Here is a 53,058-nt window from a genome sequence, read left to right on the forward strand (position 1 = left end):
TTCAGGTACAGGTGTAGTAATGCCTTTCTTATAATTCTTTACACATTCAAGTTTAAACTGCCATGTATACTTCATATAAAAACCCTCCTTACTGGCTTATTGTCCAGTTTGGAGGGTACATATCATTCACATGGTTTATTTCTTCATACAGTAAAAGATGGAAATCATTCTCTGGAAACAGGAAATATAATAGAAGATATTGAAAATATGAAAAAAATAATGATAAAAGTAAAACAATTTATTGAGGAAAGATAATGTGTGGCAGATATTACATTGATTTATATACGATTCGAAAAGTGACAAGAAATAAAAAAATCGATTTTCCAGTTTCGGATATTTATCCTGGACAGTTTCCGCTTGTCTTAAATAAAGATTTGAAATGTATGCAGATGGAATGGGGAATGGCTGCCTTTGGTAAGAGGATTATCAATGCCAGAGAAGAAACGGTGGATCAGAAACCATTCTTTAAAGAAGACTGGCAAAAAAGAAAATGTGTGATTCCTGCAAAAGGTTTTTATGAATGGGATCCTCATTCAAATAAATATTATTTTTATACCGATGATATTTTATATATGGCTGGTGTTTATAATGAAAAGAATCAGTTTGTGATTCTGACAACCAAAGCCAATGATTCTATAAAAGAAATACACAATCGAATGCCATGGATCTTAAAAGAAGAGGAACTGAAAAACTGGTTTAATCAGAATACAAAAATGAATGTTTCAGATTCAATAGAATTAAAATCCATATGTCCTTATAAACAGGAGACATTATTTTAATTTATTTTGTTTCATAAAAAATATACCTGTTAATAATTTTTAAACAAAAATAATTTTATTTGTTTTAAATAAATTAAACAAAAAAATATTTTCTTCTGTTGAATATGATATATAGTTTAGTCATCGAAATAAATATTTCGTGTGATTCGGTATATAAAACTTATAAAAATGGGCCCGTAATCATTCTCTCACTCACAATTTGAATTATCCGCATAAAATTCAAAGCCTGTTTTTATATCCTCCGTATACATGAGAATCAAATATAAAAAAGGAAGTGCTGGGCACTTCTTTTTTTATGCACTTTATAATTGCATGAAAAATCAATAGGAATCATGTATACTAAAGTTGTTAAACATCTGCTATACAAAAATTCTAAATGTGATCAAAAACAATTTTGTTTAATTTAATTGTTTAATATTCATTTTTTTTCTTAATATTTTTTCTAAATTAAACAGGACAGATCTGGTTTATGGGAATCACACTCTTGAATTTCCAGCTGTCGGTATAGCAGTATTGTATTAGAAAAGAGGAAATATGAATTATAAAACAGTGGATCTGAAAAAGACAGGAACCCAGATTGAAACGATCTGCAGGGAAAATGGATACAATGCCATAGAGATTGCTTCTTCACTCAACGTATCTCATCAGTCCGTTTATAAATGGTTTTCAGGTAAAAGTTTACCGACTTTAGATAATGTTTTATTTTTGAGTCAATTGTTGAAAGTGAGAGTTGAAGATTTTATTGTATATGAGGAAGTGACGTATCCGTCCTTTCATATTAAAGAATTTGTGGACTATGTGTATGCATAGTCTTTTTTTACGCGAAAAATACATGGCCTTTTACGCACAGCAGGTGCATAAAAACGGACTAAGGGTATTGATATAACGATAACGTGATGGAATATACTCGAAGTTACGGGAAAGGTTAAAGGTCAATGAAAATAAGTGAAGCAAGTAAAATTGCTGGAGTGAGTAAACGTACGTTGCAGTATTATGATGATGAAGGGTTGTTGTCTGTGAAAAGAATGGAAAATAATCATAGGGATTATGATTTAGAATCGCTGCAGATTATCTGGAAAATACTGAATTTGAAGGAAATGGGGTTTGAATTAGAAGAAATCAGAAGATTGCTGGTGCAGGATAGAATTTCTTTTGATGAAAAGAAAGAGGAAATTAGAAAGAAGATCAAAGATTATCAGATACAATATAAATATATAGAGTATATTGAAAGAAATGGATATCCAGAAATTAATAAGAAAGAGTCTTATATTGAACAGATTGAAAAGATGAAAAAAGAAATTGATAATAATATAATAAAATAGAGGAGGTCTTTATGAAAGTGTTACTGGTAAATGGAAGTTCAAGGGAAAATGGATGTACTTCTATGGCTTTGAAAGAAATAAAAAAATCGTTGGAAGAAGAAGGAATCGAAACAGAAGTTATTTTTATTGGCAATGAGCCTTTAGCGGATTGCCTGGCCTGTCGAAAGTGTAAGTCAACAGGAGAGTGTATTATGAACGATTGTGTCAATGAATTTGTGCATAAGGCAAAAGTGGCAGATGGATTTGTGTTTGGGTCACCGGTTTATTATGCACATCCCAGTGGAAGACTATTGACATTTTTAGATCGGGCTTTTTATTCCAATGCGAATGCGTTTAAATATAAACCAGCTGCCTGCGTTTTATCCGCAAGAAGAGCGGGAACGACAGCCAGTTTTGATGTCATCAACAAATATTTTTCAATCAGTTCTATGCCAATTGTTTCTTCGACATACTGGAATCATGTATATGGATCTCAGCCAGAGGATGTATTAGAAGATAAAGAAGGTTTGATGACAATGTATAATTTAGGAAAAAATATGGCATGGCTGTTAAAATGTATTGAACTGGGAAAAGACAATGGCATTGATCATCCAGAGAATCAGAAAGTATTAACGAACTTTGTAAGGTGAAAAATGATACAGTATAAAAAATGTGAAGCAGGAGATGAAAAATGGGTAATTGAAATTGTAAAACAGTTTCGAAATCAGACCATTTCGACTCAGAAAGCAAAAGACTTAGTAAATAATAAAAATATATGGATCTACATTGCTTATGATAACGATATAGTTTGTGGATATACTTTATCTTATGTACTGGAAAGAATGGATTGTGATTCAAATATGCTGATGATATACCATTGTTTTGTGAACGATTCGTATTGGCATCAGCATATTGGACAGACATTAATGGAAATGGTTTTAGAACAGGCTCATCAGATGCATTATACTTTTCTAATAACCCAGGATACCAATGAAGCAGCCAATGGGTTGTATCAGAAATTAGGTGGACAGCTTCATAATGAAAATAAAAATGTTTATTACTGGTATGGTTTATCAAAACCTAAAATATGAGGAGAATGTATGAATACAACAAGCAGGAATCCAATTGAAATCGTAAAAGAGATGATGAAACAGAACGATGTTCCTATGCGGTCGCTGTCATAAATGAAATCATTGTAGTAATTTCTGCGAAAAAAGGATTTGAATGGGCAAAAGAAATCAGGATGCATGAAAATGCATCTTTTTTAGTATGAAAATCATCAAAATGTAAAATATTTACATTTTATGAAAAATAATAAAAAATAACTTAAAAACGCTATGAAAAAATTTATTTTTTTGTTCGTTGCGGGTCTTATGTCTTTGTCACTTGTCGCATGTGGAAGCAGTTCGGATAACACATACGTTTATTCAAGTGAATTGGATATTAAGAACCTGGATTCTTCGGATGCTGATGATGGATGTTCCTTTACAGCAATGCATGCCATTATTGATGGTCTGATGACATTGGATGTAGATGGAAATGTTGTTTATGGTATTGCAGAAGATTCAAGTGTAAGTGAAGATGGTTTAACACACACTTACGTAATGAAAAAGTATATGAAATGTTAGAACTGGTTGGATTATCAAGAGAATTTGCTTCTCGATATCCGCATCAGTTTTCAGGTGGACAAAGACAGAGAATCGGAATTGCTCGTGCTTTAATTATGAATCCGGATCTGATCATTGCCGATGAAGCTATCAGTGCACTGGATGTATCCATTCAGGCTCAGGTAGTTAACTTAATGAAGAAAATTCAGAAGGAAACAGGAGTATCCATTCTATTTATTGCGCATGATTTGTCCATGGTTAAATATATCAGTGATCGTATTGGTGTTCTTCATTTAGGTCACTTAGTCGAAGCAGGAACAAGTGAAGAAATATTTGCGAATCCTTTACATCCATATACGAAATCATTATTATCTGCCATTCCTCAACCAAATCCAAGAGTTGAGAAAAAGCGAAAATCGTATACGTATAATTATGAAACAAGCGGAATTGATTATAATAAAGGAACACAGCATTATGTATCGGATTCTCATTATGTTTTAGCAACCGATGAAGAATTTGAAAAATGGAGTTATTAGAAGTTGGTTTTTATATCAGCTTCTTTTATTATTTATAGGGTGATACTTATGAAATATAAATTATTTTTATATGACTGTTTTGAAAAAAGTCAGTTTGAAGAAGAATTAAATCAATTATCAAAACAAGGATTCAATGCGTTAGAAATAGGATGGATATCAAAATTTGAAAAAAAGGATACATCTTGTTTTTATAAAGTTGATATATTAAAAGGGAATAAATTAAAACAGACAAAAGAATTAATGGATTATTACGATCGTTATTCATATTCTTATTGTGGAAAAAGAGGAAGACTTATATTTTTTAAAGGGGATTCAAAACGAAATTTTAAAGAAAGAGAAAAAGAATACACAGAATATTTAAAAAATCAGCTGTTTTATAATAGCTGTCTATTCTTTCTGACTGGATTGATTTCTGTACTTTATTTCTCTTTTCTATTAAAAAAAGAATTGTCGCATGTCATCACAAATGGACAGATCGTATTGTTTCTGATTCCTGTTATTATATTGATTTCCAGTATTTTATTTGTCTTTTCAAAAATAATGCATGCCTTACAGTTTAAAGCCAATCAGAAACTGCAAAAATCCATATTAAATCCAATAGCTGTTCTTTTACTGATCTTTTCCTTGTGCCTGATTCCATTTGGATGCATTCTTGATTCCATTTCAAGAGGAAAGCAGGAAGTGAAAGATGTATTGACCTTAAAAGATTTTGATAAAGAATCTTATGGAAAAACAATGTCTTTTGCACATAGTTTTATAGTGGACACAAAGACATTTGTAGATGAAAATGAACAGGGAGATGTATTATATGAAACAGTATATGATATTTCTAACGATACAGATCAATATTATGAATCATTTGTTCAATCTCATGTGACAGAAGATAAAATAGAAATGAAAGATGGTTATCTATATACAAGTGAAGTAAAAAACGACAGCCTGGTTCTTAAAATAGATCATAAAATCATTGATATTACCGCATCTTTTGATTTAGAGCCTTATTATCAGAAAATCGTATTGTATTATAAAGGGGAATAAATATGGAAGAAATTATAATCGATCCAATTCTTAAAAGAGGAATTGAAAGTATGGGATATAAAGAATGGACACCTATACAAAAAGAAGTGATTCCTTTATTAAAAGAAGGAAAAGATATTATTGGACAGGCCAAAACAGGAACGGGAAAGACAGCAACTTTTGGTCTTCCTATCTTAGAAAAAATTGATTGTGAATGTAAAAAAGTACAGGCATTGATTATATGTCCAACTAGAGAACTGGCAATGCAGATTGTTGAAGAATTAAGAATGTATGCCAGGTATATGCAGGGAATCCGCATTCTTCCCGTTTATGGAGGATGTGATATCAATCAGCAGATTCGAAATCTGAAAGGAGTACAGATTGTTGTGGGAACACCTGGAAGACTGCTGGATCATATAAGAAGGCATACAATTAAACCTAAGCAGCTTCAGATGGTTGTATTAGATGAAGCCGATGAAATGCTGGATATGGGTTTTCGAGAAGATATAGAAACAATATTAAAGTCTATGAATCCTGAAATACAGACGTGTCTGTTTTCCGCAACAATGCCAGAAGAAATCATACAGATCGCAAAAAACTATCAGAACAATCCACAATTTATAAAGATAGAAAGCGATACTTTAACAATTGATTTAATAAAACAATACTATTCCATTGTTTCAAAAGAAATGAAATACAATTCATTGATTCAAATTTTAAATCAGAATTATTTTAATAAATGCATTCTATTCTGTAATACGAAGAAACGAGTTTCTTTATTAGTAGAACAACTTTTAAAAGATGGTTACAATGTGGATGGACTTCATGGAGATTTAAATCAGAAACAAAGAAATCTGGTGATGAATAAGTTTAGAAAAGGTCAGATACGAATACTGGTCTGTACGGATATTGCAGCCAGAGGAATTGATGTAAAGGAAGTTCAAATGGTGATCAATTATGATATTCCTGATGAACTGGAATTTTATATTCATCGTATAGGAAGAACAGGAAGAGCGGGTAAAAAAGGAGTTTCTTATACTTTATGTACAAAAAAAGAAATTTCTAAGATTCATCAGATTGAAAAATTATGTCATATACATATGATTGAAAAAAAGCTTTTTGATAAAGAGGAATATAGAAAGTACCAGCAAAGACAATTGTTTGAACAGATTTTAAAAGTAACACAGGAAGAAAATCTTCAGTCTTATATTTCACCTGTATATCGTTTCTGTAAATCAAATTCAATATCACCAGAACAGTTTATGGCAGCAAGTGTAAAATTGTTGTTAGAAAGGAATCGTTATGAAAAAAGCAATTCAGGAAATAAGAAAATTTAACAAGGAAAGAGAATGGGAAGTTTTTCATACACCAGAAAATCTGGCAAAATCCATATCCATTGAAGCAGGGGAATTGCTGGAATGTTTTCAATGGAATAATGATTATAATAAACAAAATGTTTGTGAAGAATTAGCAGATGTCATCAATTATTGTATTTTAATGGCGGATGCACTTGATGTAGATTTAGAAGAAATTGTATTAAGTAAATTAGAAAAGAATAAAGAAAAATATCCAGTTGATAAAGCGAAAGGAAATTCAAAGAAATATACAGAATTATAAAATAAAAACAGCCTTTTGGGCTGTCTTTATTTTTAATTTAGAGAAGAGAGAATTATGAAGATTATTATTATCTTTATCTGTAAAAGCCTTTATCTTTTACGCTTATATAATAATAAAAGAATACAAAATATTTATCTGAAAACTATGGAAAATTATGTGAGTTTTTATAAGAATTTTGGGAATAATGGTATAATAAACGAAACAAATTGGGAGTGATTGTATATGAAGTTTTATATGCCGGTTTCTTATTATTTAGAAGAAAACTGTATTAAGAATCATAAGAAAGAAATCTTGGAATGTGGTAAAAAACCATTGATTGTGACAGGGAAACATTCTTCTAAATTGAATGGGTCTTTGTATGATCTGATTTCTATTTTAGAAGACTATGTATTGTTTGATCAGGTAAATGAAAATCCCACTGTTAATCTTTGCGAAAAAGGAGCTAGGATGGGATTGGAACAGAAAGTGGATTATGTGATTGGTTTAGGAGGAGGATCCAGTATGGATGCTGCTAAAGCAATTGCTTTATTGATTAAAAATCCAGATGAAAATAAAGACTGTTTTTATCAGAAAAAAGAATTGTCTCATTTAGATGTCATCTGTATTCCAACTACATGTGGAACAGGATCAGAAGTAACTTCTAAAGCGGTATTATCACGTCCTGAACTTCATGAAAAAGGAAGTATTTCTCATGATATATGGCCTAAATATGCCTTTGTGGATGAAACGTATTTAACTTCTGCATCTGATTCTTTAATTGTTTCAACTGCAGTTGATGCATTGGCTCATTTGATTGAAAGTCATCTCAATAAAAATAAAAATAGCTTTTCGTTAATGTGCACTACTTATGGATTGTCTTTGTTTAAAGAAATGAAAGAAGAGCTGATTCATAAAGAATTTAATTATAAAAAATTAATGATGACTTCTTCCATTGCGGGTTTAGCTATTGCACAGACAGGGACTTCCATTCCTCATGCGATGAGCTATGACCTGACCAATTATTTTCATATCAGTCATGGATTGGCCTGTGGATATTATCTGGTTTCTTTTGTGGAAGTGGTGATGAAAAAATCACAGGAAGGTAAAGAAATATTATCACTTTTAGGATTCTCTGATTTTGATGAATTTAGAAATTGGATGGAATCTTTAATTGGAAAACCAGGTCTGAATCAAAAAGAGTTTTTAATTGAATTGATGAATCAAAAGAAGGCAAAATGGTCCACAGCCTGTGTAAATATCACAAAAGAAGATATTTGTTTTATTGTACATTCTTCTTTATAGTGTATAATCTAATTACTAAAAAGGAGAAACTATGGAGTATACAAAACATACAATTAATGAATTGCTGGTGGGTATGTTTAACTACATACTTTATATAGAAGAAAGAAATCTGAAAAAGAAAAATGTGAAATTATCGATGAGTGAAGTTCATTTATTAGAAAGCATTGATAAAGCCAGTGACAATACGATGTCTCATATCGCAAAGCGCTCTATGATTACGCAGGGAACGCTTACTACCAATGTGAAAAGTCTGGTCGCAAAAGGATATGTAGAGCGATATAAAGATGAAAAAGATGGACGTATTGTACGTTTAAAAGTTACCGAAGCCGCAAAAAAGATATTAAAGATTCATGATGAATTTCATGAACAGATGATTGATAAAGCCATTGCGGATCTGAAATTGGATGAAAATAAGGTATTAATTGATTCTTTAAAGAATATACTGGATTATTTTAGTGAACAATATGGAGACTGAAAGCGTTTAACTCACCTGGAAACGGGTGAGTTTTTAAATATCTATATACTTTGAATATCAAATTATATATAATGTAGATATTTTTAGATTCAAAGTATAGGAGGAAACGTTATGTTAGAAAAAATTAAAGATGTCTTAGTAGATGCGATTAATGTAGATAGAGAATTAGTAAAACCTGAAGCCAATTTAAGTGAAGACTTAGATATAGATTCATTGGCTGCCGTTGAATTGGTCCTTGAACTGGAAACGGAATTTGATATTCGTATTGAAGATGAAGAACTGGCAAATTTAAAAACCGTACAGGATATTATGGATTTAATTGCTTCTAAACAATAGGAAGAGGAAAACCAAATGGATACAGAAAATAAGAGAAATTGTTGAGATTTTTGAAAACAGTCAGATTTCAAGAATGGATGTAGAACAGGATTTATTTAAGATTCGTCTTGAAAAGAAAGAAGTTATAACTGTATCTAATGCGGTTGTAACAGAAAAAAGAAAGAAGAACCAGAGAAAAAGACATTGAATTCTCCTTTAGTGGGAACATTTTATGTCGCAATCAAACCAGGAGAGAAGCCTCTTGTACAAGTGGGACAAAGAGTAAAAACAGGAGATGTCATTTGTATTATTGAAGCAATGAAATCAATGAATGAATTAAAAGCCAATCAAGAAGGAGAAATACTGGAAATTCTAGTGAAAGATGGACAAATGATGGAATACGATCAGCTTTTGTTTGTATTAGGAGATTGATATGATTCAAAAAATTTGTATTGCCAATCGTGGAGAAATTGCGGTTCGTATCATTTGTGAAACTCCTTTATCTTTTATATCAAAAATTGAAAACGAATCCATTCCATTATTAGGAATGTGGGCTGTCAATATAGGAACCATTCATTTTGATCGAGAAACCAGAGAAGGAAATGTACATATGTTAAGAGAAACCATTCGCGCTTTAAAAAAGAAAAGAAATCTATTGATTTTTCCAGAAGGTACCCGATCAAAAGGGGATGAAATGAATGAATTTAAAGATAAAGCGTTTCAGCCTGCCATTATGGTAAAATCCATCATTGTACCCGTTACTTTAAATGGAGCATATTGCCTGGATCGAAAAGATATCCATATTAAAGAATTAAAGATCACCTTTGGTAAACCAATATATTATGAACAATATTCTAAAATGAATCGAGAAGAGTTAAGTGAATATGTTTATCAGAAAATAAAAAGTCATTTAAATAATTGATTTTATGTTAGAAAAAGTTAAGCTGAGAGAAATCTCAATTTTTTGTTTGACTTTCAAACTAAAATGGTTCACAATATGAACAGTTTATAAAATGAACTAAAGGAGGGTGTATGGAAGTATCGGAAGAATTAATTAAAATATGGAATCAGATTTCTTATGCTTTAAAACCATCGCGTATGTTTTCTAAATTATCTTATAATGAACAGACAATCTGTTCGATATTAATACATAGTGAAAAAAAATGTACGGCTACCGATCTAATTCAGAAAACAGGTTTATTAAAATCACAGATGAATAAAATTATAAGCCAGCTGGAAGAAAAAAATGTGGTTCAAAGAAATCGGAATTTAGAAGATAAACGAAAAATTACGATTTTCATTACGGATTATGGAAAAGAACTTTATCAAAAAGAACACCAGTCAGTATTGGAAATTGGTAAACTTGTCACAAATTCACTGGGAGAAGAAAAGACAAGACAACTGGTGGATTTAATGAACGAAACGTTACATATAATAGAAAAAGGAGAAGAAAATGAGTATTAGAATTATTACAGATTCAGGATGTGATATTAGTCAAAAAGAAGCAAAAGAAAAAGGAATTGTTGTCCTTCCTTTGACAACAATTATCAATCAGAAAGAATATAGAGATGGCATAGATATTCAGGCCGATGAATTTTATGAACAATTGATTTCCACGGATATTATGCCAACCACTTCACAAGTGACAATTGGAGCGTTCTTAGATGCGTTTGAACAATATAAAGACGATGAAATTTTATGTATGACCATTTCATCTCAATTATCTGGATGTTTTCAAAGTGCGAGTGTTGCCGCTCAAGATTATGAGAAGGTCAGAATTGTGGACACAATGAATGTATCTTTAGGATCTCGTAATTTAATTGAACTGGCTTTATCTTATATTGAAAAAGGAATGGATATAGATTCGATTGTAGAACAATTGGAAATGGATAAGACAAAATGTAAAGTGTATGCCTATTTTGATACATTAGAATTTTTAAAAAGAGGAGGAAGAATTTCTTCAGCGGTTGCGGCAGCAGGATCGATTTTAAATATTAAACCAGTATTAACGTTAAAAGAAGGTGTTATTGAAATGTCTGGAAAAGCCAGAGGATTAAAGAAAGCCGGTTCCTGTATGGCAAAATGTGTGATGGAAGATGGAATGGATTTCTCAAAGCCATATCATTTAGCTTATTCTGGATGTTCTAAGGAAGGTGTTTTATCTTTTTTAGACAATAATAAAGAATTGAATCTGGATTCTGGTAAAATTGTACAGATTGGACCGACAATTGGTACCCATGCAGGACCTGGTGCAGTTGCGATTTCTTATTTTGTAAAGTAGAAGTGACATTCACTTCTTTTTTATTTATAATGGTCATATGTCTATATCATTATCAGATCATTTTACATATAAAAAATTAATTGCCTTTGTGTTTCCGTCCATTGTGATGATGATCTTCACTTCTATTTACAGCATTGTGGATGGATTTTTTGTGTCCAACTATGTCGGAAAAACCGCTTTAGCGGCATTAAATCTGATTACTCCAGCACTTATGATCGTTTCTGCAATTGGATTTATGATGGGAACGGGAGGATCTGCCATTATTGCCAAAACATTAGGAGAAGGAAGAAAAAAAGAAGCCAATGGTTATTTTTCCTGTCTTATGGCATTTATTATTCTATTTGGAGCTTTTGTTTCATGTTTTGGAATCCTATTCATGTCCCAGATTGCTTCCTTTTTAAAAGCAACCGAAGAAATGATGCCTTTGGCAGTTTTATATGGACGAATTATGATGGTTTCTCTTCCGTTTTTTATGTTACAGACATCGTATCAGACATTATTTGTGACGGCAGAAAAACCCAAATATGGACTGTATGTGACTTTAGGAGCTGGAATCTGTAATATGATTCTGGATTTTTTACTGGTAGGTGTACTAAAATGGGGCCTGGCAGGAGCAGCCATTGCTACGGCAAGCTGTGAAATAACAGGGGGATTGGTTCCAACTTTATATTTTTTAAGAAAAAACAATTCTTCTTTATTATGTTTATCCAAACCTATATGGGACTTCAAAATACTTTTAAAATCGGCTTTTAATGGCTCCAGTGAATTTGTCAGTCAAATTTCAAGTTCCCTGGTGGCAATGATCTATAATTTTCAGCTTCTTCATTTTGCTCAAGAAAATGGAGTGGCGGCTTATGGAGCCATCATGTATGTGAATTTTATATTCTGTGCCATTTTTATTGGGTATTCTACAGGAAGTGCTCCTTTAATAGGATACAATTTAGGAGCACAAAATGAAAAAGAATTAAAAAATGTATTTAAAAAATCAATTGTTTCCATTCTTTGTTTAGAAATAATAGTCACAGTATTATCTTTCCTTTTATCAGAATGGATCATGGGAATCTTTGTAGGGTATGATCGTACTTTATTTGAAATCACAGTGGCTGGCTTTCATATTTATTGTATTCATTATTTATTATGTGGAATCAATATTTATGCCTCTTCCTTTTTTACCGCTTTAAATAATGGAAAAATATCAGCGGTAATCTCGTTTATGCGAAGCTTTATCTTTCAAATGGGAAGCCTGATTCTACTTCCATTTTTCTTTGGATTAAATGGAATCTGGTGGGCTATCGTTGTTGCGGAAAGCTTTACTTTTCTTTTAACTTTGTTCTGTTTGAAGAAATATAAAAAAGTATATCATTATTAAAAATAGGGTTTGTCTGTTCCTTTGTGAAAATAAACCAGAATCAATAAGAAGAAGGCGATTGCCTTCTTCTTTACGGTTCTATGGTTTTTGGCTGATAATTGACTTGAGCTACTTTATAAACGGTAATAAATGCCTTTGGATCGGTTGTTTGAATAAAATTCATTAATTTCTGGTATTCGCTTTTATTCACGATCACAATGATTTCCTGTCGCTTGGACATAGAATAAGCACCATAGGCTTCATAAATGGTTGCACCGGAATGAAGATCATCTAAAATGAAATGTTTAATGGTATCCATTTTGGAAGATACGATACAGACTCTTCGTTTTAGATTCTGATCAAAAATAAACTGATCCAGTACCAGTCCATTCAGATACGTTCCCAATACACTGATCACAACGGTTTTTGAATCATAGGCTAAGCAGGATGAAAGGGCAATACACATTCCAGAATAGGTCATGGCTTTACCTAAATCAATGCGAAAATATTTATTAAGAATTTTCGCCACAATGTCCAAACCTCCAGAGGAGGCATTCATATTGAATAAGATACATTGTCCTAAACTGACTACAAAAATATAGGCAGCTACATCCAGTATGGGATCGTGTGTTAATGATTGGAAATTGGGAAATAGAATTTCATACATTTTTAGAAAAGCTGGTAATAATAAAGATGTATAAATCGTTTTGGCGCCAAATTCATTTCCAATCAAAAGAAAACCAACAATCAGTAATAAAATATTTAAGGCCATTGTGATGGTCGCAATAGAAAAGGGAATAAAATTCGATAACACAATGGATAATCCAGAAATACTGCTGACCGAAGCATGACTGGGATACAAAAAGAAAAAGACAGCACTGGAAATAATAAGAGTTGCTACTGTCATCTGAACAAATTCTTTAATCGTTTTCATTTTGTATCCTCTTATAGAAATGAACCATAGAGATTCCATATTTTTTCTGTTTCACTTTCTTTAGATTATAAAATACATCGGCTAATTCTTTTTCTTTTTTTGTACGAATGGCTAAGATTCCATCTTCTTTTAAAAGACTGGTTTTTCCTATTGTTTCCATAACAGGAATAAATATTTCATCAACGGTATATGGTGGGTCTAAATAAATAATATCAAAGGGCTCATTCATTTGATCTAAAGAAGGAAGAGCCTGAAAGATATCTTTCTGAAAGATGGAATAGGAATGAGAATCAAAATGACATCCCTTAATATTTTCCTGTATTGTCTGTATCGCATTGGAATCGTTATCGATAAAAACAGTATAAGATGCATTTCTTGAAATGGCTTCAATACCCATGCTTCCACTTCCCGCAAAACAATCTAAGAAACGACATCCATTGATTTTGAATTGCCAGCTGTTAAATAATGCTTCTTTGATCTGATCGGTAACCGGTCTTGTATGTAAACCCTGAGGGGCTATGAGTTTTTTTCCTCTTGCTTTTCCTGAAATTACGCGCATAGTATTCTCCTTGTCGTATATTTCATTATACATAAATTTAAGAAAAAGAGTATTAAAATTGTTTCCTAAAAGATTTGAAAAAATACATTTCTAAATCAGCAAGATGTGATATTATGAATATACGTAAACAGGAGGAATACTATATGTTAAAAATTATTCGTGCTCGTGACTACAAAGACATGTCAAGAAAAGCAGCTAACATTATTTCAGCACAGATTATTTTGAAAAATGACTCTGTATTAGGATTGGCTACAGGTTCTACACCAATTGGAATCTATAATACATTGGCTCATTGGTGTGATAAAGGGGATCTGGATTTTTCTCAGGTAAAAACAGTCAATTTGGATGAATATGTAGGTTTACCGGCTTATCATGATCAGAGTTATTATTATTTTATGAGAGAAAATTTATTTAAAAAAGTAAACATTGACATCAATAATACACATTTACCTGATGGTACAGCAGAAAATGCAGAAGAAGAATGTGAAAGATACCACAATGTGATCGAATCAATGGGTGGAATCGATCTTCAATTGCTGGGTATTGGAAACAATGGTCATATTGGTTTCAATGAACCATCTGATATTTTTGAAACAAAAGTACATAAAGTAGAATTGACAGAAAGTACAATTCAGGCAAACTCTCGTTTATTCGATTCCATTGATGATGTTCCTAGATACGCTTATACAATGGGAATTGGTGAAATCATGAGCGCAAAACAGATTTTAATTGTTGCTTCAGGAAAAGCCAAAGCTCCAATTGTGAAAGAATTAATTGAAGGACCTGTTACTCCAAAAGTACCAGCTTCCATCTTAAAATTCCATGGAAATGTAACACTGATTGCTGATGAAGATGCGATGAGTTTAGTAAAATAGAAACAAAAAAACTTCGAATGTGATTATTCGAAGTTTTTTATATATTCGATTGCTTCTTTTACTCCATCGTGATCGTTATCCGAAACCACGATATCCGCCTGTTTTTTTACTTCTTCTTCTGCATTTCCCATCGCAAAACTTATATTAGCTGTTTTAAACATAGAAAGATCGTTAAAACTATCTCCAATGGATGCAATCTGCTTGGAATCGATGTTTAAATAAGAACTCAATTTCTGAAGTCCAATTCCTTTATTCACATGATTGGCTGTACATTCTAACGCACAGCTTTCGGCATATGTTAAACATAAATCAAATTGGGAAAGAAAAGTAATAGATTCCTGTCGATCTTCTTTATTTTTATGATATAGATTGATTTTTTGAATGGTTTTTTCATTTTCCTTAAAATAAGAATCAATGGAATCGACGCATTTTGCGATTTTTGTATACATTTCTCTATAAGAAGCCATTTTATAAGTTTCTACATGTTCTAATTTATCTTTTTCTATGATACATTCAAAATCTAAAATATGAAGCATAAGATCCTTACGATGAGAAGCTTCTATGATTTTATAAACCAGAGGAATCGAAATACTGTTTTCATAAATGACCTTATCTTCTTTGGCATCGTAAACCAAAGCTCCATTGGTTGTGATAAAATATCGAATTTCCGGTAACTTTTCATATATATCATATAATTCTTTTAAACAGCGACCCGTACTGATGACGATTTCACATCCTTGTTTCATCACTTCTTTTAAAATGGAAATGGTTGATTCAGAAAGCGTCTTATCGGATCGAAGCAAGGTTCCATCCATATCAATGGCAATTAACTTATAGTTCATTTTCTTCCTCCATAATCTTACGTATCTGTTCTTCACTGGCAATTACACTGCCCTGAATGGCTTCTTTGTTTCCTCCACCTTTCACTATAAAATGATCTTTTAATTTTTTTAAATGATTTAAAGCATTTTCATGATCAAATAGAAGAAAACGATATCCATCTTTATCTTTGACAAAAACAGCGGCATATTTTAAAACATACGTATGAAGCTTAGACACAAAATATTTCTGTATTGAAAAATCCATATTTTCTTCAAATAATAAAATCGAATCACAAGGTTCTAATGTTTCTAGATACATATCCACTTTTTCTTTTTTAAATTTAGAACATTCCTGTTTTAAAATCTGATTTTCTTTTGACAGCTGAAGAATACGATTGTATGTATCATTAATATTCGCTTTTAATAAAACGGAAGTTTTCTGTGCTTCTTTAAATTTTATCTGATAATCTAAAATGGCTTTTTGTCCACATAAAAAATAGATTCGTGTTCCTCTTTTAAATTTCATTGTTTTTATGATTTTAAACAATTGAATCTCAATGGTAGATTTCACATGAGGTGCACAACAGGCACAAATATCAATTCCTTCGATTTCAACAATACGAATGGCTTCTTTTATTTCTTTTTTTGATCGATAAGAAAGCTGTTCTACATGATCTGGATATCCATATTTGATTTCAATATTTTTGATAATGGCTTCATTGACTTTCTGTTCTAGAATATCAATCTGTGCTTCATTAAATAAACCATTGTAGTCTGCTGTTACTTCATCGATTCCTAAATGAAAACCAACATTGTCGTATCCAAACAACTGATGAACCATTCCCGATAAAATATGTTCAGCACTGTGGTGCTGCATATTATAGTAGCGATGATCAAAATCAATTTTTCCTTCTACTTTCGTTTCAATTTTCTCTTTTGTGTAATGATGAATTTCTCCATTTTTAATCTGTACATCGAATACATTTATACCATTTAAAGTTCCCTTATCACAGCTTTGTCCTCCTTCTTCTGGAAAGAATAGAGTTCGATCTAAGACAATATCATATCCCTTATCACAAGGAGTACAGGATACTATCGTTGCCTGAAAGGTTCTTTGATAAGGATTTGTATCATAAAGTTTTTCAGTCATATGCCTTTCCTTTTTTTTATCTATTATACTATAATTTTTTCATGAAATATCAATTTTACTATAAAGAGAAAAAAGATGGTTCTTTATGTTTAATGAAAGTATATGGACAATATGGAATGGTTGAAATACCGGAAACAATCAATGGGAAACAAGTAAGTGAAATAGGACCTTATTGTTTTTCTTATTCAAAAGTAGAAGATTCTTTTTTTTATACAGAATCTATTGATGGAATTGAACTATCTTGTGATGAAATCGAAGAAGTTTATTTACCAAGATCCATTCAGAAAATAAATTCCTATGCGTTCTACAATTGTCGGAATTTAAAGAAATTAAAAATATATGAAATTAAAGAATTAGGAAGCGATGTATTTATGAATTGTTTGTCTTTACATACCATTCAAATGGATTCTTTTTCCCATCTTAAAAATATTCTTAAACAGATTTCATGGAATATTGTGATCCAAACGCCTTCTTTTTCCCTTTTCTTTCCTGAATATTATGAAATATATGATGAAATAGGGCCTGCTCATATATTTGGGATCCATATTGAAGGAGAAGGATATCGAATGCGTCAATGTTTTCAAACAAATCGTTTTCTGTTTGAGGAATATGATAAATGTTTTGATAAATTAAAAAATGAAGAAAAAGAAGAAATAGTTTGTCAGGTTGCGTATTATCGTCTTTATTATCCATATCATTTAAATGATAAAGAGGTGTATGAACAATATATAATGAAACATCTACCATCGTTCAGTAAATTATTAAATGTAGAAAATTTATTCTATTTTGAAAAGTATTTAAATATAGAAACTATAGATTCTCTTATTCAAAAAGGAATAGAATCAGAGAATCCATTATTTGTGACAAAATGTATGGAACTAAAACGAAAGAAATTTAAAAAGAGAACCTATGATTTTGAGGATTTTATATGAAATATATCAGTGAAATTGAATGGCAACAACAAGTTTGTGTACAGATCATGGAACATGTGAAAAGTGAATTGTTTCTGGATTTTCCCTTTATGGCACTTCCTTTAAATGGATTACAGATGCAGATGAGTGATTCGTTAAAAAGTGCGGGATGTGATGGAAAGACTTTTTATTTTTCAAATGAATTTGTGATACGTATCTTTAAGAAAAATCCGGTTTATTTAAATCGTATCTATTTACATTCAATTCTTCATTGTGTATTTTCTCATTTGTGGATTTCATCCAGTCGAAATATGAATCTATGGCATATTGCCTGTGATATTTGTGTGGAATACACATTGGATCATTTAGAGAAAAAGAGTGTAAAAAGAATCTTATCGTATATTCGAAAGAAGACGTATCAGATATTAGAAAACGAATACAATTTATCGGCTTCCGGTATTTATTTATATTTATTGAATCTGGATTCAAAACAATTACTGGAATTAAAAAATGAATTTATATGTGATGATCATCGATATTGGCCAAAATCAAAAGAAGAGTCACAATCCATTGGAAATCAGAATTTAAAGAACAGCTGGAAACAGAAAGCTATACAGTCTTCTTTACAGAATAAAAATAAGATGGATGGAAAAGAAGAGGGTAGCTACAGTTGGCAAATCAAAATGGCGGAATCAAAACGTAGTTATCGTGAATTCTTAAAAAAATTTATGGTTTTAAAAGAAGAAGTAAAAATAAATGAAGATGAATACGATTTATCTTATTATACGTATGGTTTACGTTTATATAAGAATCTTCCTTTAATTGAACCTATAGAAACAAAAGAAGAAAGAAAAATACCGGAACTGGTGATTGTTTTAGATACATCGTATTCAACAAGTGGAAATTTAATAAAAAACTTTTTGAAGGAAACATCTGCGATTTTAAAATCAAATGTGTTTTTTTCAAACAGTAAAATTCATATTATACAATGTGACAATCGAGTACAGGATCATAAAATACTGACTTCTTTTGATCAGATGGATGAATTTTTAGAATCTTTTACGGTAATTGGAGGAAATGGGACTGATTTTCGCCCTGTTTTTGATTATGTGAATGAGTGTATGGAACAGGGGATTTGCAAAGAAGTATCGGCTTTACTTTATTTTACAGATGGAAAAGGGATATATCCAAAAAGAAGACCCAATTATAAATGTGCATTTTTATTCTTAGAGGATTATGATAGAAATTTAGTTCCGACATGGGCGATTTCGCAGAGAATGGATCCCATTGAAATATTAGGAGGGTAACATGAATATTAAACAGGCAAAAGAAGAAATAAAAAATACAATTAAAGTCTATCTTGAAAAAGATGAATACAACCAATATAAGATTCCTTCCATACGTCAAAGACCTATATTATTGATTGGTCCTCCTGGCATTGGAAAGACACAGATCATGGAACAGATTTCCAAAGAATGTAAGATTGGACTGGTAAGCTATACAATCACGCATCACACAAGACAAAGTGCAGTGGGTCTTCCATTTATTGTGGAAAAAGAATTTGATGGAAAAAAAGTATCGGTAACGGAATATACAATGAGTGAAATCATTGCCAGTATTTATCAGAAGATGGAAGAAACGGGTGTAAAAGAAGGAATTTTATTCATTGATGAAATCAATTGTGTTTCCGAAACTTTAGCGCCTACTATGCTTCAGTTTTTACAGGGAAAAACATTTGGAAATCAGGCAATACCGGAAGGATGGATCATTGCAGGAGCTGGAAATCCAATGGAATATAATAAATCCGTTCGTGAATTTGATATGGTGACTTTAGATCGAGTTCGCTATCTGAATGTCGAACAGGATTTGAATGTATGGAAAGAATACGCATTGTCCAATCAGATACATCCTTGTATATTAAGTTATCTGGATTTAAAACCTTCTCATTTTTATCATGTGGAAAATGATGTGGATGGGCTTCGCTTTGTGACGGCTCGAGGATGGGAAGATCTGTCGTATTTAATGAAACGATATGAAGCTTTACAGATACAGATTACAGAAGATGTGATCTATGAATATTTACACGATCGGGATATCAGTGAAGATATGGCTTCGTATTATACGTTATATCGAAAATATAAAGAAGATTATGGTATTGAAAATATATTAAATGGAAAGATATCGACTTCTTTATATGCACGGGGATTTAATGCTTCTTTTGATGAAAGATTATCGGTCATTCATTTATTGCTGGATGGTTTATTTCAGCGGATTCAAACTTTATATGAAAAGAAAGATCAATTGGATTATCGATATGAATTTTTAAAAAATTATTTTAAAAATAAAGATACAAAAAGCTATTCTTTATGTATTCAGGAAGCTTTATTGGAAAATCAGAATCAGTATAAATCGGAATTTATCACAAAAAATAGATATTGTATGGTGAATCAATGGATACAGAATTTAAAAGAAAAGGAATTAAACGCAAAAGAATCTTTCTTAAAATATAAAGAAGAAGTGGAAAAGACAGAAGAAAACTGTATACAGTCTATGAATTCCTGTTTTGAATATCTGGATTCTTTGTATTCAAATGGACAGGAGATGGTTATTTTTGTGACAGGTTTATCTCTACAGAGTCAATGTGCAATCTTTTTATCTGAAAATGAAATTCCTTTGTATGAAAAATATAAACAGGAATTATTGATTGGTACAAAGAGAAAAGAAATAATGGATATATTGAATTCATAAGTTATGATAAAATGAAATCATGTATAAAGTAATGATTGTAGAAGATGATTATATAATTGCCTCTAAATTAAAAGAATTTTTAATGTCCTGGAATTATGACGTTTGTCTGATTCAAGATTTTTCAAATGTATATAATGAATTTATACAGGAAAATCCTCATATTGTCTTAATGGATATATCTTTACCATTCTTTAATGGATATTATTGGACGCAGAAAATAAGAGAAACGTCGAATTGTCCCATTCTTTTTATCAGTTCGGCTTCAGATAATATGAATATGGTTATGGCTTTGGATCAAGGTGGAGATGATTATGTCATAAAGCCGTTTGATCTTCAGATCCTGGCTTATCGTATCAAAGCTTTATTAAGACGCTGTTATGATTTTAGTGAAGCGATGACATTGGAACATAAAGGTGTTTTATTTTCAGTGGATTCATTGGAAGTTTCTTATCAGGGACAAACCATTGAATTAACAAAAAACGAAGCCCGTATTTTAACGTGTTTATTGGAACATAAAAATAAAGTAGTAAAAAGAGAAGAATTAATGGAATATTTATGGAAAACGGATTTTTATGTGGATGAAAATACATTAAATGTCAATGTGAATCGATTACGGAAAAAACTGGAAAAGATTGGAATTGTTGATTTTATTTCAACAAAAAAAGGATTAGGGTATAGTATATGAAATATATAAAAGATCGAAAAGAAATTATAATCTTATTTATAGTTATTATTATGGCTTTCTTTTTGATTTTTTATTTATATTCTTTACCATTTGATGCATTATTATATGGTTATCTATTGATCAGTATATGTTTTATCTGTATTCTTTTGATTGATTTTTATTTTTATAATAAAAAATTAAAACAGATAGAATATTTAAAAAGAGAAGATAAAATTGAATTTGAAGGTTCTTTACTGGAAATGAATCTGGTACAGGCATTTGAACAAAGAGAAAAGAATCTTATTGGACAGAATGATTCTTTAGAAGAACAGATTCGTAATATTGAAGATTATTTTTCCATCTGGGTTCATCAGATGAAGCTTCCCATTGCAGCTATGAAACTGCTGTTAGAAAGTGATACGATTGATGTGAAGGCATGTAAAAGCCAATTGTTTCGTATGAACCAGAATACCGATATGACTTTGGCTTATATTCGAATGAACAGTAAACAGACGGATTATCTTTTTCAATTTTATGATTTGGATACTATGATTCGAAAATCCATTCATTATTTTGCGTATGAATTTGTTTCAATGAATCTTTCGATGAACTTTGAACAGACAAATAAAAAGATATTAACCGATGAAAAATGGTTTGTGTTCATCCTTCAGCAGATTTTATCCAATGCGATCAAATATTCAAAAAAAGGAGGAAGCATTCATATTTATTTTAAAGCGTCTTCTTTAGTTATTGAAGATCATGGCTGTGGAATTGAACAGGGAGATCTGCATCGTATATTTGAAAAGGGATTTACAGGATACAATGGAAGAATGGACCATAAAGCCAGTGGGCTGGGATTGTATTTATGTAAAGGAATATGTAAGTCTTTAAATCATGAAATATCTATAGAATCAAAATTAAATGAAGGAACAAAAGTGTATATTACATTTTTGTTAGAAACATGTAAGGAAAATCGATAGTTAAACAGACTATCTTTTTTTAAACTGTAATTGTCAAAAAAAGGAGAAAGTTTATGAATATTTTAGAAACAAAGAATTTAAAGAAAATATATTCTTCTCGATTTTCAAATGTACAGGTACAGGCATTAGAAAATGTCAATTTCAGTGTTGAAAAAGGAGAATTTGTTGCGATCATGGGAGAATCTGGATCGGGTAAGACCACTTTGTTGAATTTACTGGCAACTTTAGATAAACCAACCAGTGGAAAAGTCATTTTAAATGGAAAAGACATTACGCATCTTTCTTCAAAAGAAGTGTCTTCCTTTCGAAGAAATCATTTAGGATTTGTGTTCCAGGATTTCAATTTACTGGATACATTTTCCAATCGAGATAATATTTTACTTCCTCTGGTTTTAAATGGAACCAGCGTATCGGAAATGGAACAAAGATTAAATCCGATTGCCACTTCTTTAGGAATCATTTCTTTATTAAATAAATTTCCTTATGAAATATCAGGAGGACAGAAACAGAGGGTGGCTTTGGCTAGAGCTTTGATTACGCATCCCGAACTGATTCTTGCAGATGAACCAACGGGAGCTTTAGACTCAAAGTCCACAAAAGATCTATTGGATCTGTTGACACAGATTCATGAAAATGGACAGACAATATTGATGGTTACTCATTCCACTTTAGCAGCCAGCTATGCGTCTCGTGTCTTGTTTATCCGAGATGGTGTGGTATTCCATCAGATTTATAAAGGAAAGAAAACAAAAGAAGAAATGTATCAGCAGATATCGGATACGTTAACAGTTATGAGTACAGGTGGTGCTTTCCATGTATAGAAAACTGGCCTTACAGAATATACAAAATAATAAACAGTATTATTTACCTTATATGATTTCCTGTATCTTCATGGTTATGACTTTTTATACCATTTATTCATTGGCAATGAATCCCAATATACAGGAAATGATGGGTGGGGATGAAATGCAGCTGATGCTTCGCTTTGGAGTGATCGTGATTGCTTTATTTTCTATTGTTTTTATCTTTTATATAAATGGATTTTTAATGAAACAAAGAACAAGGGAGTTTGGCTTATATAATATTCTGGGAATGGAGAAGAAACATATCAATCTGATTGTCTTTTATGAAACCTTTATTGTATCTATCCTTTGTTTAATAATTGGAATTGGATTGGGTATATTATTGGATAAAGGTCTGTATTTACTGATCCTAAAAGTTTTTTCTCTTGAGATTCAATTTGGATTTTATATTTCGATAGATGGAATCTATTTTAGTCTTTTATTATTTGGAATCATTTTCATATGTGCTTATTTGTTTTCCATTTTACGAATTCAAATCTTAAATCCGATTGAATTACTGCATCAAGATCAGAAAGGACAGAAAGAACCAAAAAATAAATGGGTTTTCGCTTTAATTGGTTTTGTATGTTTGATAGCAGGTTATGTACTGTCTATTACTGTAAAAGATCCTATTTCCGCTTTTATATTCTTTTTTGTAGCGGTTATTTTAGTTGTGATTGGAACCTATTTTCTATTCACCTATGGAAGCATTACCTTATTAAAGTTTCTTCAAAAAAACAAATCGTATTATTATAAAACCAGTCACTTTATCAATGTATCCAATATGAAATATAGAATGAGTCAAAATGGAATTGGACTGGCAAATATCTGTATTTTATCCACTATGATCTTAGTGGCTTTATCTTCTACTGTCAGTTTATGGATCGGATTTAAAGAAAATCTATATGCGATGTATCCTTATGATATATGTATACGACAATATATTGATAACGATGAGCTGCAGAATGTATTAAAAGATTATTCAAAATATTATGAAAGCAAACAGGAAGTGGATGTTCTAATTTTTTCTGCGTATCGTTTAGATAATTCCTTTATCTTGGATCAGGATAAAGTAGATGACATAGATTATTCCAATTTATTCAACCTGAATTTTATGGATCTGGAAACGTATGAGAAATATACAGGTGAAAAGATTAAACTAGATAAAGATGAAGTATTGATAAGTGAGAAAGATTTAAAAGAATTAAAAATTGAAAACATGAGCTTTAAAGTAAAAGGTAAGATTTCAGCTGAAATGAAACCAATCACGGTGATGACAGGCTTAGATACGTACGATGTGGTTGTTGATTCAAGAGAAACATTGGAGGCATTGGAAAAATTAAATCAGGACTATTATGGAAATCAGGCTTCTTACATTGGGAAAAGCATTTGTATCAATTTAAAAGAGGGTGTCAATAAACTGGAAGTGGAAAATGAAATTTATGAAACTTTACGTGCAAAAGATATTATCACAAGTTATGAAGGAAAAGACATTGCGGCAAAATTTATGTTGTCCATTTATGCAGGTTTCTTATTTATTGGTATCTTTGTCAGTATACTGTTTTTGATAGCGACTGTATTGATCATGTATTATAAACAGATCAGTGAAGGATTGCAGGATAAATCAAGATTTGAAGTGATGCGAAAAGTGGGATTGGATGAAATGGATATTAAAAGAACCGTTAATTCACAGGTTTTAACTTTATTTTTCCTTCCTTTGGTTATGACAGGAATTCATCTGGCATTTGCCTTTCCGATGATTCGTAAATTACTGGTTTTATTACAGCTTACCAATACAAATCTATATATCATAGTAACTTGTATTTCTTTTATGATTTTTGCGATGGTTTATATATTTATGTATATACAGACATCTAGAGTTTATTATCGAATTGTGAATTCTTAGAAGTGAGTCAATCACTTCTATTTTTTTATTGGTGGTTAGACCTAAAATGAGTATAATATATTTGGAAAAAATATGAGGAGGACAATATGAGTGGTTTTTTTGGGGTAGCTTCAAAAGAAAGCTGTTTATTTGATCTTTATTTTGGGACAGACTATCATTCACATTTAGGAACCAGACGTGCGGGTTTGGCAACTTATGGAGACAAAGGGTTTAGAAAATCAATACATAATATTGAGAATTCACCATTCCGTACTAAATTTGAACACGATTTAGATGGATTGGAAGGAAGAATGGGAATTGGGTGTATTTCAGATTTTGAAGCACAGCCTATATTAATACGATCCATTCATGGAACTTACGCGATTACAACAACCAGTAAAATTAATAATGCTCAGGAAATTATTGACAATATATTAAAAAATCGAGCTCATTTTTTTGAAATGAGCAATGGAGAAATCAATTCAACAGAATTGGTGGCAGCTTTGATCAATCAGAAAGACAATCTTATTGAAGGAATTCAATACGCATTGGATACAATTGAAGGATCTTTATCTTTAATGATCTTAACAAAAAAAGGAATCTATGCGGCAAGAGATAAATTGGGAAGAACACCAGTTATTTTAGGAAAGAAAGAAGATTCTCGCTGTGCCACTTTTGAAAGCTTTGCGTTTTTGAATTTGGGATATGAACTGGATCGTGAATTGGGTCCAGGAGAAATTGTTTTCTTTGATGAAAATCAATGTAAAACACTGGTTCAGCCAGGTAAAGATATGAAAATCTGTACGTTCTTATGGGTATATTATGGATATCCTTCTGCGACTTATGAAGGAGTTAACGTAGAAGAAATGCGTTACAACTGTGGAAAGCTTTTGGCAAGAAGAGATAAAGGAATTGATGTAGATGTCATTGCGGGTGTACCAGATTCGGGTACTGCTCATGCAGTGGGATATGCCAATGAAATTGGAATTCCTTTCTCAAGACCTTTCATTAAATATACACCAACATGGCCTCGTTCCTTTATGCCAACGATTCAGACAAAGCGTAATCTGATTGCCAAGATGAAGCTGATTCCAGTGCATGAACTGATTGAAGGAAAGAAACTGCTTTTGATTGATGATTCCATTGTACGTGGAACTCAATTAAGAGAAACAACCGAATTCTTATATGAAAGTGGAGCTAAAGAAGTACATATTCGACCAGCTTGTCCACCTTTATTATTCGGATGTAAATATCTGAATTTCTCTCGTTCTTCATCGGAAACAGAACTGATTGCCCGTCGTGTTATCAATGAGCTGGAAGGAGAAGAAAATGTCACAAAAGAATTGTTACAGGAATATGCCGATCCAGACAGTGAAAAATATCAGAAGATGATCGATAAGATCTGTGAAAAATTAAATTTCACTTCTTTAAGATACCATCGTTTAGATGATATGCTGGATTCGGTTGGAATGGAACATTGTAAAATGTGTACATATTGCTGGAATGGAAAAGAATAAAAGGCAGAAATTCTGCCTTTTTTTAAATGATAGGAGCAATTATAAAATGTGTTAAAATCAGAAAAATGAAGATTGCGAACAATATAGAAGGAAGTAAAGCATGAGATGTTTCTAAAGGTTCTAATGAACTTTTCACAATAGCCCATTTTGGATGATCTTTATTATAATAGATATCAACGATTTCAGGAATCTGTGTTTTTTCATCACTCTGACTGATTTCATACTGTATTGTAATCAAATAGATTTTCTTATTAACTTTATACTGATATTTCGCGTTGTAAACTGTAAATGTATCTTCTTCTTTAATCGCATGTTTTTTGACTAAACAGGTTTTTAATTTTCCTTTTGTACAATAATCAGAAGTAATATTTTTTTCTATCTTTTCTTCTTTTTTCGTTAAGAAGATCAGACTGATAAAAAAGGAAAGAACGGATAAAAATAAAACAATAAAAGCTTTCATATAAACTCCTATTCGATATATAAATTTAAATCTACATTTGTACTGATTCCATCAATCTGACCAGAATTGGAATACTGCCACATTTTAAAATGAGCATTTAATTCAGGTTTTTCAATATAAGCGGCATACCATAAATCATATTTTTTGATTTTTTCCAGATCAAATTCATTTTCCAGCCAATGTTTATTTCCATAAATTAAAGTTCGATATCCTTCTTTTTCCATGGCTTTACAGAAATCTAAAGCAAACTGGGTTTTCTTTTCTTTGGATAAACTGGCAAGGCGGTCGTTCTCATTAAAATATTCCATGTCATAACATACAGGAAATTCTAAAGAATAATCCTGAATCAATTCCAGTACAAAATCAATTTCTTCCTGTAATTCTTTTTCTGTAGTGGCTGTACTGTAAAAATAGACTCCCACATCAATATTATTTTTAAGAGCTCCTTCTATATTTTCTTTAAACATAGTATCTTCATGCAGTTTACCTTCAGTAGCACCTCTATATCCACAGCGGATGATCGCAAAGTCAATACCGCTTTCTTTTACCTGTTTCCAGTCAATTTCTCTTTGAAAAGAAGAAACATCAATTCCTGTTTTGGTGCTATAGAGATTGTTGTCAAATGTCATCCTTCCATCTTTGTTGACAATAAACTGATCTGGATTATACAGAACGGAATTTTTTGTTAATAAACGATAGATTCCAAACAATAGAAAAATGGATATCCAGACAATAATCAAAAAAATCAGAATCAGGATCAAATAACGATGCAGTACATTTTTTCTTTTCTTTTTCTTCATAAATTATATTCTAACAAAAAAAAGATTATCATTAAAGATAATCTTAATGGTGGAATAAACGAATCTTTGTAAAGGCCATTGCCATACCATATTTGTTGCAGACATCAATGACATTGTCATCACGAACGGAACCACCTGGCTGAGCAATGTATTTTACTCCAGATTTATGAGCTCTTTCGATATTGTCTCCAAATGGGAAGAATGCATCGGAACCTAAAGCGACATCCTGCATCTGATCCAGCCAGGCTCTTTTTTCTTCTTTTGTGAAGACTTCTGGTTTTTCGGTAAAGACTTTTTCCCAGGCACCATCGGCCAATACATCCATATATTCTTCTCCGATATATAAATCAATGGCATTGTCTCGATCGGCTCTACGAATGTTTTCTTTGAATGGAAGATTCAATACTTTTGGACATTGACGTAAGAACCAGTTATCCGCTTTCTGACCCGCTAAACGAGTACAGTGAACACGAGACTGCTGTCCGGCTCCAATTCCAATGGCTTGTCCACCTTTGGCAAAACATACGGAATTGGATTGTGTATATTTTAATGTGATCAAAGCAATCATCAAATCAATTTTGGCACTGTCTGGAATGTCCTTGTTTTCGGTAACCACTTCATTTAATAATTCTTTATTAATGACTAAATTGTTTCGACCTTGTTCAAATGTAATTCCAAATACCTGTTTGTGTTCAATTGGATCAGGAATGTAGTTTTCATCGATTTGAAGAACACAATAATTTCCATTTTTCTTCTGTTTTAAAATTTCTAAAGCTTCTGGGCTGTAACCTGGAGCGATAACTCCATCGGATACTTCACGTTTGATTAAACGAGCGGTATCTACATCACATGGATCGGATAAAGAAATAAAGTCTCCAAAAGAGGACATACGGTCTGCACCACGAGCACGAGCATAAGCACAAGCCAAAGGGGATAGGTCACCTAAGTCATCTACCCAATATATTTTCTTTAAAACATCATCCATTTCCAGACCTACAGCGGCTCCAGCTGGAGAAACGTGTTTAAAAGAAGTGGCAGCTGCCAGACCTGTCGCCTGTTTTAATTCTTTTACCAATTGCCAACCATTTAATCCATCTAATAAGTTGATGTATCCTGGTTTTCCATTTAATACGGTAATAGGAAGTTCACTTCCATCCTGCATATAAACTTTGGATGGTTTCTGATTTGGATTGCATCCATATTTTAATTGTAGTTCTTTCATGTTTGTCTCCTTTTTCGCAAGCAAATTATAAACCATATTGATATTAAAGTCGACTTAAATGTCGAATTCGAGAAAAAATCAATAGAAAGATTCCTGTATTCAACAATCCTTTTATAAAAGTAAAAGGAACATTAAATACCAATAAAGCCTGAGAAAGATTTGAAATAGATGGTACAATCAGCTGATACATGGACAATATAGCGGATTGAGAAAATCCAACTTTATAATATAAAGGATAAATTAAATAATAATTGGAATAATAGCTCATAAAAGCCATAAAAATACAAGCCAGTAGAATTCCTGCTTTTTTTGAATGAGGCCATATATAACCAAATATCAGACAGAAAGAAGCACCTAATATAAAATTGGATAATTCTCCGATAAATCCACTTTGAGAAATAAATAAATGAATTCCATTTTTACAAAGAGAAACCAGAATTCCCATCCAGGGTCCTAATAGAGCCGTTGTAAGAATTTGAGGAACATCGGAAAAATCCAACTTTAAAAAAGAAGGTAAAAATGGAATCGATATTTCTATATATTGTAAAATCACAGAGATGGAAATCATGAAAGAAAGAAAAGTAATGACTTTAGTTCTGGTCATACTGTTTAACTTCAATTTCCTTTGTATCAAAATGAATAAAAATCTGATAAGCATAGTTATCACTGCTTGTATCCCAGATTTCAACAAATTTTGGAGTTACTTCAATTAAGATTTCACTGTCTTCATGGGAATATTTATTATAGCTTCCCCATAAATATTTCTTATAAAGTTTTTCAAATCGACGATCGGGTTCATCGATGACCAATCCTTTATTTTCACAGATTCCTTCAACCTGTACCCCTGACCAGCATAAAGCTACATGAGGATTTTGAAACAATTGTTGCGTTTTTCGAAAATTTTTATCGGTTTTAAAATAAATTTTCTGATCGTAGAATAAGCAGGATACGTTACGAACCATTGGATAGTTATCCACACAACTGGCCAAGGCCATGATTTTCCAATTTTCCAGTTTTTCAAATAAGATGTCTACAGCTTGTTCAAACGTTAAATTTTTATCAATACTAAATTTCATAAATTACTCCTGTATAAAATGTTTAATTGGTTTTGATATTTTTTTGTATAATAAGAAAGTGATAATGGATGTTGTACATCTGGAAATTAAATTAAATGGAATCACTGAGAAAGCAACAAAGGATATCTTTGTGGAAATATATGGATTAACAGCCGCACAGATTCCTAAAATCTGATCCCAGCTCATACCGTATAAATAAATATAGGCTGGAAAGATCAAATATAAATTTGTGAAGATGGCAATCACGACGCTTATAATAATTCCCAGTAATAAACCTGTAATGGCTCCTTTTTTCGTACGATTTTTACGATAATAAAGAATGGCTGGTAAAACATAGGCACAACTTAAAATAAAATTCTGAATTTCACCAGTAAACAGGGAAGTAGTTCCTTTAAAAGCTAAAATCAGTCCTAATTTGATCACAATAATTTCAATTGCACCAATTGGACCAAGAATAAATCCTCCCATGATTTCTGGTAAAGCAGAGAAATCAAAATTTGCGAAAGGAGATAAAAAAGGAACATTAAAACTAAAAAATTGTAGAATAAAAGCCACAGCTCCCATAATAGCTGCCATAGTGATTGTGCGAACACGTGAATTCTTCATTTCTTTTCCTCCTTGAATTCATAAAAGCTAAAGAACGCCTTGAAATCAAAAAAGTGTGCAACAGGGCACACAAAAAATCAGAAGAATTTCTGTCTTTTCTCATCCGGACTTTAACCGTCGGTATCTGAATTTCACAGATTCGGCCTATAAAAGGTTCATGGACTATACCATCGGTAGAGACTTTCACTCTGCCCCAAAGACGTTGTATTAACTTTACATTTGATAGTGTAAAACAATAAATAGGGAATGTAAAGCCTATTTGGACAATTTAAAGACTAAGTTTTCCGTTTTTCTTTTCTTCTTTTATTTATAATTTATAATGAAATCAGAAATAAACAAAAGAAAGAAGGGAAAGAAGATGGTTCCACCATAGGATGTAAGAGGATGCGCAAATAAAAAGGAGATAGAAACAGAATAAAGAAAAAATATGTAAGTGAACAAATCACAGATGTTTCTAAAATAAAGAAAAAATAATAATAATATACAAGTGAATATGGACAAGGCAATCCTTGTCTTTTTTTTATGGAATTTGATATACTTTTTCTATGAATGGTTTAATTGGAAAAATACAAAGATATTCCACTAAAGATGGACCTGGGATTCGAACAACGGTATTTATGGTGGGTTGTAATTTAAGATGTAAATGGTGTGCAAACCCAGAATTATTAAAAGCGGATCAGGTTATGTATCATAAAGAAAAATGTCATCGTTGTGGTTCCTGTTTAGCTTATGAAGGGATACAGTGGGATACGACAGGAGTTAAAATCAATCGAAGTCAATGTATAAAAATAAAAGAACTGGAAGAAATCTGTCCTTTTGAAGCGTATGAAAATGTAGGAAAATGGATGGATAGCGATGAATTGGTTCAAATTTTATTAAAAGATAAAGAATATTACAGTCAAAGCAATGGTGGAGTTACATTTTCAGGAGGGGAAGCTTTATTACAGGCGGATTTTGTGTATGAATGCACAAAAAAACTGCATAAATATGGAATTCATGTCACTTTAGATACAGCCTGTGCTTTACCTTATCATCCTGTATTGGATGAAGTGGATCTGATTTTACTGGATATCAAGGCATATGATGCACTTCTTCATAAAAAATGCACAGGAATAAAAAATGATCAGATTTTAGAGAATGCGAAAAAGATAAGAAAACCAGTGATTGTTCGAATGGTATTGGTTCCAGAGTTCAATGATGAGTTAGAAGATATAAAAAAGCGAATTGATTTTGCCAGTACAATTCACTGTATTCAGATTGATTTTTTAAAATATCATATTTTAGGAGTCAGTAAATATGAACAATTAGGACTTAGCTATGAATGCAGCTTAAAAGAATTGGATGAAACGATACTTCAAAGCGCAATAAAATATGCAGAAGAAAAACATATAGAATATACCATTGGAGGATAAAGAAAAGGGGAGCGATCCCCTTTTAATTTTATAATTCTTTTCCAGTTAACATTTTATATACCTGAAGATATTTATCAATTGTTTTTTGAGTGACATCTTCTGGTAAAGTCCAGTTGTGATCTTTGTTGGATTTTAACCAATCACGAGCAAACTGTTTATCAAATGATGGCTGTGAATGACCTGGTTCATATACATCTGCTGGCCAGAAACGAGAAGAATCCGGTGTCAACATTTCATCTGCCAGTACCAGTTCTCCATTTTCATCCAATCCAAATTCGAATTTTGTATCCGCAATGATGATTCCACGAGTTAAGGCATAATCGGCACATTTTTTATATAAAGCAATGGTTGCCTCTTTAATCTTTGTGGCATATTCTTCTCCTTTTCCAGGAAAAGCTTTTTCTAAATGAACGATGCTTTGTTCAAAAGAGATATTTTCATCATGGTCTCCAATTTCCGCTTTTGTGCTTGGTGTATAAATCGGTTCTGGTAATTTATCCGATTCTTTTAAACCTTCTGGAAGTTTAATTCCACAAACGGTTCCATCTTTTTGATAGCTGGCCCATCCACTTCCTGTGATATAACCACGAACAATGCATTCCACTGGAATCATTTCGAGCTTTTTGCACATCATTGAATTTCCATCGTATTTTTCCTGCTGGAAAAATGCAGGCATATCTTTTACATCAACGCTGATCATATGATTTGGGATAATATCTTTTGTCATATCAAACCAGAATTTAGACATTTGTGTTAAAACGGTTCCTTTTTTTGAAATGGTATTGTTCAAGATGACATCAAAACAGCTGATGCGATCGGTCGCAACCATGATCAGGCTTTCTCCGTTATCATAGATTTCACGTACTTTTCCTTCTTTAACAGGTTTCATAGTAATTTCCTCCTATACCGTATTTATTATATAAGATAAATTGAAAAATAGTAGAAAAAAAGTGTAAAATAGAAAAGAATGAGAGGGTAGATATGAAAAAAGAAGAATTGGAAGCGACTTCCTTAGTGGAATTAAGAATAATCGCAAAAGGAAAAGGATTGAAAAATGTTACAGCTTTACGAAAAGCGGAATTAATAGATTTATTGTTGTCAGTGGAAGAAAAAGAAGAAAAAAAAGATGAAAAGATGGCCTATGGAATCTTAGAAGTGATGGATGGCTATGGTTTTATTCGATGTGACAATTATTTAACAGGGGAAGATGATGTATATGTATCCGCCAGTCAGATTCGGCGGTTTCGTTTAAAAACAGGAGATGTGTTGTTAGGGAAGATGCGGGAAAAAACCGCAACGGAAAAATATGGGGCCTTACTTCGGATCAGTTCAGTCAATGGAGTGGATCCGGAAATTGCGAAAAACAGAAGAGCTTTTGAAGATCTGACACCGATTTTTCCCAATCAAAGAATTAAACTGGATGTGAATTCAAAGGTATCTATGCGCATTGTAGATTTATTGTCTCCTATTGGAAAAGGACAAAGAGGAATGATTGTTTCTCCTCCAAAAGCAGGAAAAACAACTTTACTTAAAGATATAGCCTTAAGTGTTCAAAAGTCCAACCCAGAAATGCATCTGATTATATTATTAATTGATGAAAGACCAGAAGAAGTAACCGATATTAAAGAAACGGTTATGGGAAAGAATGTAGAAGTTATTTATTCCACATTTGATGAACAGCCAGAACGTCATAAGAAAGTATCTGAAATGGTAATTGAAAGAGCAAAACGACTGGTGGAATTAAATGAAGATGTCATGATTCTTCTGGATTCCATCACAAGACTGGCCAGAGCCTACAATTTAACGGTGACTGGAAGCGGTAGAACGTTAAGTGGAGGACTAGATCCAGCTTCATTATATATGCCAAAACGTTTTTTTGGGGCAGCTCGAAACACTCGAGAAGCGGGAAGTCTGACAATACTGGCAACGGCACTGGTCGATACAGGTTCCAAAATGGATGATGTCGTATATGAAGAATTTAAAGGAACGGGAAATATGGAACTGGTATTAAGTCGAAAATTACAGGAACGAAGAGTATTCCCGGCTATCGATGTTGTCAAATCCAGTACACGTAGAGAAGATCTTCTTCTGACAAAAGAAGAACTGGAAGCGATCAATGTCATTCGTAAAAGCTTAAATGGATTAAAACAGGAAGAAGCAGTGGAAAATCTGATTGATTTATTCACTCGTACTCGAAGCAATGAGGAATTGGTTTCATTTATAAAATATAAAAATTCATTAACAATTTAAGGCGATAGAAGGATATCATCCCACTGAAGTAAATACACGAAATAATTAAATCTATCCCATCGATGTGAAACCACAAAGGTGGGATTTTTTATATAGGAAGAAAAGCGAAATATACAAAAGTACAATAAAGACAGTGATAGGAAACACAAAATAATTTAGGAATTACAATACCGGTTTGTGTTTTGTCCTTTTTAATTTTTCATCCAATCCCCATTGTTTTAGCTATCTGTCAGCCACAGAAAACATAATGTATATTTGGCTGCATTCAAAAGATGTCAAGGCATATGTTGAGGGGTTTTATTTTAGTAATACAAATATCAACAGTATCTTGATTGAGATTTAAAATAAAAAAGAGAAAGAAGTTTCATAAATGACAAGGATAAGTTATACCATGGTCTTACTTTACTTCAAAAGGAATATCGAATTATTGAAGAGAATCTAAAGTCTAAAAACCTGGTTGGATCAATATAAAATTAAATAAGAGACTATAAATGAAGTGTGGTTTCCAATATCGGAATGGTCATTACAAACCGATATCATAAACCACATTTTTCTTTTAAGGGGATCATCCCTTATTAGAATAGACTAGAGGATCAATCTCGAATAAAAAACGATAATTTCTTATCGTTTTAATCCAAAATAGGCACCACAGAAGCCTCCTGCGATATGAGTTAATTGAGAGATGGAATCTTGTTCAAATAGAGCACTGTATATTTCTTTGCCAACAAAAATCACAAAGACAAGAATCAAAGTTAATGGAATTTCTTTCTGTTTGACACTGGTGATACTGGAGACGATCATCATCATAAAGACAATGCCACTGGCTCCACACAACGCGGTGTTGGAAAACAGTAAACTGTTTAATAGAGCTCCGATAATACCGGTAATTCCTATCATGATACATAGTTTTCTTGATCCATATTTTTCTTCGATCATAGGTCCCAACAATAAAATAAAAGTCATATTGCTGGTAAAATGAGACCAGTCAGAGTGTCCAAATATATAGGTAATCCATCTTATATATGTCATTGGATTTCTTAAAGAATCTCTATAGGTCACAAAATAAGACAATGTATTAAAATCTGTACTCATATTGATAAACAATACAAATAAACAGATACATACAAATCCAATGGTAACAGGAGCATTGATCTTAATTTTCATGAATTAATTCCTCTAATTGATGTACATATTGTTTAAAGACTTCTAAAGATTGTTCTATGGCATCTGGTTTAGACATATCAATTCCACATTGTTTTAATAAAGAAATTGGATCTTTTGAACAACCTCCTTTTAAGAATGTTTTATATTTATCGACAATTCCTTCTTCCTGATTTAATATCTTTGTACTTATGGCTATCGCTGCCGCAAAGCTGGTTGCGTACTGGTATACGTAAAATGGTGTATAAAAATGAGGAATACGACTCCATTCATATTGAATTTGAGAATCAATGAAAATGGCATCTCCATAATATTTTTTATTCAGATCGTAATAAATCTGATTTAGTGTATCACTAGTTAAAACTTCATTTTGATTGACTAAATCATGCGTGATCTTTTCAAATTCCGCAAACATGGTCTGTCGATACATTGTAGACTTAAATTGATCCAGTAAATAATTCAGTAAATATATTTTTTCTTCTTTATCTTCTGTATTTTTCAGTAAATACTGAATCAGTAAACTTTCATTACAGGTAGAAGCTACTTCCGCTACAAAGATGCGATAATCACTGTCTAAAATAAACTGGCTGGAATTTGAATAATATGTATGTAGAGCATGTCCCATTTCATGGGCAAGAGTAAAGACATCATTTAAAGTTTCATTGTAGTTTAATAAAACAAATGGATGACATCCATAACATCCCCAGGAATAGGCACCAGTACGTTTTCCTTTATTTTCATAAACATCGATCCATCGATTGTTGAATCCTTCTTCTAATAAATTAATATAATCTTGACCTAATGGTTTTAATCCTTCTTTTACAATTTCTTTTGCCTGTTCAAACGTATATTTTTTATTTATAGATGGAGTTAAAGGGACATATAGATCGTACATATGTAAAGATTCGTATCCTAATATTTCTTTTCTTAATTGTACATATTCATACATAGTATTTAAATGATCATGTACAGTCTGAATTAAATTATCATAGACTTCTAAAGGAATTTCATTTGAAAACAATTCACATTCCAATGTACTGTTGTATAAATGTTCTTTACTGAAAAATAAAGCCTGTTTACAATTGGCATAATACATTGCGGATAAAGAATGATTAAACTGTTCATATTCTTTATAGAGCTTTTCAAAAGCACTTTTTCTTAATGTACGATCTTTACTTTCCATATAAGAAATATAATTTCCATGAGTTAAAGGATGAGGGTTTCCCATTTCATCCATACAGTCTTCAAATTGAAGATCGGCATCATTAAACATAGAATAAATGGAATCTGCGGTATTGGATAGATCGGAAGCTCTGGCCAGAAGGGCTTCTGTTTTTTCATCCAGTACATGTTCTTTTCTTCGAAAGATCATTTCCAGAAAGCGATGATATTTTTTTAATTCAGGATGATCAATGGAATCCAGTTTTAATATTTCCACTTCAAACCAGGAAGTTTTCTGACTGACTTTAACCGCCATTAACTGGGCTTTTCCACTTAAATTCTGGTAGGTACTGTTTGTGGCATCCTGATGATTTCTCTGATTGGCATAGACATAAATTCTTCCAAAATAGTAATTAATGGTTTCATAAGCCTGTAAAGCTTCTAATAGAATACGATTCTGTTCTAATTTTCCTTTATAATTCTGAAAGTGATCCAGTTCTTTTTCTAACAATTCATATTCTTTTTCAAACTGACTGTCATCACTATAGATATCTTCCAGTTTCCATGTGTTTTCAATCTTTTGTTCTTGTCGTGTAATCATAATTTCCTCCTTATGTTATAATGAGTCCATGAAATGTTTAGCAGTGGATTTAGATGGTACAACTTTAAATAGATGGAATAAAATATCAGATAAAAATTTAAATGCTTTAAAACAGGCACACAATCAGGGAATTCTTATCGTTCCTGTTACAGGAAGAAGCTTAGATATGATTCCAGAATCGTTAAATAATTGTGATTTTATTGATTATGTGATCTGTTCAAATGGAGCGGTAATCTACAATTTTAAAACAAAAGAAAAAATGTATGAAGCTACCATTCCAAATCAGGAATGCATCTCTTTTTTAGAAGAACTTCCTTCTTTTTATTTAAGTGCCAACATCGATGGACATATTGTTTTACAATCCGGATGGATTGGAACTTTATATCAATTCCTTAGAAAAAATAATAAGACAAAGTTTTTAAAAGTCAATAAAATAAAATCGTATTTAAAGGATACAAAAAAAGATGTGGAATGTTTTCAGATGTATACATTAAGAAAATCCATTCATTATCAGATGATGAATATATTAAAGAAATATCCTTCTTTAATAGAAGCCAATACCAATGCGCCTGAAAATCGATATACAGAAATCTTTTCTTATTTTTCTTCAAAAGGAAAAGCTTTATTGTTTTTAAAGGAACATCTTCAATTGGAATGGGTATATAGTATAGGAGATGGACAGAACGATCTTTCTTTATTTGAAGTTTCCGATTTTTCAATGGCTATGGGAAATGGACATAAAGACTGTAAAGAAAAAGCCAATGTGATCCTTCCATCTAATAATAAAGATGGCCTTTCTTTTGGAATCGAAAAATATGTTTTAAAGGGATGAAAATCCTTTTTTATTTTGACTTTTCATTCAACAAATTTATAATAAATATGTCTTACTGGAGGTGAAAAAGAATGGACAATTGTGATAGTTGTGGGCCGAGTTCATGTTTAGAAATTCCGTTGTCTGTTCTTTTCAGATAACGAAATAAAGATGAATTGCCCCTGTTAAAAAAGTGAATAAAGGAGGCAAATATGGAAGAAAAAGAAGTATTAGAAGAACGTAATCATTATGTTCAGGAAATTATTGAGTTATTAAATAGCGACCTCGAAAAGGAAGAAATCAAAGAAAAACTGGAAGATTATCATGATAATGATATTGCCCAGGCTTTTGAGGAAGTAACTCCGGATGTACGTAAGAAACTGATTTCTTTGATGGATGAAGAACAGATTTCCGATATATTTTCCTATATTGAAGATCTAGATCTTTATCTGGAAGAAATGGATATGCATAGTGTTGCCAGAATCATTGAAAACATGGATGCCGATGATGCCGTGGACTTACTGGAAGACATGGATGAAGAGGTTCAGAATCAGTTGATTGAAATGATTGATGATGAATCGAAAGAAGACATTCGTCTGATTCAGTCTTATGAAGATGATGAAATTGGAAGCTATATGACCACAAACTTTGTGTCAATCAAAGAAGACAGTACCATTCGCCAGGCTATGAAATCTGTAGTGGAACAGGCGGGGGAAAACGATAATATTATGACCATTTATGTTTTATCTAAGGAAGATACTTTCTGTGGGGCCATTGCGCTAAAAGATTTAATATGTGCTCGTCAGAATGATGCATTAGAAGATCTGATTGTGACTTCTTATCCTTATGTAAGCGATCGTGAAAAAATATCCGACTGCATTGAATGGATCAAAGATTATGCAGAAGATTCTTATCCGGTATTAAATTCAGAAATGAAGATTTTAGGAATCATTACCGCTCAGGATATCATCGAAGTTGTCGATGATGAAATGGGTGATGATTATGCGAAATTAGCGGGTTTAACAGCCGAAGAAGATTTAAACGAAACGACAAAACAAAGTATGAAAAAAAGATTGCCATGGTTAGTGGCTCTGCTGTTTTTAGGAATGCTGGTCAGCAGTGTGGTTGGTGTCTTTGAAGGAGTTGTTTCAAAAGTTGCGATCATTGTCTGTTTTCAGTCCTTGATTCTGGATATGGCTGGAAATGTAGGGACCCAGTCTCTGGCGGTAACTATTCGTGTATTAATGGATGAAAATTTAAGTGGAAAACAGAAAATTGGACTGATTTTTAAAGAATCAAGAGTCGGATTGTGCAACGGATTCTTACTGGGATCTTTATCTTTCTTATTTATTGGTATCTATTTAATAGTTTTAAAAGGATACGATGTATTTCATGGATTCTGTATCAGTGGATGTGTAGGGATTGCTTTACTGGTTGCGATGATCATTTCAAGTATAGTGGGAACCATTGTCCCTATGTTTTTTCATCGAATCAAAGTGGATCCAGCCGTTGCTTCTGGACCATTGATCACAACGGTAAATGATCTGGTAGCCGTCATTACATATTATGGAATGGCATGGATCTTATTGATTGAATTGTTTAAGTTTTATTAGGAGGGTTTATGAAAGCACTGGCAAGTGATTTTGATGGAACTTTATATGTAAATGGAAAAATTGATTCAAAAGATGTAGAAGCAATCAACCAGTTTCAGAAAGATAATCTTTTTGGAATCTGTACCGGCCGTCCTATTAAACATATGCTTTATTTTTTAAACGATCATTTTAAAAGTGATTTTTATATCACATCAACAGGATCTTATATATTAGATAAAGAATTAAATGTACTGTATGAAAGTGAAATCCCTTATAAAATTGCCTGTGAACTGATAAAACAATTTAATGAACTGCATCCTATGTATCTTCATGTAGGGGGTGAGGATATATATGTGATTCATGAAGAAATTGAAGAATTACATTCACCTCAGATTATAGTGGATTATGACACAATTCCCCAAAGACATATTTTAAATATTTCAACACGTGCAAATTGCATCGAGGAAGCTATTCAGATTCAGAATGAAATAAAAAAACGTTTTGGTCAGTGGATAGATGTATATCGAAATGATATTTATGTAGATATTGTGAATAAAGGAGTATCAAAAGGAAAAGCGTGTCAATGGATCAAAAACCATTATAATATAGATACTTTATATGGAATCGGAGATAACTATAATGACATTCCTATGTTTGAATCGTGTGATTATTCCTTTTCTTTTACTTATTCACCAGAAGATGTACAAAACCAGTCTACATATGTGGTAGACAGTATAAATCAGGCAATACAGAACTGTCAGACAAATGATTGATTCATTTGTCTTTTTTTTGTGGGTAATTCACTTATCATTCGTTTAAAGTTGCGTTATACTATGTATTACTTATAAAGATTTAAAGTCAGGAGGACGGATATGACAAAAATAGATATTTTTTCTGGTTTTTTAGGAGCTGGAAAAACAACTTTGATTAAGAAATGTTTAAAAGAAGCTTTTCAGGATGAACAGATTGTATTGATTGAAAATGAATTTGGAGAGATTGGAATCGATGGTGGATTTTTACAGGAAGCAGGTGTACAGATTCGTGAAATGAATTCAGGATGTATCTGCTGTTCTCTGGTTGGAGATTTTTCCAGTGCTTTGACAAAAGTAGTGGAAGATTATCATCCCGATCGTATTTTGATTGAACCATCAGGTGTAGGAAAATTATCCGATATTATTGGAGCCATTGAAAGAATTAAAGAAGATGTACAGCTTCAAATGAATAGCTTTGTCTGTGTAGCGGATGCCAAAAAAGTAAAAATGTATTCAAAGAATTTTGGAGAATTTTACAATAACCAGATTGAATCAGCAAATGTGATTGTATTATCACGTACACAAGATGTCAGTGAAGAAAAATTAAAGGAAGTTATTCATATTTTAAGAACGTTAAACGATCATGCTTCAATCATTACAACGGACTGGGATAAGATTTCAGGAAAAGAAATTCTGGATGTAATGGAATCCAGAGAAAGTTTAGATCAGCTAATGATGGAAGAAAAGAAAGTACTAGAATCTATTCATCATAATGAAGAATGTGAATGTGGACATCATCACCACCATGATGAAGAATGTGAATGTGGACATCATCATCACCATGATGAAGAATGCGGATGTGGACATCATCATCACCATGATGAAGAATGCGGATGTGGACATCATCATCACCATGATGAAGAATGTGAATGTGGACATCACCACCACCATGAAGAAGAATGCGGATGTGGACATCATCACCATGATGAAGAATGTGAATGTGGACATCACCACCACCATCATGATGAAGAAGGTGAATGTGGCCATCATCACCATCATGATGCCGATGAAGTCTTTACCAGCTGGGGAAGTGAAACCATTCATAAATACAGCAAGGAACAGTTGAATTCGATATTAAATACACTTTCACAGAGTGAAGAATATGGTGTAATCTTACGATGTAAAGGAATTGTGGCTTCCAGTGAAGAAGAGTGGTTCTATTTTGATATGGTTCCACAGGAAAGTGAAATTCGAAAAGGGAATCCACAATATACAGGACGTATCTGTGTCATTGGTTCAAATTTAAATGAAGAAAAACTGGCTTCTTTATTTGAAATTTAGGTGATATTATGACAGTTCCAGTTTATTTATTTACCGGATTTTTAGAAAGTGGAAAGACCACTTTAATTAAAGACACATTATCTTCTCCTGATTTTACGGAAAATGAAAAATCTTTACTGATTTGTTGTGAAGAAGGAATGGAAGAATATTCAAAAGAAGAATTGAAAAAATGGAAAACTGATATTGTTTATGTGGATTCTTTTGAAGATATTACTTATGAATGGTTCATACAATTAAATAAACAGTATAAACCCGATCGCATATTGATAGAATTTAATGGTACATGGGATACCAAACCATTTATGGATACTGAAATGCCGATTGGCTGGATTACTGTGCAGATTGTATCCTGTGTGGATGCATCGACTTTTGAAATGTATGCACAAAATATGAAACAGATGATTTTCAATCAGCTGGTTTATTCGGATCTGATTATTTTTAATCGATGTTCCGATGCGACCAATAAACGCTTTATCCGTAATAATGTAAAAGCCATCAATAAAAATGCTCAGATTATTTATGAATCTTTAGATGGAACCGTTACAGATCAGCTGGCACCTGAAGAATTGCCATTTGATCTGAATGCGGATGTGATTGAAGTATTAGATGATGATTATGGTCTATTTTATATGGATGCATTGGACAATCCAGATAAATATAAAAACAAAACGGTACAGATCAAAGGAATTGCCATCAGTGCCGTACAAGGGGATAAAAAGGCAATGGTTATGGGACGATATGCGATGGTATGCTGTGCCGATGATCTGTCTTTATGTGGAATACTGGTACGGAATGTAGATCGTTCTTCATTTAATCAGAATGACTGGGTGCTTTTAAAAGGAGTGATCCATGTATTGTATAATTCGGAATACAATCGTAATTTTATAGTTATTGATGCTTTGGAGGTTTCTAAAGTGGATGCATTGTCAGATCCGTATGTTTATTTCAGCTAAGAGTTTTTCTTAGCTTTTTTTTTAGTATAATAAAGGTAATGGAGATGAAAATTATGAATGTAACATTAATTGGAATTGCAGGGGGATCTGGATCAGGAAAATCAACTTTTTCAAATCGATTAAAATCCTATTTTAAAGATCAGATATCAATTGTTTACCATGATAATTATTATAAGAAACAGATTGATACAACTTTTGAAGAAAGAGTGAAAGTGAATTACGATCATCCATCATCTTTAGAAACAGATTTACTGATTCAGCATTTAAAATTATTAAAACAGGGGAAAACCATTGAATGTCCGGTTTATGATTTCAGTAATCATAATCGAAGTGAAGAAACTATATGCATTGAAAGTAAACCGGTTATTCTGGTAGAAGGAATTCTATTATTTGAAAATGAGGAATTGAGAAATTTATTTGATATTAAAATTTATGTGGATTCCGATGCGGATGAAAGAATTTTAAGACGTATTTTAAGAGATGTTGAACAAAGAGGCAGAGATTTAAATGGAGTCATTACACAATATTTAAATACAGTGAAGCCTATGCATGCTTTATACGTAGAGCCAACAAGACAAATGGCGGATTTAGTGATCAATAGTGGATTTAATGATGTGGCGTTTGATTTAATTTGTAATCAAATTAAAAAAATATTAAAAGAATCCAGATAAGTATAGTAAAATAATACATATAGAAAAGAGGAAAGAGAATGGCAGAGCAATATGCGATCGAGATGCTCAATATCACAAAGCGATTTCCTGGAATCATTGCGAATGATAATATAACTTTGCAGCTGAAAAAAGGAGAAATACATGCCTTGTTAGGAGAAAATGGGGCTGGGAAATCCACTTTAATGAGTGTATTATTTGGGCTTTATCAGGCCGAAGAAGGAATCATAAAAAAAGATGGTGTACAGGTGGATATTAAAGATCCGAACGATGCCAATGCCTTAGGAATTGGTATGGTGCATCAGCATTTTAAACTTGTGGATTGCTTCTCTGTTCTTGATAACATTATTTTAGGTGTAGAACCAACAAAAAATGGTTTTTTACAGAAGAAAGAAGCACGTAAGAAAATTGTAGATTTATCCAATCGATATGGATTGATGGTAGATCCAGATGCGATTGTGGAAGACATTACTGTAGGTATGCAGCAGCGTACAGAAATCTTAAAAATGTTATATCGTGACAGTGAAATTCTGATTTTTGATGAACCAACAGCGGTATTGACACCACAGGAAATTCATGAATTGATGAAAATTATGAAGAATCTGGCAAAAGAAGGAAAATCAATTTTGTTTATTTCTCATAAATTACAGGAAATCATGGAAGTTTCCGATCGATGTACGGTTTTAAGAAAAGGGAAGTATGTAGGTACAGTCAATACAAATGAAACTACAATGGAACAGCTGTCGGCAATGATGGTTGGAAGAAATGTAAATTTCCATGTTGAAAAAGAAGAAAAAGAGGCTGGAGAAGTCATTCTGGAAGTAAAAGATATTTCAGTGGCTTCGAAAACAAAAGGAAAAGATGCTGTTAATCATGTTTCCTTTAATGTACGTGCAGGAGAAATTGTATGTATTGCAGGAATTGATGGAAATGGACAGACGGAACTGGTTTATGGAATTACAGGATTGGAACCTTTATCCAATGGGTCTTTGATTTATAAAGGAGAAGACATCACAAAACAGTCTATCCGATATCGAAGCGTTCATGGAATGAGTCATATCCCAGAAGACCGTCATAAACATGGCTTGGTCCTGGATTATTCTCTGGAATACAATTTAGTTTTACAGAGATATTTTGAATCGCAGTTTACGACAAAATATGGTTTCTTGAAACGTAAGGAAATTCGTGAATATTCCGATGGTCTGATTGAAGAACACGATATTCGTTCAGGACAGGGATCGATTACCGTTGCCCGGTCTATGTCAGGAGGAAATCAGCAAAAGGCAATCATTGCTCGTGAAATTGATCGAGATCCAGATTTACTGATTGCGGTACAGCCAACACGTGGAGTGGATGTAGGAGCCATTGAGGCCATTCATAAACAGCTGATTGAACAAAGAGACCAGGGAAAAGCAGTGTTGCTTGTTTCTCTGGAACTGGATGAAGTAATGGATGTTCCAGATCGTATCTTAGTGATGTTTGAAGGTGAAATTGTAGGAGAACTGGATCCGAAGAAGACAACACAGGAAGAATTGGGTCTGTATATGGCTGGAGCGAAAAAAGATGAGGTGAAGAGTGTATGAAATCAAAGAAGAACTGGTTAAGAAATGATTCTGTACAGGCTTTGCTTTGTTCACTGATCTGTGTTTGTATTGGAATTATTATAGGATATCTTGTGCTGCTGGCTATTGATCCTTCAGGGGCTGGACAGGCTATTACTGCCATTTTGAAAAACTGGATGAATTCCAGTATGGCAAATTTACGTTTAAAAAATTTAGGTTCAACTTTAGTGAATACAGCTCCTTTATTATTATGTTCTTTATCGGTACTGTTTGCCTATAAAGTTGGTTTATTTAACATCGGGGCTTCGGGACAGTATTGTGCAGGAATGACGGTTGCCTTATATGCAGCTTTAGCCTGGCATATGAACTGGGTTATCTGTATGATCCTTGCGATTTTGGCAGGAGCTGTAGTAGGAGCTATATCAGGGGCTTTAAAAGCATATCGAAATGTAAGTGAAGTTATTTCAGGGATTATGTTAAACTGGATCATTTTATATATTGCCAACATGGTATTGTCTAATGTAAAAGAATCCACTTCGACATATACTTTAAAAATGGCACAGAATGCGCCACAGGCGATATTGCCAACATTGGGAATTGATAAATTATTTAATAATTTTCAATATGCGACTATCGCAATACCTTTAGCAATCATCGTTGCGATCCTGATTTGGATTTTACTGGAAAAAACAAAATTAGGATATGAATTAAAAGCGACTGGATTGAATAAAAACGCAGCCAAATATGCAGGAATGAAAGAAAATCAGAATATCATTCTGACAATGGCTATTTCTGGAGCCTTGGCTGGACTGGCTGCTGCCTGTTTATATTTAACAGGAATTACACAGTGGTCTACTGGAACAACCAGTGTTCCGGGTATGGGATTCAATGGAATTGCAGCTGCGTTCTTAGGTGGATTAAGTCCGATTGGATCAATTATTTCATCTTATTTTATTCAGCATATTACATTAGGTGGAACATCAATCAATTTATCCGTTTATCCATCTCAGGTTGCCGATCTGATGTCTGCTATTATTATTTATCTATGTGGATTTGTCGCATTCTTTAAACTGATGTTGAATAAATGGCTGGACAAAAGAGAATCGAAAGGAGGTAAATAAAGTATGACAACGTTTGTATTATTGCTTCAATATACTTTAATTTTTGCCTCTGTATTGACCCTGGTCGCATTGGGTGGATGTTATTCAGAACATTCTGGTGTTATTAATATTGGTTTAGAAGGAATCATGGTTATGGGAGCTTTAGGTGGGGCTATGGTCATGCGCTTTGCACCTTTCACTGGATTTACATTGGTTATTGCCAGTATGTTAGGAGCCATGATTTCAGGAATGATCTATTCCATTTTACTGGCTTTCTCAGCAGTTAATTTGCAGGCTGACCAGACCATTATTGGTACCGCGATGAATATGTTAGGACTGGCTTTGGCGACTGTAATTGTAAAAGCGGTCAATATGGCAGAAAACACAAGCAATGTTTCCAGTACGATGGTTTATGTCGAACAGAAAAAGAGCTTTATCATTCGTTTTGGACATTTTGAATTCAACTGGTTTATGCTGATTGCACTTATTATTCTTGTTATTGCCTTTATTGTATTGTATAAAACCAGATTTGGACTTCGTCTACAGTCTTGTGGGGAACATCCACAGGCTGCTGCTTCAGTGGGAATTGATGTTTATAAAATGCGCTGGTCTGGAGTTCTGATTTCCGGTGCTTTAGGAGGACTGGGAGGATTGGTTTATATCCTGGCTGGTGTATCTGAATGGAAATTTGAAAATGGAGTGGCTGGATTTGGATTCCTGGCAATGGCAGTAATGATCTTTGGACAATATAAACCACTACGAATTGGGGTTTCTGCTGTATTGTTTGGATTGTTTAGAGCATTAGGATCGGTTTATACAGGATTCCCATTACTAGTGGCTTTACATCTTCCTTCAACCGTATATAATATGCTTCCATATATTGTATGTCTGATCATTTTGACCTTTACTTCTAAAAATTCAAGGGCTCCAAAAGCCGATGGTATACCATACGATAAATCAAGTCGATAAAGAGAATCTGAAAGGATTCTCTTTCTTCTATTTAAATTTAAAAGAAATGTAAAGACATTACAAAAATAATTAAAGAAATATATTGACATATTTAAAATAAAAGAATAACATATAATCGAATAAGAAATGTACGTACATTACAAAAATATTTAAGAGACATCAGGAGGAATATAAAATGAGATTGGAAAAAATTGCAGATGTAAAAAATGGGCAAATTTTAACACGAATTTGCGATAAAGGTTTGAAGGATGGAACTCGTATTAAAGTCATTACTCCAAAATCAATAAATAATGGATTTATTTATCATAAAGATTTAGGAGAAAACATTTTGAAAGAAGGAATGGATTGTTCGAAATTAATGTATACGGAAAAAGGAGATATTGTAATAAAGTTATCAACACCATATGATTCAGCAATTATTAGAGAGAAAGATGAAGGTCTGGTTGTTCCATCTTTTTGTGCATTAATTCGATGTAATGAAAAGATAAATAGAAATTATGTTCTTGCGATATTAAATAACAAAAAGACAATTGAAAAATTAATCAATGAAATAAGTGGATTAGGAATGAGAATTATAAAGATTGGATCTATCAAAAATATAGATATTCCAGATATAGAAACACAAAAACAAGAAACCATAGGTAATTTGTATATAGAATCATTAATAGAAATTGAACTGGTAAGAAATTTTCTGGAGAACCAGAAAAATTTGATAGAAGGATTCATTGAGCAGGAATTAAAGGAGGAATAAGAATATGGAAAGAGAAAAAATTGAACAGATTAGAGCTTTTATTAAAATCATTCCTGAAAACTTAGATTTTGTGAATATCACTTTATTGTTAGAAAATTTAGATCAAATTGATAAAAATCATGAATTTTTTAATCCATTATTTGAATTGAAAACACTATCTTTGGTTTATGATGTGAGTGTAGCAAAGGAAGATTTAATACGTTATACGGATTTAACATTAGGAAAAGAAATAGCAGATTATTTTGAATCTAATTTGCGTATTGTATCGGAAAAGGTTATCCAAAGAGTGATAAAAGAAGTATATAATGATGGAAATCTGTTAATAAAAAATATAGATGATTATAGTGATCTATGTAAACTTGTAGCAGAGTACGAAAGACCAAAAGCAGAAAGTGGGACACCTAAAAGTTTGAATCTACTGATGTCTCATTTACTGGATTTAAAAGAGAATGAATCAATATATGATTGTGCATCAGGAAATGGATCATCATTGCTATATGCTATAAAGAAAACAAATAATGTTTATTCACAAGAAATAAATTATGAATCTTATATACGCCAGATTTTAATTTTCAAATTGTTAGATTTTAAAAATGTAACTATAGTAAACGAAAATACATTAACAAATCCTATTTTTATCAATGAAAGTGTCGATAAAATCATATGTAACCCTCCATTTGTACAAAGAATTATGGATAATATGGAAATCAATGATTGTATAACATCGATTTCAGGTGAACAGTATAAGACAAATAGAGAAGCGGACATATATTTTTATAATTTGATTTCAAAAATTGTAAAAAAGAAGGCTGTTTTTGTAGCTCCTTCAGGCTTATCTTTTAAACAAACAAAAATAGCTGTGGCATATAAGAAATGGTTAGTTGATAATAAATATCTAGATACAGTTGTTCAATTGCCAAGTGGTTTATTTGGACCTAACACAAATGTATCTACTGTGTTGTTTGTTATTAATAAAGAAAAGATCAACGAAGATGTATATATGATTGATATTTCTGAAAGTGACTTTATAAATAAAGAGAGAGTATTTACGGAAATAAAAGAGGATAAGATGAATGAGCTGGTATCAATGATACAGAATAAAAAAGAAGTAAATGGATTATCGGTTTGTGTTTCTTCGAAAACGATTGAAGAGGCAGAGTGGGATTTGATTCCTAAAAGATTTATACCGTTTGAGGAATTATCGGAAAATAAAGATTTAGATTGTTTATTAGATGAGAGAAAAAGGATTCTGGATCAATTAAAAATACAAATTGATAAAGTAAATGAATGCCTGGTGAAAGTACAAAGTTTAAAATAAAGTGATAAAATAATGATTAAAGGAGATAGCGAAATATGGCAAATAAAAGTGATGCAAATTTAGGCTTTGAGAAACAAATATGGGATGCGGCTTGTGTATTGTGGGGACATATACCAGCTGCTGATTATAGAAAAGTAATAGTGGGCTTAATATTTTTGAAATATATTTCAACAGCATTTGAAAAAAGATATCAGGAGTTAGTTGAAGAAGGGGACGGATTCGAAGATGATATTGATGCATATACAATGGAAAATATTTTCTTTGTTCCAGAAAAAGCGCGGTGGGAATATATAGCTCAAAATGCGCATAAACCAGAAATTGGAATAATTATAGATGATGCGATGAGAGCAATTGAAGAACAAAATGGTTCTTTAAAAAATGTTTTACCTAAAAATTATGCAAATCCTGATTTAAATAAAAATGTTTTAGGGGATGTTGTGGATATTTTTACAAATATGGATATGAGTGATGCGAATGAAAGTAAAGATTTATTGGGTAGAACTTATGAATATTGTATTCAACAATTTGCAGCAAAAGAAGGGCAATCAGGTGGTGAGTTCTATACTCCAAAAAGTATTGTTAAAACATTGGTAGAAGTGTTAAGACCGTTTGATAATTGTCGAGTATATGATCCATGTTGTGGATCGGGTGGAATGTTTGTTCAAAGTGCGAAATTCATTGAAGCACATAGTGGAAATAGAGGACACATATCTGTATATGGACAAGAGGCACAAGCTGATACATGGAAAATGGCAAAAATGAACATGGCAATTCGAGGAATTGAAGCAAATTTTGGACCCTATCATGCAGATACTTTTTCAGAAGATTTATTTCCTCATTTAAAAGTGGATTTTATTTTAGCCAATCCTCCATTCAATTATCATCCATGGGGACAAGAAAAACTAACAGATGATATAAGATGGAAATTTGGTTTGCCTCCAGCAAGTAATGCCAACTTTGCATGGATTCAACATATGATTCATCATTTGGCTCCTAATGGAAAGATTGGACTTGTTTTAGCGAATGGAGCTTTATCAAGCCAGACAGGTGGAGAAGGTCAGATTCGACAAAAGATAATAGAAGCAGATTTAGTTGAAGCAATTGTTGCGATGCCAACTCAATTATTCTATTCAGTGACAATTCCGGTAACATTGTGGTTTATTTCAAAAAACAAAAAACAAAAAGGAAAGACTGTTTTCATAGATGCCAGAAAAATGGGAAACTTGGTTGATCGAAAACATAGAGATTTATCTGATGAAGAAATTAAACGTATTGCAGATACGGTGGAACAGTATCAAAATGGTACATTAGAAGATGTAAAAGGTTTTTGTGCTGTAAAAGATATTGCTGAAATAGAAAAACAGGATTTTATTCTTACACCAGGAAGATATGTGGGAATAGAAGATGTAGAAGATGATGGAGAACCATTTGAAGAAAAGATGGCAAGATTAACAAGCGAATTGTCTGATATGTTTGCAAAGTCCCACGAATTAGAGGACGAAATCCGTAAGAAACTGGGGGCGATTGGGTATGAAATATAGACGATATGCGCTCAGTGAACTTGTTTCAATTAAATATGGTAAAAATCAGAAGAAAGTGTTATCTGTGGACGGCACGATTCCTATTTATGGTACAGGTGGTTTAATGGGATATGCAACAGAAGCATTATATTCTCAGCCATCAGTTTTAATCGGAAGAAAAGGCAGTATTGGAAAAGTTAAATATGTTGATCATCCGTTTTGGACAGTTGATACATTGTTTTACACTGTTGTGAATCGTGACATTGTAATTCCTAAGTATTTGTATTATATTATGTCTCAAATTGATCTTAATACATATAATGAAGGAACAACAATTCCAAGTTTAAGAACAGAAACACTCAATAGGTTAGAATTTGATATACCATCAATTGATCGACAAAAAGAGATACTGTCATACTTAGAGCCTATTGATGAGAAAATTGTGCTGAATTCTGCTATAAATAATAATTTAGTGGCTTAAAGATCAATGTCCGAAACATCAAGCTCACCGGACATCAACTTTGGCAAAAGAGTATCACGTAAAAGGGCTAATGATATATTTTGCTTTTCATTAGCAAAAATTGTTTCATGCAAAGGCGTGCATATATTTATAAAAGACCTAATTTCCTGAGTTGATGGTTCATTGACAGGAATAGCATTTAATATTGCCTGTGTCATCAGTGGCTGACCTGTACCAATGTGTCGTGAAGGCAGTGAAGCATTCCTTAACAAATAATAAATAAACAATGGGGAATCTTCATTCTTACTTTTAGCCTGTATTGCATTATCACTTGTCCAACACTTTTCAGGACAAAGAAAAGTATTTCCGCAGTATGCTCCAACTCTGCCGATAATGACGCAATTCTCTGCATTTGATTGATTGGTATATGCTAAGACTCCATTACCACCATATACGGGGATATTCCCGATTGTTTCAGGCCGCTTCTTTCCATTTGAAAACTCGATTAAATTTTGGAAAGAAGAGGATGCCGAGGCTGAAAATATATCTGGAAACATTTTCAGAAAAATTGCCTGAGCTTGCTGCTCTAAATTATTGTTTATATTAATAACTTCTACCAGTGGCAGAAGTTAATCAAAAGAGAAGCCACTGAAAAGTAATTCTCTCTATATTATAGGAGGATTACATGAAAGAAAAATTAATTATTAGTATTATGCAAGGTATGTTAAGTTCCTTGGATAACAAACAATTAGATATGTTAAGAGATGTTTTAACAACATCTCTTGATAAATATGATGTTGTTGAGAATAATTCTCACGCAAGTAGTGATTTAACTAATTCTGATATTTTGAATGCGTTTATAAATGCTAAAAGAATAGAAGGTTGTTCTGAAAAGTCTTTAAACTATTACGAAGTGACAATCAACAAAATGTTATTAAATATTAATAAAGAGTTGTTACATATAACAACAGATGATCTTAGAGAATATTTAATGACATACCAGAATGAGAAGAAACTAAGCAAAGTTACAGTAGATAATGTTCGTAGAATCTTATCTAGTTTCTTTTCTTGGCTTGAAACTGAAGATTATATTATTAAAAGTCCTATTAGAAGAATACATAAAATTAAAACGAGTAAAACCGTTAAGGAAACTTATACTGATGAAGATCTCGAAAAGATGCGTGATAGTTGTAAAGAATTAAGAAATCTTGCAATTATTGATTTATTGGCTTCAACAGGTATGCGTGTAGGTGAAATGGTATTACTTAATAGGAATGATATAGATTTTAATGAGCGAGAGTGCATTGTTTTAGGTAAAGGTGATAAAGAACGTATAGTATATTTTGACGCACAATCAAAATTACATTTAAAACATTATCTAGACTCAAGAAATGATAACAATGAAGCATTATTTGTAAGCTTAAGAGAACCACATAATCGTTTAAGTATTGGTGGTGTAGAAGTAATGCTTCGTAATATTGGACATGAACTTAATATACATAAAGTTCATCCTCATAAGTTTAGAAGAACATTAGCTACTATGGCTATAGATAAAGGAATGCCTATAGAGCAGTTACAACATCTATTAGGACATCAAAAAATAGATACTACCTTGCAATATGCAATGGTAAAACAAAGTAATGTTAAAATAGCACATAAAAAGTATATAAGTTAGGGGGAGAAGATTATGGCAATTTGGAAAGAATGTACATTAAGTGAGATAGGAAAAATAGTTGGAGGTGCGACACCATCCACAAAGAAAGAAGAAAATTATGGTGGGGACATCCCATGGATTACACCTAAAGATTTATCAAATTTTTCTGGTAGATATATCTCAAGAGGAGAAAGAAATATAACAGAAAAAGGACTTAAGAGTGATATAATCCCACTGAAGTAGACACACGAAATAATTAAAATTATCCCATTGATGTGAAACTACAAATGATATGTACCCAATATTCTGGACATACGTTAATTTGAATTGAGTTTAACACATGGATGTTTCTCTGTATACAACAGGAGGCATCCATTTTGTTTTGGATTGAATTCTTTTGTTGTTATAGTAATAG

At 32.3% G+C, this 53,058-nt stretch carries 58 protein-coding genes, 1 pseudogene and 1 riboswitch; of the genes and pseudogenes, 45 read left to right on the forward strand and 14 right to left on the reverse strand.

What is annotated here, in order from left to right; all coding sequences use genetic code 11:
• The 19 genes and pseudogenes from FYJ50_RS10570 to FYJ50_RS06660 form a co-directional block, all read left to right on the forward strand.
• Nucleotides 1-255: hypothetical protein (locus tag FYJ50_RS10570; RefSeq protein WP_205946462.1), on the forward strand; the 255-nt coding region annotated here is incomplete at its 5' end.
• Entirely contained in the window at nt 255-779 is a 525-nt protein-coding gene (locus tag FYJ50_RS06575) for an SOS response-associated peptidase (RefSeq protein WP_154460322.1), read from the forward strand. The genes FYJ50_RS10570 and FYJ50_RS06575, both read left to right, overlap by 1 nt.
• Nucleotides 780-1,313: 534 nt before the next feature.
• The gene (locus FYJ50_RS06580) at nt 1,314-1,589 is read left to right on the forward strand and encodes a helix-turn-helix transcriptional regulator (protein WP_154460324.1); all 276 of its coding nucleotides are present in this window, start codon (nt 1,314-1,316) and stop codon (nt 1,587-1,589) included.
• A gap of 125 nt (nt 1,590-1,714) precedes the next feature.
• A complete protein-coding gene (locus FYJ50_RS06585) occupies nt 1,715-2,101 on the forward strand; it encodes a MerR family transcriptional regulator (RefSeq protein ID WP_154460326.1) in 387 nt (128 codons plus the stop codon).
• 11 nt (nt 2,102-2,112) lie between these two features.
• Nucleotides 2,113-2,730 (forward strand): flavodoxin family protein, encoded by a 618-nt coding sequence (locus FYJ50_RS06590; RefSeq protein WP_154460328.1) that lies wholly within the window; start codon nt 2,113-2,115, stop codon nt 2,728-2,730.
• 3 nt (nt 2,731-2,733) lie between these two features.
• The gene (locus tag FYJ50_RS06595) at nt 2,734-3,171 is read left to right on the forward strand and encodes a GNAT family N-acetyltransferase (protein ID WP_154460330.1); all 438 of its coding nucleotides are present in this window, start codon (nt 2,734-2,736) and stop codon (nt 3,169-3,171) included.
• Nucleotides 3,172-3,417: 246 nt separating this feature from the next.
• On the forward strand, nt 3,418-3,708 hold the full coding sequence (locus tag FYJ50_RS06600; RefSeq protein ID WP_154460332.1) for a hypothetical protein: 291 nt from the start codon (nt 3,418-3,420) through the stop codon (nt 3,706-3,708).
• Nucleotides 3,681-4,223: pseudogene (locus FYJ50_RS06605) on the forward strand (ATP-binding cassette domain-containing protein); the annotation flags it as partial. The gene FYJ50_RS06600 and the pseudogene FYJ50_RS06605, both read left to right, overlap by 28 nt.
• A gap of 48 nt (nt 4,224-4,271) precedes the next feature.
• A complete protein-coding gene (locus tag FYJ50_RS06610; RefSeq protein ID WP_154460334.1) occupies nt 4,272-5,261 on the forward strand; it encodes a G protein-coupled receptor family protein in 990 nt (329 codons plus the stop codon).
• A 2-nt stretch (nt 5,262-5,263) separates the two neighbouring features.
• The gene (locus FYJ50_RS06615) at nt 5,264-6,577 is read left to right on the forward strand and encodes a DEAD/DEAH box helicase (RefSeq protein ID WP_154460336.1); all 1,314 of its coding nucleotides are present in this window, start codon (nt 5,264-5,266) and stop codon (nt 6,575-6,577) included.
• A complete protein-coding gene (locus FYJ50_RS06620; RefSeq protein WP_154460338.1) occupies nt 6,543-6,857 on the forward strand; it encodes a nucleotide pyrophosphohydrolase in 315 nt (104 codons plus the stop codon). Before FYJ50_RS06615 ends, FYJ50_RS06620 begins: the two co-directional genes overlap by 35 nt.
• 222 nt (nt 6,858-7,079) lie before the next feature.
• Entirely contained in the window at nt 7,080-8,138 is a 1,059-nt protein-coding gene (locus FYJ50_RS06625) for an iron-containing alcohol dehydrogenase family protein (RefSeq protein WP_154460340.1), read from the forward strand.
• Between the two features lie 31 nt (nt 8,139-8,169).
• A complete protein-coding gene (locus tag FYJ50_RS06630) occupies nt 8,170-8,613 on the forward strand; it encodes a MarR family winged helix-turn-helix transcriptional regulator (RefSeq protein WP_154460342.1) in 444 nt (147 codons plus the stop codon).
• Between the two features lie 111 nt (nt 8,614-8,724).
• On the forward strand, nt 8,725-8,949 hold the full coding sequence (locus tag FYJ50_RS06635) for an acyl carrier protein (protein WP_154460344.1): 225 nt from the start codon (nt 8,725-8,727) through the stop codon (nt 8,947-8,949).
• A gap of 183 nt (nt 8,950-9,132) precedes the next feature.
• Complete coding sequence (locus tag FYJ50_RS06640) at nt 9,133-9,360, forward strand: acetyl-CoA carboxylase biotin carboxyl carrier protein (RefSeq protein ID WP_154460346.1); 228 nt, start codon at nt 9,133-9,135, stop codon at nt 9,358-9,360.
• Nucleotide 9,361: 1 nt separating this feature from the next.
• Complete coding sequence (locus FYJ50_RS06645; protein ID WP_154460348.1) at nt 9,362-9,850, forward strand: lysophospholipid acyltransferase family protein; 489 nt, start codon at nt 9,362-9,364, stop codon at nt 9,848-9,850.
• 110 nt (nt 9,851-9,960) lie between these two features.
• Nucleotides 9,961-10,392: a MarR family winged helix-turn-helix transcriptional regulator gene (locus FYJ50_RS06650; protein ID WP_154460350.1), complete on the forward strand. Its 432-nt coding sequence runs from the start codon at nt 9,961-9,963 to the stop codon at nt 10,390-10,392.
• On the forward strand, nt 10,382-11,209 hold the full coding sequence (locus tag FYJ50_RS06655) for a DegV family protein (protein ID WP_154460352.1): 828 nt from the start codon (nt 10,382-10,384) through the stop codon (nt 11,207-11,209). The genes FYJ50_RS06650 and FYJ50_RS06655 overlap by 11 nt, the downstream gene beginning before the upstream one ends.
• A 37-nt stretch (nt 11,210-11,246) precedes the next feature.
• Complete coding sequence (locus tag FYJ50_RS06660; protein WP_154460354.1) at nt 11,247-12,578, forward strand: MATE family efflux transporter; 1,332 nt, start codon at nt 11,247-11,249, stop codon at nt 12,576-12,578.
• A gap of 70 nt (nt 12,579-12,648) precedes the next feature.
• On the opposite strand, the gene FYJ50_RS06665 is transcribed toward FYJ50_RS06660, so the two are convergent.
• Both FYJ50_RS06665 and rsmD read right to left on the reverse strand, forming a co-directional pair.
• Nucleotides 12,649-13,491 carry a YitT family protein gene (locus FYJ50_RS06665; RefSeq protein WP_154460356.1) on the reverse strand — a complete coding sequence of 281 codons (843 nt, stop codon included), beginning with the start codon at nt 13,489-13,491 and terminating at the stop codon, nt 12,649-12,651.
• Nucleotides 13,478-14,083, reverse strand: coding sequence for a 16S rRNA (guanine(966)-N(2))-methyltransferase RsmD (gene rsmD / locus FYJ50_RS06670; RefSeq protein WP_154460358.1), 606 nt, complete (start codon nt 14,081-14,083; stop codon nt 13,478-13,480). The genes FYJ50_RS06665 and rsmD overlap by 14 nt, the downstream gene beginning before the upstream one ends.
• 110 nt (nt 14,084-14,193) lie before the next feature.
• Between rsmD and nagB the strand changes: the two genes are divergently transcribed.
• Entirely contained in the window at nt 14,194-14,925 is a 732-nt protein-coding gene (gene nagB, locus FYJ50_RS06675) for a glucosamine-6-phosphate deaminase (protein ID WP_154460360.1), read from the forward strand.
• A gap of 23 nt (nt 14,926-14,948) precedes the next feature.
• On the opposite strand, the gene FYJ50_RS06680 is transcribed toward nagB, so the two are convergent.
• Both FYJ50_RS06680 and FYJ50_RS06685 read right to left on the reverse strand, forming a co-directional pair.
• The gene (locus FYJ50_RS06680; protein ID WP_154460362.1) at nt 14,949-15,767 is read right to left on the reverse strand and encodes a Cof-type HAD-IIB family hydrolase; all 819 of its coding nucleotides are present in this window, start codon (nt 15,765-15,767) and stop codon (nt 14,949-14,951) included.
• Nucleotides 15,757-16,896, reverse strand: coding sequence for an alanyl-tRNA editing protein (locus tag FYJ50_RS06685; RefSeq protein ID WP_154460364.1), 1,140 nt, complete (start codon nt 16,894-16,896; stop codon nt 15,757-15,759). The genes FYJ50_RS06680 and FYJ50_RS06685 overlap by 11 nt, the downstream gene beginning before the upstream one ends.
• 41 nt (nt 16,897-16,937) lie before the next feature.
• On the opposite strand from FYJ50_RS06685, the gene FYJ50_RS06690 reads away from it, so the two are divergent.
• The 8 genes from FYJ50_RS06690 (at nt 16,938) to FYJ50_RS06725 (ending at nt 26,443) form a co-directional block, all read left to right on the forward strand.
• Entirely contained in the window at nt 16,938-17,828 is an 891-nt protein-coding gene (locus tag FYJ50_RS06690) for a leucine-rich repeat protein (protein ID WP_154460366.1), read from the forward strand.
• Nucleotides 17,825-19,114 (forward strand): vWA domain-containing protein, encoded by a 1,290-nt coding sequence (locus tag FYJ50_RS06695; RefSeq protein WP_154460368.1) that lies wholly within the window; start codon nt 17,825-17,827, stop codon nt 19,112-19,114. Before FYJ50_RS06690 ends, FYJ50_RS06695 begins: the two co-directional genes overlap by 4 nt.
• 1 nt (nt 19,115) lies before the next feature.
• A complete protein-coding gene (locus tag FYJ50_RS06700) occupies nt 19,116-20,555 on the forward strand; it encodes an ATP-binding protein (protein WP_154460370.1) in 1,440 nt (479 codons plus the stop codon).
• A 19-nt stretch (nt 20,556-20,574) separates the two neighbouring features.
• The gene (locus FYJ50_RS06705) at nt 20,575-21,240 is read left to right on the forward strand and encodes a response regulator transcription factor (protein WP_154460372.1); all 666 of its coding nucleotides are present in this window, start codon (nt 20,575-20,577) and stop codon (nt 21,238-21,240) included.
• The gene (locus FYJ50_RS06710; protein WP_154460374.1) at nt 21,237-22,199 is read left to right on the forward strand and encodes a sensor histidine kinase; all 963 of its coding nucleotides are present in this window, start codon (nt 21,237-21,239) and stop codon (nt 22,197-22,199) included. The genes FYJ50_RS06705 and FYJ50_RS06710 overlap by 4 nt, the downstream gene beginning before the upstream one ends.
• A gap of 53 nt (nt 22,200-22,252) precedes the next feature.
• On the forward strand, nt 22,253-23,020 hold the full coding sequence (locus FYJ50_RS06715) for an ABC transporter ATP-binding protein (RefSeq protein ID WP_154460376.1): 768 nt from the start codon (nt 22,253-22,255) through the stop codon (nt 23,018-23,020).
• Nucleotides 23,013-24,947 carry an FtsX-like permease family protein gene (locus tag FYJ50_RS06720; RefSeq protein ID WP_154460378.1) on the forward strand — a complete coding sequence of 645 codons (1,935 nt, stop codon included), beginning with the start codon at nt 23,013-23,015 and terminating at the stop codon, nt 24,945-24,947. The genes FYJ50_RS06715 and FYJ50_RS06720 overlap by 8 nt, the downstream gene beginning before the upstream one ends.
• Nucleotides 24,948-25,033: 86 nt before the next feature.
• On the forward strand, nt 25,034-26,443 hold the full coding sequence (locus FYJ50_RS06725) for an amidophosphoribosyltransferase (RefSeq protein ID WP_154460380.1): 1,410 nt from the start codon (nt 25,034-25,036) through the stop codon (nt 26,441-26,443).
• A 22-nt stretch (nt 26,444-26,465) separates the two neighbouring features.
• On the opposite strand, the gene FYJ50_RS06730 is transcribed toward FYJ50_RS06725, so the two are convergent.
• Genes FYJ50_RS06730 through FYJ50_RS06755 form a run of 6 tightly spaced genes read right to left on the reverse strand, consistent with a single transcriptional unit; the run spans nt 26,466 to nt 30,607 of the window.
• Nucleotides 26,466-26,903: a hypothetical protein gene (locus tag FYJ50_RS06730; RefSeq protein ID WP_154460382.1), complete on the reverse strand. Its 438-nt coding sequence runs from the start codon at nt 26,901-26,903 to the stop codon at nt 26,466-26,468.
• An 8-nt stretch (nt 26,904-26,911) separates the two neighbouring features.
• A complete protein-coding gene (locus FYJ50_RS06735; protein WP_154460384.1) occupies nt 26,912-27,703 on the reverse strand; it encodes a glycoside hydrolase family 25 protein in 792 nt (263 codons plus the stop codon).
• A 43-nt stretch (nt 27,704-27,746) separates the two neighbouring features.
• Nucleotides 27,747-28,925: a phosphoribosylaminoimidazolecarboxamide formyltransferase gene (locus FYJ50_RS06740; RefSeq protein ID WP_154460386.1), complete on the reverse strand. Its 1,179-nt coding sequence runs from the start codon at nt 28,923-28,925 to the stop codon at nt 27,747-27,749.
• A gap of 43 nt (nt 28,926-28,968) precedes the next feature.
• Nucleotides 28,969-29,529: an ECF transporter S component gene (locus FYJ50_RS06745; RefSeq protein ID WP_205946464.1), complete on the reverse strand. Its 561-nt coding sequence runs from the start codon at nt 29,527-29,529 to the stop codon at nt 28,969-28,971.
• Complete coding sequence (locus FYJ50_RS06750; RefSeq protein WP_154460390.1) at nt 29,516-30,001, reverse strand: pyridoxamine 5'-phosphate oxidase family protein; 486 nt, start codon at nt 29,999-30,001, stop codon at nt 29,516-29,518. Before FYJ50_RS06750 ends, FYJ50_RS06745 begins: the two co-directional genes overlap by 14 nt.
• A 3-nt stretch (nt 30,002-30,004) precedes the next feature.
• Nucleotides 30,005-30,607 (reverse strand): ECF transporter S component, encoded by a 603-nt coding sequence (locus tag FYJ50_RS06755; protein WP_154460392.1) that lies wholly within the window; start codon nt 30,605-30,607, stop codon nt 30,005-30,007.
• Nucleotides 30,608-30,694: 87 nt separating this feature from the next.
• Nucleotides 30,695-30,812, reverse strand: a riboswitch (FMN riboswitch).
• A gap of 340 nt (nt 30,813-31,152) precedes the next feature.
• Between FYJ50_RS06755 and FYJ50_RS06760 the strand changes: the two genes are divergently transcribed.
• Nucleotides 31,153-32,019: a glycyl-radical enzyme activating protein gene (locus FYJ50_RS06760; RefSeq protein WP_154460394.1), complete on the forward strand. Its 867-nt coding sequence runs from the start codon at nt 31,153-31,155 to the stop codon at nt 32,017-32,019.
• Nucleotides 32,020-32,047: 28 nt separating this feature from the next.
• Here the strand turns inward: FYJ50_RS06760 and FYJ50_RS06765 are convergent, their stop codons facing one another.
• Nucleotides 32,048-32,908 (reverse strand): phosphoribosylaminoimidazolesuccinocarboxamide synthase, encoded by an 861-nt coding sequence (locus FYJ50_RS06765; RefSeq protein ID WP_154460396.1) that lies wholly within the window; start codon nt 32,906-32,908, stop codon nt 32,048-32,050.
• Between the two features lie 92 nt (nt 32,909-33,000).
• Here FYJ50_RS06765 and rho point away from each other — a divergent pair, with 92 nt between their 5' ends.
• Nucleotides 33,001-34,269: a transcription termination factor Rho gene (gene rho, locus FYJ50_RS06770; protein ID WP_154460398.1), complete on the forward strand. Its 1,269-nt coding sequence runs from the start codon at nt 33,001-33,003 to the stop codon at nt 34,267-34,269.
• Between the two features lie 621 nt (nt 34,270-34,890).
• Here rho and FYJ50_RS06775 read toward each other — a convergent pair.
• The gene (locus FYJ50_RS06775; protein ID WP_154460400.1) at nt 34,891-35,433 is read right to left on the reverse strand and encodes a rhomboid family intramembrane serine protease; all 543 of its coding nucleotides are present in this window, start codon (nt 35,431-35,433) and stop codon (nt 34,891-34,893) included.
• Nucleotides 35,423-37,192, reverse strand: a complete 1,770-nt coding sequence (gene pepF, locus FYJ50_RS06780) for an oligoendopeptidase F (protein WP_154460402.1) — start codon at nt 37,190-37,192, stop codon at nt 35,423-35,425. The genes FYJ50_RS06775 and pepF overlap by 11 nt, the downstream gene beginning before the upstream one ends.
• Before the next feature lie 28 nt (nt 37,193-37,220).
• Here pepF and FYJ50_RS06785 point away from each other — a divergent pair, with 28 nt between their 5' ends.
• The 13 genes from FYJ50_RS06785 to FYJ50_RS06845 all read left to right on the forward strand — a co-directional run bounded on the left by FYJ50_RS06785 (nt 37,221) and on the right by FYJ50_RS06845 (nt 51,010).
• Nucleotides 37,221-38,024 carry an HAD-IIB family hydrolase gene (locus FYJ50_RS06785; protein ID WP_154460404.1) on the forward strand — a complete coding sequence of 268 codons (804 nt, stop codon included), beginning with the start codon at nt 37,221-37,223 and terminating at the stop codon, nt 38,022-38,024.
• 191 nt (nt 38,025-38,215) lie between these two features.
• Entirely contained in the window at nt 38,216-39,616 is a 1,401-nt protein-coding gene (gene mgtE, locus FYJ50_RS06790) for a magnesium transporter (RefSeq protein ID WP_154460406.1), read from the forward strand.
• 8 nt (nt 39,617-39,624) lie between these two features.
• On the forward strand, nt 39,625-40,368 hold the full coding sequence (locus FYJ50_RS06795; RefSeq protein ID WP_154460408.1) for an HAD-IIB family hydrolase: 744 nt from the start codon (nt 39,625-39,627) through the stop codon (nt 40,366-40,368).
• A gap of 99 nt (nt 40,369-40,467) precedes the next feature.
• Entirely contained in the window at nt 40,468-41,688 is a 1,221-nt protein-coding gene (locus FYJ50_RS06800; protein WP_154460410.1) for a CobW family GTP-binding protein, read from the forward strand.
• A gap of 8 nt (nt 41,689-41,696) precedes the next feature.
• Nucleotides 41,697-42,641: a TIGR03943 family putative permease subunit gene (locus tag FYJ50_RS06805; protein ID WP_154460412.1), complete on the forward strand. Its 945-nt coding sequence runs from the start codon at nt 41,697-41,699 to the stop codon at nt 42,639-42,641.
• Nucleotides 42,642-42,694: 53 nt separating this feature from the next.
• A complete protein-coding gene (gene udk, locus FYJ50_RS06810; RefSeq protein WP_154460414.1) occupies nt 42,695-43,312 on the forward strand; it encodes a uridine kinase in 618 nt (205 codons plus the stop codon).
• A gap of 38 nt (nt 43,313-43,350) precedes the next feature.
• Nucleotides 43,351-44,892, forward strand: a complete 1,542-nt coding sequence (locus tag FYJ50_RS06815; RefSeq protein ID WP_154460416.1) for an ABC transporter ATP-binding protein — start codon at nt 43,351-43,353, stop codon at nt 44,890-44,892.
• Nucleotides 44,889-45,992, forward strand: a complete 1,104-nt coding sequence (locus FYJ50_RS06820; RefSeq protein ID WP_154460418.1) for an ABC transporter permease — start codon at nt 44,889-44,891, stop codon at nt 45,990-45,992. Before FYJ50_RS06815 ends, FYJ50_RS06820 begins: the two co-directional genes overlap by 4 nt.
• Before the next feature lie 3 nt (nt 45,993-45,995).
• Nucleotides 45,996-46,940, forward strand: a complete 945-nt coding sequence (locus FYJ50_RS06825) for an ABC transporter permease (RefSeq protein ID WP_154460420.1) — start codon at nt 45,996-45,998, stop codon at nt 46,938-46,940.
• Between the two features lie 175 nt (nt 46,941-47,115).
• Nucleotides 47,116-47,691, forward strand: coding sequence for a restriction endonuclease subunit S (locus FYJ50_RS06830; protein WP_154460422.1), 576 nt, complete (start codon nt 47,116-47,118; stop codon nt 47,689-47,691).
• 4 nt (nt 47,692-47,695) lie between these two features.
• The gene (locus tag FYJ50_RS06835) at nt 47,696-49,009 is read left to right on the forward strand and encodes an HsdM family class I SAM-dependent methyltransferase (RefSeq protein WP_154460424.1); all 1,314 of its coding nucleotides are present in this window, start codon (nt 47,696-47,698) and stop codon (nt 49,007-49,009) included.
• A 35-nt stretch (nt 49,010-49,044) separates the two neighbouring features.
• On the forward strand, nt 49,045-50,550 hold the full coding sequence (locus FYJ50_RS06840) for a type I restriction-modification system subunit M (protein WP_154460426.1): 1,506 nt from the start codon (nt 49,045-49,047) through the stop codon (nt 50,548-50,550).
• Nucleotides 50,540-51,010 (forward strand): restriction endonuclease subunit S, encoded by a 471-nt coding sequence (locus FYJ50_RS06845; RefSeq protein ID WP_154460428.1) that lies wholly within the window; start codon nt 50,540-50,542, stop codon nt 51,008-51,010. The genes FYJ50_RS06840 and FYJ50_RS06845 overlap by 11 nt, the downstream gene beginning before the upstream one ends.
• Here FYJ50_RS06845 and FYJ50_RS06850 read toward each other — a convergent pair.
• Nucleotides 51,007-51,546 (reverse strand): restriction endonuclease subunit S, encoded by a 540-nt coding sequence (locus FYJ50_RS06850; RefSeq protein ID WP_109216102.1) that lies wholly within the window; start codon nt 51,544-51,546, stop codon nt 51,007-51,009. The genes FYJ50_RS06845 and FYJ50_RS06850 overlap by 4 nt on opposite strands.
• Nucleotides 51,547-51,674: 128 nt before the next feature.
• Here FYJ50_RS06850 and xerA point away from each other — a divergent pair, with 128 nt between their 5' ends.
• Together xerA and FYJ50_RS06860 are read left to right on the forward strand one after the other, a co-directional pair.
• The gene (xerA, locus tag FYJ50_RS06855) at nt 51,675-52,664 is read left to right on the forward strand and encodes a site-specific tyrosine recombinase/integron integrase (protein WP_154460430.1); all 990 of its coding nucleotides are present in this window, start codon (nt 51,675-51,677) and stop codon (nt 52,662-52,664) included.
• Nucleotides 52,665-52,676: 12 nt separating this feature from the next.
• Nucleotides 52,677-52,886: a restriction endonuclease subunit S gene (locus tag FYJ50_RS06860; RefSeq protein ID WP_154460432.1), complete on the forward strand. Its 210-nt coding sequence runs from the start codon at nt 52,677-52,679 to the stop codon at nt 52,884-52,886.
• The last annotated feature ends 172 nt before the right edge of the window (nt 52,887-53,058 follow it).

Source organism: Floccifex porci (assembly GCF_009696175.1).
Taxonomy (GTDB): domain Bacteria; phylum Bacillota_I; class Bacilli_A; order Erysipelotrichales; family Erysipelotrichaceae; genus Floccifex; species Floccifex porci.

Bases quoted from the DNA above. Each gene is read 5' to 3' on its own strand.
- FYJ50_RS06575 (WP_154460322.1), top strand. From the start codon at position 255: ATGTGTGGCAGATATTACATTGATTTATATACGATTCGAAAAGTGACA.
- FYJ50_RS06580 (WP_154460324.1), top strand. From the start codon at position 1,314: ATGAATTATAAAACAGTGGATCTGAAAAAGACAGGAACCCAGATTGAA.
- FYJ50_RS06585 (WP_154460326.1), top strand. From the start codon at position 1,715: ATGAAAATAAGTGAAGCAAGTAAAATTGCTGGAGTGAGTAAACGTACG.
- FYJ50_RS06590 (WP_154460328.1), top strand. From the start codon at position 2,113: ATGAAAGTGTTACTGGTAAATGGAAGTTCAAGGGAAAATGGATGTACT.
- FYJ50_RS06595 (WP_154460330.1), top strand. From the start codon at position 2,734: ATGATACAGTATAAAAAATGTGAAGCAGGAGATGAAAAATGGGTAATT.
- FYJ50_RS06600 (WP_154460332.1), top strand. From the start codon at position 3,418: ATGAAAAAATTTATTTTTTTGTTCGTTGCGGGTCTTATGTCTTTGTCA.
- FYJ50_RS06610 (WP_154460334.1), top strand. From the start codon at position 4,272: ATGAAATATAAATTATTTTTATATGACTGTTTTGAAAAAAGTCAGTTT.
- FYJ50_RS06615 (WP_154460336.1), top strand. From the start codon at position 5,264: ATGGAAGAAATTATAATCGATCCAATTCTTAAAAGAGGAATTGAAAGT.
- FYJ50_RS06620 (WP_154460338.1), top strand. From the start codon at position 6,543: ATGAAAAAAGCAATTCAGGAAATAAGAAAATTTAACAAGGAAAGAGAA.
- FYJ50_RS06625 (WP_154460340.1), top strand. From the start codon at position 7,080: ATGAAGTTTTATATGCCGGTTTCTTATTATTTAGAAGAAAACTGTATT.
- FYJ50_RS06630 (WP_154460342.1), top strand. From the start codon at position 8,170: ATGGAGTATACAAAACATACAATTAATGAATTGCTGGTGGGTATGTTT.
- FYJ50_RS06635 (WP_154460344.1), top strand. From the start codon at position 8,725: ATGTTAGAAAAAATTAAAGATGTCTTAGTAGATGCGATTAATGTAGAT.
- FYJ50_RS06645 (WP_154460348.1), top strand. From the start codon at position 9,362: ATGATTCAAAAAATTTGTATTGCCAATCGTGGAGAAATTGCGGTTCGT.
- FYJ50_RS06650 (WP_154460350.1), top strand. From the start codon at position 9,961: ATGGAAGTATCGGAAGAATTAATTAAAATATGGAATCAGATTTCTTAT.
- FYJ50_RS06655 (WP_154460352.1), top strand. From the start codon at position 10,382: ATGAGTATTAGAATTATTACAGATTCAGGATGTGATATTAGTCAAAAA.
- FYJ50_RS06660 (WP_154460354.1), top strand. From the start codon at position 11,247: ATGTCTATATCATTATCAGATCATTTTACATATAAAAAATTAATTGCC.
- FYJ50_RS06665 (WP_154460356.1), bottom strand. From the start codon at position 13,491: ATGAAAACGATTAAAGAATTTGTTCAGATGACAGTAGCAACTCTTATT.
- rsmD (WP_154460358.1), bottom strand. From the start codon at position 14,083: ATGTATAATGAAATATACGACAAGGAGAATACTATGCGCGTAATTTCA.
- nagB (WP_154460360.1), top strand. From the start codon at position 14,194: ATGTTAAAAATTATTCGTGCTCGTGACTACAAAGACATGTCAAGAAAA.
- FYJ50_RS06680 (WP_154460362.1), bottom strand. From the start codon at position 15,767: ATGAACTATAAGTTAATTGCCATTGATATGGATGGAACCTTGCTTCGA.
- FYJ50_RS06685 (WP_154460364.1), bottom strand. From the start codon at position 16,896: ATGACTGAAAAACTTTATGATACAAATCCTTATCAAAGAACCTTTCAG.
- FYJ50_RS06690 (WP_154460366.1), top strand. From the start codon at position 16,938: ATGAAATATCAATTTTACTATAAAGAGAAAAAAGATGGTTCTTTATGT.
- FYJ50_RS06695 (WP_154460368.1), top strand. From the start codon at position 17,825: ATGAAATATATCAGTGAAATTGAATGGCAACAACAAGTTTGTGTACAG.
- FYJ50_RS06700 (WP_154460370.1), top strand. From the start codon at position 19,116: ATGAATATTAAACAGGCAAAAGAAGAAATAAAAAATACAATTAAAGTC.
- FYJ50_RS06705 (WP_154460372.1), top strand. From the start codon at position 20,575: ATGTATAAAGTAATGATTGTAGAAGATGATTATATAATTGCCTCTAAA.
- FYJ50_RS06710 (WP_154460374.1), top strand. From the start codon at position 21,237: ATGAAATATATAAAAGATCGAAAAGAAATTATAATCTTATTTATAGTT.
- FYJ50_RS06715 (WP_154460376.1), top strand. From the start codon at position 22,253: ATGAATATTTTAGAAACAAAGAATTTAAAGAAAATATATTCTTCTCGA.
- FYJ50_RS06720 (WP_154460378.1), top strand. From the start codon at position 23,013: ATGTATAGAAAACTGGCCTTACAGAATATACAAAATAATAAACAGTAT.
- FYJ50_RS06725 (WP_154460380.1), top strand. From the start codon at position 25,034: ATGAGTGGTTTTTTTGGGGTAGCTTCAAAAGAAAGCTGTTTATTTGAT.
- FYJ50_RS06730 (WP_154460382.1), bottom strand. From the start codon at position 26,903: ATGAAAGCTTTTATTGTTTTATTTTTATCCGTTCTTTCCTTTTTTATC.
- FYJ50_RS06735 (WP_154460384.1), bottom strand. From the start codon at position 27,703: ATGAAGAAAAAGAAAAGAAAAAATGTACTGCATCGTTATTTGATCCTG.
- FYJ50_RS06740 (WP_154460386.1), bottom strand. From the start codon at position 28,925: ATGAAAGAACTACAATTAAAATATGGATGCAATCCAAATCAGAAACCA.
- FYJ50_RS06745 (WP_205946464.1), bottom strand. From the start codon at position 29,529: ATGACCAGAACTAAAGTCATTACTTTTCTTTCTTTCATGATTTCCATC.
- FYJ50_RS06750 (WP_154460390.1), bottom strand. From the start codon at position 30,001: ATGAAATTTAGTATTGATAAAAATTTAACGTTTGAACAAGCTGTAGAC.
- FYJ50_RS06755 (WP_154460392.1), bottom strand. From the start codon at position 30,607: ATGAAGAATTCACGTGTTCGCACAATCACTATGGCAGCTATTATGGGA.
- FYJ50_RS06760 (WP_154460394.1), top strand. From the start codon at position 31,153: ATGAATGGTTTAATTGGAAAAATACAAAGATATTCCACTAAAGATGGA.
- FYJ50_RS06765 (WP_154460396.1), bottom strand. From the start codon at position 32,908: ATGAAACCTGTTAAAGAAGGAAAAGTACGTGAAATCTATGATAACGGA.
- rho (WP_154460398.1), top strand. From the start codon at position 33,001: ATGAAAAAAGAAGAATTGGAAGCGACTTCCTTAGTGGAATTAAGAATA.
- FYJ50_RS06775 (WP_154460400.1), bottom strand. From the start codon at position 35,433: ATGAAAATTAAGATCAATGCTCCTGTTACCATTGGATTTGTATGTATC.
- pepF (WP_154460402.1), bottom strand. From the start codon at position 37,192: ATGATTACACGACAAGAACAAAAGATTGAAAACACATGGAAACTGGAA.
- FYJ50_RS06785 (WP_154460404.1), top strand. From the start codon at position 37,221: ATGAAATGTTTAGCAGTGGATTTAGATGGTACAACTTTAAATAGATGG.
- mgtE (WP_154460406.1), top strand. From the start codon at position 38,216: ATGGAAGAAAAAGAAGTATTAGAAGAACGTAATCATTATGTTCAGGAA.
- FYJ50_RS06795 (WP_154460408.1), top strand. From the start codon at position 39,625: ATGAAAGCACTGGCAAGTGATTTTGATGGAACTTTATATGTAAATGGA.
- FYJ50_RS06800 (WP_154460410.1), top strand. From the start codon at position 40,468: ATGACAAAAATAGATATTTTTTCTGGTTTTTTAGGAGCTGGAAAAACA.
- FYJ50_RS06805 (WP_154460412.1), top strand. From the start codon at position 41,697: ATGACAGTTCCAGTTTATTTATTTACCGGATTTTTAGAAAGTGGAAAG.
- udk (WP_154460414.1), top strand. From the start codon at position 42,695: ATGAATGTAACATTAATTGGAATTGCAGGGGGATCTGGATCAGGAAAA.
- FYJ50_RS06815 (WP_154460416.1), top strand. From the start codon at position 43,351: ATGGCAGAGCAATATGCGATCGAGATGCTCAATATCACAAAGCGATTT.
- FYJ50_RS06820 (WP_154460418.1), top strand. From the start codon at position 44,889: ATGAAATCAAAGAAGAACTGGTTAAGAAATGATTCTGTACAGGCTTTG.
- FYJ50_RS06825 (WP_154460420.1), top strand. From the start codon at position 45,996: ATGACAACGTTTGTATTATTGCTTCAATATACTTTAATTTTTGCCTCT.
- FYJ50_RS06830 (WP_154460422.1), top strand. From the start codon at position 47,116: ATGAGATTGGAAAAAATTGCAGATGTAAAAAATGGGCAAATTTTAACA.
- FYJ50_RS06835 (WP_154460424.1), top strand. From the start codon at position 47,696: ATGGAAAGAGAAAAAATTGAACAGATTAGAGCTTTTATTAAAATCATT.
- FYJ50_RS06840 (WP_154460426.1), top strand. From the start codon at position 49,045: ATGGCAAATAAAAGTGATGCAAATTTAGGCTTTGAGAAACAAATATGG.
- FYJ50_RS06845 (WP_154460428.1), top strand. From the start codon at position 50,540: ATGAAATATAGACGATATGCGCTCAGTGAACTTGTTTCAATTAAATAT.
- FYJ50_RS06850 (WP_109216102.1), bottom strand. From the start codon at position 51,546: ATGTTTCCAGATATATTTTCAGCCTCGGCATCCTCTTCTTTCCAAAAT.
- xerA (WP_154460430.1), top strand. From the start codon at position 51,675: ATGAAAGAAAAATTAATTATTAGTATTATGCAAGGTATGTTAAGTTCC.
- FYJ50_RS06860 (WP_154460432.1), top strand. From the start codon at position 52,677: ATGGCAATTTGGAAAGAATGTACATTAAGTGAGATAGGAAAAATAGTT.